The 57671-nt window shown below is 66.5% G+C and carries 49 protein-coding genes (1 of these 49 cut by a window edge); 27 read left to right on the top strand and 22 right to left on the bottom strand.

Translation table 11 applies throughout. The features are described 5' to 3' along the window. On the top strand, positions 1-219 hold the final stretch of the coding sequence (locus tag KV110_RS23390) for a sensor histidine kinase (RefSeq protein ID WP_218469425.1). Its footprint begins 924 nt before the window's first position; only the last 219 of its 1143 coding nucleotides appear in the window; the start codon falls outside the window, past its left edge; the stop codon is at positions 217-219. Beyond that, positions 210-866 carry a response regulator transcription factor gene (locus KV110_RS23385; protein WP_218469424.1) on the top strand — a complete coding sequence of 219 codons (657 nt, stop codon included), beginning with the start codon at positions 210-212 and terminating at the stop codon, positions 864-866. The genes KV110_RS23390 and KV110_RS23385 overlap by 10 nt, the downstream gene beginning before the upstream one ends. Before the next feature lie 21 nt (positions 867-887). On the opposite strand, the gene KV110_RS23380 is transcribed toward KV110_RS23385, so the two are convergent. Further along, positions 888-1736 carry an NAD(P)H-binding protein gene (locus tag KV110_RS23380; RefSeq protein WP_218469423.1) on the bottom strand — a complete coding sequence of 283 codons (849 nt, stop codon included), beginning with the start codon at positions 1734-1736 and terminating at the stop codon, positions 888-890. A 134-nt stretch (positions 1737-1870) separates the two neighbouring features. On the opposite strand from KV110_RS23380, the gene KV110_RS23375 reads away from it, so the two are divergent. After that, positions 1871-2872, top strand: a complete 1002-nt coding sequence (locus KV110_RS23375) for an Lrp/AsnC family transcriptional regulator (RefSeq protein WP_218469422.1) — start codon at positions 1871-1873, stop codon at positions 2870-2872. Positions 2873-3089: 217 nt separating this feature from the next. Then, positions 3090-4217 carry an NAD(P)H-binding protein gene (locus KV110_RS23370; RefSeq protein ID WP_218469421.1) on the top strand — a complete coding sequence of 376 codons (1128 nt, stop codon included), beginning with the start codon at positions 3090-3092 and terminating at the stop codon, positions 4215-4217. On the opposite strand, the gene KV110_RS23365 is transcribed toward KV110_RS23370, so the two are convergent. The 3 genes from KV110_RS23365 to KV110_RS23355 form a co-directional block, all read right to left on the bottom strand. After that, entirely contained in the window at positions 4153-4938 is a 786-nt protein-coding gene (locus tag KV110_RS23365) for a CPBP family intramembrane glutamic endopeptidase (protein ID WP_218469420.1), read from the bottom strand. The genes KV110_RS23370 and KV110_RS23365 overlap by 65 nt on opposite strands. Continuing rightward, a complete protein-coding gene (locus KV110_RS23360) occupies positions 4935-5540 on the bottom strand; it encodes a carboxymuconolactone decarboxylase family protein (protein WP_218469419.1) in 606 nt (201 codons plus the stop codon). The genes KV110_RS23365 and KV110_RS23360 overlap by 4 nt, the downstream gene beginning before the upstream one ends. A 118-nt stretch (positions 5541-5658) precedes the next feature. Then, entirely contained in the window at positions 5659-6441 is a 783-nt protein-coding gene (locus KV110_RS23355; RefSeq protein ID WP_218469418.1) for a phytanoyl-CoA dioxygenase family protein, read from the bottom strand. A 300-nt stretch (positions 6442-6741) separates the two neighbouring features. On the opposite strand from KV110_RS23355, the gene KV110_RS23350 reads away from it, so the two are divergent. Next, a complete protein-coding gene (locus KV110_RS23350; protein ID WP_218469417.1) occupies positions 6742-8121 on the top strand; it encodes an acyl-CoA dehydrogenase family protein in 1380 nt (459 codons plus the stop codon). A gap of 28 nt (positions 8122-8149) precedes the next feature. On the opposite strand, the gene KV110_RS23345 is transcribed toward KV110_RS23350, so the two are convergent. The 4 genes from KV110_RS23345 to KV110_RS23330 form a co-directional block, all read right to left on the bottom strand. Beyond that, positions 8150-10039: a helix-turn-helix domain-containing protein gene (locus KV110_RS23345; protein ID WP_218469416.1), complete on the bottom strand. Its 1890-nt coding sequence runs from the start codon at positions 10037-10039 to the stop codon at positions 8150-8152. A 106-nt stretch (positions 10040-10145) separates the two neighbouring features. Then, positions 10146-10481 carry a hypothetical protein gene (locus KV110_RS23340; protein WP_218469415.1) on the bottom strand — a complete coding sequence of 112 codons (336 nt, stop codon included), beginning with the start codon at positions 10479-10481 and terminating at the stop codon, positions 10146-10148. Between the two features lie 256 nt (positions 10482-10737). Beyond that, positions 10738-11217 carry a hypothetical protein gene (locus KV110_RS23335; protein ID WP_218469414.1) on the bottom strand — a complete coding sequence of 160 codons (480 nt, stop codon included), beginning with the start codon at positions 11215-11217 and terminating at the stop codon, positions 10738-10740. 190 nt (positions 11218-11407) lie between these two features. Next, on the bottom strand, positions 11408-11917 hold the full coding sequence (locus tag KV110_RS23330; RefSeq protein WP_218469413.1) for a carboxymuconolactone decarboxylase family protein: 510 nt from the start codon (positions 11915-11917) through the stop codon (positions 11408-11410). Between the two features lie 151 nt (positions 11918-12068). On the opposite strand from KV110_RS23330, the gene sigJ reads away from it, so the two are divergent. After that, a complete protein-coding gene (gene sigJ, locus KV110_RS23325) occupies positions 12069-13010 on the top strand; it encodes an RNA polymerase sigma factor SigJ (protein WP_218469412.1) in 942 nt (313 codons plus the stop codon). Between the two features lie 97 nt (positions 13011-13107). Beyond that, a complete protein-coding gene (locus KV110_RS23320; protein ID WP_218469411.1) occupies positions 13108-16122 on the top strand; it encodes an alpha-mannosidase in 3015 nt (1004 codons plus the stop codon). Between the two features lie 108 nt (positions 16123-16230). Here the strand turns inward: KV110_RS23320 and KV110_RS23315 are convergent, their stop codons facing one another. Continuing rightward, positions 16231-16683, bottom strand: a complete 453-nt coding sequence (locus KV110_RS23315; protein ID WP_246633925.1) for an NIPSNAP family protein — start codon at positions 16681-16683, stop codon at positions 16231-16233. Beyond that, positions 16634-17041 (bottom strand): RidA family protein, encoded by a 408-nt coding sequence (locus KV110_RS23310; RefSeq protein WP_218469410.1) that lies wholly within the window; start codon positions 17039-17041, stop codon positions 16634-16636. Before KV110_RS23310 ends, KV110_RS23315 begins: the two co-directional genes overlap by 50 nt. 293 nt (positions 17042-17334) lie before the next feature. Between KV110_RS23310 and KV110_RS23305 the strand changes: the two genes are divergently transcribed. The 5 genes from KV110_RS23305 to KV110_RS23285 all read left to right on the top strand — a co-directional run bounded on the left by KV110_RS23305 (position 17335) and on the right by KV110_RS23285 (position 24130). Next, a complete protein-coding gene (locus tag KV110_RS23305) occupies positions 17335-19353 on the top strand; it encodes a hypothetical protein (protein ID WP_218469409.1) in 2019 nt (672 codons plus the stop codon). Further along, a complete protein-coding gene (locus tag KV110_RS23300) occupies positions 19350-20819 on the top strand; it encodes a type 1 periplasmic-binding domain-containing protein (RefSeq protein ID WP_218469408.1) in 1470 nt (489 codons plus the stop codon). The genes KV110_RS23305 and KV110_RS23300 overlap by 4 nt, the downstream gene beginning before the upstream one ends. 163 nt (positions 20820-20982) lie before the next feature. Next, complete coding sequence (locus KV110_RS23295) at positions 20983-21498, top strand: hypothetical protein (protein WP_218469407.1); 516 nt, start codon at positions 20983-20985, stop codon at positions 21496-21498. Then, the gene (locus KV110_RS23290; protein ID WP_218469406.1) at positions 21495-22697 is read left to right on the top strand and encodes an MAB_1171c family putative transporter; all 1203 of its coding nucleotides are present in this window, start codon (positions 21495-21497) and stop codon (positions 22695-22697) included. The genes KV110_RS23295 and KV110_RS23290 overlap by 4 nt, the downstream gene beginning before the upstream one ends. Further along, positions 22694-24130, top strand: a complete 1437-nt coding sequence (locus tag KV110_RS23285) for a cytochrome P450 (RefSeq protein ID WP_218469405.1) — start codon at positions 22694-22696, stop codon at positions 24128-24130. Before KV110_RS23290 ends, KV110_RS23285 begins: the two co-directional genes overlap by 4 nt. A gap of 20 nt (positions 24131-24150) precedes the next feature. Here KV110_RS23285 and KV110_RS23280 read toward each other — a convergent pair whose 3' ends face one another. Then, positions 24151-24666, bottom strand: coding sequence for an anthrone oxygenase family protein (locus KV110_RS23280; RefSeq protein WP_218469404.1), 516 nt, complete (start codon positions 24664-24666; stop codon positions 24151-24153). Between the two features lie 346 nt (positions 24667-25012). Between KV110_RS23280 and KV110_RS23275 the strand changes: the two genes are divergently transcribed. After that, positions 25013-27004 (top strand): cutinase family protein, encoded by a 1992-nt coding sequence (locus tag KV110_RS23275; protein ID WP_218469403.1) that lies wholly within the window; start codon positions 25013-25015, stop codon positions 27002-27004. A 32-nt stretch (positions 27005-27036) separates the two neighbouring features. Here KV110_RS23275 and KV110_RS23270 read toward each other — a convergent pair whose 3' ends face one another. Beyond that, positions 27037-29208, bottom strand: coding sequence for an acyltransferase family protein (locus tag KV110_RS23270; RefSeq protein ID WP_393539207.1), 2172 nt, complete (start codon positions 29206-29208; stop codon positions 27037-27039). Between the two features lie 348 nt (positions 29209-29556). On the opposite strand from KV110_RS23270, the gene KV110_RS23265 reads away from it, so the two are divergent. From KV110_RS23265 to KV110_RS23240, 6 genes are all read left to right on the top strand, one after another. After that, complete coding sequence (locus tag KV110_RS23265) at positions 29557-30294, top strand: TVP38/TMEM64 family protein (protein WP_218469401.1); 738 nt, start codon at positions 29557-29559, stop codon at positions 30292-30294. Positions 30295-30341: 47 nt separating this feature from the next. Continuing rightward, complete coding sequence (locus KV110_RS23260; RefSeq protein ID WP_218469400.1) at positions 30342-31799, top strand: AMP nucleosidase; 1458 nt, start codon at positions 30342-30344, stop codon at positions 31797-31799. A gap of 577 nt (positions 31800-32376) precedes the next feature. Beyond that, positions 32377-32760, top strand: coding sequence for a hypothetical protein (locus tag KV110_RS23255; protein ID WP_218469399.1), 384 nt, complete (start codon positions 32377-32379; stop codon positions 32758-32760). A gap of 107 nt (positions 32761-32867) precedes the next feature. After that, positions 32868-34331: a CAP domain-containing protein gene (locus KV110_RS23250; protein ID WP_218469398.1), complete on the top strand. Its 1464-nt coding sequence runs from the start codon at positions 32868-32870 to the stop codon at positions 34329-34331. 426 nt (positions 34332-34757) lie between these two features. Beyond that, positions 34758-35069 (top strand): hypothetical protein, encoded by a 312-nt coding sequence (locus KV110_RS23245; protein ID WP_218469397.1) that lies wholly within the window; start codon positions 34758-34760, stop codon positions 35067-35069. Further along, entirely contained in the window at positions 35066-36178 is a 1113-nt protein-coding gene (locus tag KV110_RS23240; RefSeq protein ID WP_218469396.1) for a DUF6973 domain-containing protein, read from the top strand. The genes KV110_RS23245 and KV110_RS23240 overlap by 4 nt, the downstream gene beginning before the upstream one ends. Before the next feature lie 57 nt (positions 36179-36235). On the opposite strand, the gene KV110_RS23235 is transcribed toward KV110_RS23240, so the two are convergent. Next, positions 36236-37438 carry a peptidoglycan DD-metalloendopeptidase family protein gene (locus tag KV110_RS23235; protein WP_218469395.1) on the bottom strand — a complete coding sequence of 401 codons (1203 nt, stop codon included), beginning with the start codon at positions 37436-37438 and terminating at the stop codon, positions 36236-36238. A 627-nt stretch (positions 37439-38065) separates the two neighbouring features. On the opposite strand from KV110_RS23235, the gene KV110_RS23230 reads away from it, so the two are divergent. From KV110_RS23230 to KV110_RS23215, 4 genes are all read left to right on the top strand, one after another. Beyond that, complete coding sequence (locus KV110_RS23230; protein WP_218469394.1) at positions 38066-38815, top strand: hypothetical protein; 750 nt, start codon at positions 38066-38068, stop codon at positions 38813-38815. 37 nt (positions 38816-38852) lie between these two features. Next, on the top strand, positions 38853-39755 hold the full coding sequence (locus tag KV110_RS23225; RefSeq protein ID WP_218469393.1) for a LysR family transcriptional regulator: 903 nt from the start codon (positions 38853-38855) through the stop codon (positions 39753-39755). Positions 39756-39833: 78 nt separating this feature from the next. After that, positions 39834-40130, top strand: coding sequence for a DUF6506 family protein (locus KV110_RS23220; protein WP_218469392.1), 297 nt, complete (start codon positions 39834-39836; stop codon positions 40128-40130). 106 nt (positions 40131-40236) lie between these two features. After that, a complete protein-coding gene (locus KV110_RS23215) occupies positions 40237-40683 on the top strand; it encodes a nitroreductase/quinone reductase family protein (RefSeq protein ID WP_218469391.1) in 447 nt (148 codons plus the stop codon). Positions 40684-40707: 24 nt separating this feature from the next. Here KV110_RS23215 and KV110_RS23210 read toward each other — a convergent pair whose 3' ends face one another. The 4 genes from KV110_RS23210 to lanKC all read right to left on the bottom strand — a co-directional run bounded on the left by KV110_RS23210 (position 40708) and on the right by lanKC (position 47145). Then, entirely contained in the window at positions 40708-42738 is a 2031-nt protein-coding gene (locus tag KV110_RS23210; RefSeq protein ID WP_218469390.1) for a prolyl oligopeptidase family serine peptidase, read from the bottom strand. After that, positions 42735-44003, bottom strand: coding sequence for an MFS transporter (locus KV110_RS23205; RefSeq protein WP_218469389.1), 1269 nt, complete (start codon positions 44001-44003; stop codon positions 42735-42737). Before KV110_RS23205 ends, KV110_RS23210 begins: the two co-directional genes overlap by 4 nt. 201 nt (positions 44004-44204) lie before the next feature. Beyond that, on the bottom strand, positions 44205-44333 hold the full coding sequence (locus KV110_RS41845; protein WP_281427676.1) for a hypothetical protein: 129 nt from the start codon (positions 44331-44333) through the stop codon (positions 44205-44207). Between the two features lie 199 nt (positions 44334-44532). After that, positions 44533-47145, bottom strand: coding sequence for a class III lanthionine synthetase LanKC (gene lanKC, locus KV110_RS23200; protein ID WP_218469388.1), 2613 nt, complete (start codon positions 47143-47145; stop codon positions 44533-44535). Between the two features lie 175 nt (positions 47146-47320). Here lanKC and KV110_RS23195 point away from each other — a divergent pair, with 175 nt between their 5' ends. The 4 genes from KV110_RS23195 (at position 47321) to KV110_RS23180 (ending at position 51566) form a co-directional block, all read left to right on the top strand. Beyond that, positions 47321-47827, top strand: a complete 507-nt coding sequence (locus KV110_RS23195; RefSeq protein ID WP_218469387.1) for a hypothetical protein — start codon at positions 47321-47323, stop codon at positions 47825-47827. 95 nt (positions 47828-47922) lie between these two features. Then, positions 47923-49209: a sensor histidine kinase gene (locus KV110_RS23190; protein WP_218469386.1), complete on the top strand. Its 1287-nt coding sequence runs from the start codon at positions 47923-47925 to the stop codon at positions 49207-49209. After that, positions 49206-49856, top strand: coding sequence for a response regulator (locus tag KV110_RS23185; RefSeq protein ID WP_218469385.1), 651 nt, complete (start codon positions 49206-49208; stop codon positions 49854-49856). The genes KV110_RS23190 and KV110_RS23185 overlap by 4 nt, the downstream gene beginning before the upstream one ends. Before the next feature lie 186 nt (positions 49857-50042). Further along, a complete protein-coding gene (locus KV110_RS23180; RefSeq protein WP_218469384.1) occupies positions 50043-51566 on the top strand; it encodes an amidohydrolase family protein in 1524 nt (507 codons plus the stop codon). Between the two features lie 64 nt (positions 51567-51630). Here KV110_RS23180 and KV110_RS23175 read toward each other — a convergent pair whose 3' ends face one another. The 5 genes from KV110_RS23175 to KV110_RS23155 form a co-directional block, all read right to left on the bottom strand. Beyond that, positions 51631-54450, bottom strand: a complete 2820-nt coding sequence (locus KV110_RS23175) for an outer membrane protein assembly factor BamB family protein (protein WP_218469383.1) — start codon at positions 54448-54450, stop codon at positions 51631-51633. A gap of 138 nt (positions 54451-54588) precedes the next feature. Further along, positions 54589-55524: a Gfo/Idh/MocA family protein gene (locus KV110_RS23170; protein ID WP_218469382.1), complete on the bottom strand. Its 936-nt coding sequence runs from the start codon at positions 55522-55524 to the stop codon at positions 54589-54591. A 22-nt stretch (positions 55525-55546) separates the two neighbouring features. After that, positions 55547-56359, bottom strand: a complete 813-nt coding sequence (locus tag KV110_RS23165; RefSeq protein ID WP_218469381.1) for a VOC family protein — start codon at positions 56357-56359, stop codon at positions 55547-55549. A 98-nt stretch (positions 56360-56457) separates the two neighbouring features. Next, on the bottom strand, positions 56458-57204 hold the full coding sequence (locus tag KV110_RS23160) for a helix-turn-helix transcriptional regulator (RefSeq protein WP_246633924.1): 747 nt from the start codon (positions 57202-57204) through the stop codon (positions 56458-56460). Between the two features lie 77 nt (positions 57205-57281). After that, positions 57282-57617, bottom strand: coding sequence for a nitroreductase/quinone reductase family protein (locus tag KV110_RS23155; protein WP_218469380.1), 336 nt, complete (start codon positions 57615-57617; stop codon positions 57282-57284). Positions 57618-57671: the final 54 nt, after the last annotated feature.

Raw genomic sequence — 57671 nt, 5'->3', positions numbered from 1 at the left:
ATCAAGCACGCCGCGGCGCAGCGCGTCGACATCACCGTCACGCAAGGAGCTGGTTCGCTCACCATGCTCGTCCGCGACGATGGCCGCGGTGGGGCCGACCCGAGCGGTCACGGCCTCACCGGCATCGCCGCGCGGATCACCGCGCTCGACGGGAATATGGCGATAGACAGTCCGGCGGGCGGCCCGACGACCATTCGGGTGGAGGTGCCGTGCGGATAACGCTGGCCGACGACTCCGCGCTGCTGCGGGAGAGCATCGCCCAATTACTCACCGCGGAGGGCCATGAAATCATCGACTCCGTCGGCACCGCCACCGAACTGCTTGCCGCCGTGCGGGTTCGGCAGCCGGATTTGGTGATCGCCGACGTCCGCATGCCACCCGATCACATCGATGAGGGCATCCGCGCCGCCATGGAGATCCGTAGCCGCTGGCCGGGCGTAGCCGTTCTCGTCCTCTCGCAATATATCGAAAGACGTTACGCGACAGAGTTTCTGACCGGCACCGGCGGCATCGGTTATCTGCTCAAGGACCGGGTCTCGGCCATCGACGCGTTCCTCGACGCCATCGAGCGGGTCGGTAACGGCGGCACCGCGTTCGACCCGGAAGTGGTGCGCCAGCTACTGCTGCACAGTCGCGCCGAATCACCGCTGAATCGCCTCACCGAGCGTGAGCGCACGGTGCTCACGCTGATGGCCGAGGGACACAGCAATTCCGCGATCTGCGACGAGCTGTACATCACCCGCAGCGCGGTGGAAAAGCACATCAACGCCATTTTCACCAAGCTCGACCTGCCACCGGGCGCCGCGCACAATCGTCGCGTCCTCGCGATCCTGGAGTACCTTCGCGCCGACGCGTCCGACACCTGAGGCCACCACCGGATCGACCGGTCAGGTGAAGTCGGCGATGTGCCGAGTGGCCCACTCCCGGAACGAATTCGGTCGGCGGCCGGTGACTTCGCTGACTGTCGGGTGTACGGCGGAGGTGAACGACTCCAGTGCCGTGGCGCGCAGCGCCATGATCGCGTCGGTCATGACCTCGGTCTGTCCGTGGTCCAGGATCGCCTGACGGGCGACGGCGGGCTCCACTTCGACAAACCGTAGCGGTCTGCCCAGAAGGTCCCCGAGAATGCCGGTCATCTCGCGGGGCGTCAATGCCTCCGGTCCGCTGAGCCGGTAGGTGCGCCCGTCGTGACCGTCGGTGGTGAGCACGGTGGCGGCCACGGACGCGATGTCGTCTTCGTCGATGACCGCGATCCGGCCGTGGCCGTAGGGGGCGAACACGCTGTCCTGGCTGCGAATCGAGCCGGCCCAGTGCAGCGCGTTGGCCATGAAGCCGAGTGGACCGAGGATGGTCCACCCGATGCCGCTGTCGCGCAGCGCTTGTTCACCGAGGCGGTGCCAGCTCGGAATGGGGTCGGTGGCAGTGTCGTCGCCGGTGCGGCCGGAGGACAGTTTGACCACGTGCGCGACTCCGGCACGCGCGGCCTCGCGAATCAGGTTCGCGTCGTGGGTGGGGATGTCGGGACCGGTGGAGAGCAGGAAGACCCGGTCGACGCCGCGCAGCGCCGCGGCGATGTCGGCGGGCTTGCTTAAATCGCCAGCGACCACATCGACGACATCGGGAAGTTTCGCGGCGGCCGGTCGCCGCGTCAACGCGCGCACCGGCACCTGCGCGGCGACGAGCTGGTGGACAAGTGAGCGGCCGACAGTGCCGGTAGCGCCAGTTACGAGAATCATGACCATCCTTTGTCGGTTCGTGGGCGTCGCGGCCAGTCCCGCGACTCGACCAGCATCGATCCGACCGAGCTACCACTCCACGTGCGAGCCCAAGTTTGTCGATATTTTCCACCCGGCCTGGAATATTGAGGGAAATGACCACCATCGATGAGCTGGACCGAGGCATCGTCCATGCCCTGCACATCGACGGCCGCGCACCGTTCAATCGCATCGGCGAGGTGCTGGGCGTATCGACACAGACCGTGGCTCGCCGCTATCGGCGGTTGCGCGCCGAGGCAGGCCTGCGGGTGGTCGGCCTGAGCCACCTGGAGCGCGACGACCACACGCGCTGGCTGGTACGCCTGGGCGCCACCACCGCGGCGGCTCGCACGCTCGCGCATTCGCTGGCCCGCAGGCCGGACACCTCATGGATCAAACTGCTGTCCGGCGGCACGGAAATCCTGCTCATCGTGCGCATTCCACGCCAAGCGGACGCGGCGCACTCGTTGCTGCTGAAAGACATACCCCGCACCGCGGGCATCGCGACGGTATCGGCCCATTACGTGCTGCACACCTACCTGGGCGGCCCGACCCCGTGGCGCGGACAGATCGCGGCACTGAACGAGCAACAGCAGGGTCAGCTAGAGCCGCGCTACGGCAAGCCGATGTCCGGACGGGCTGTGTCCAGCGCCGACGATGTCCTGCTGACCTCACTACAGGCCGATGGACGGGCGGGGTTGGCCGAGTTGGCCGCCGCCACCGGGTGGTCACCGGCGACCGTCGCGCGACGGCTGGCCGATTTACGGGGACGCGACGAGATCTTCTTCGATGTCCAAGCCGATGACACCCTTTTCGGCGCCAATGTCCAAGCGCTGCTGTGGATGTCGGTCGCACCCGGCCAACTCGACCAGGTCGGCATGGAATTGGCCCAGCATCCCGAACTCGCCTTCGTACACGCAACCACCGGCCCGAGCAACTTGGTGGCGCAAGCGATGTGCCCCGACCCGGGCGCCTTGCACCACTATCTGACCCGTCGCCTCGGCAATATCGGTGCCATCCGAACGCTGGAGACCACACCCGTTTTGGCCACGGTCAAGGCCGCGGGCCGCGTCACCGCCGAACTTCCCAAGGCTGCCCGCGGCACTCGTCGTCCATAGATACGCGGGGCACCAACGCCTGGCGGTTTCCCAGCTGGCTTGTGATTTCCCGACCGCACGCCGACCATCTTGCTAAATACTTGCCATGGATCACTGATAGCCCAGCAAATACCGGATAACCTGCATTTTTATCAGATAGCCACATGGTCACCAAAGTGAGAGGATGGAGGGCGGTCGCGGTAAAACCCACTCAGCAGGAAGACGCGAAGGAGACGTTATGCGCATCCTCGTTACCGGTGCTTCAGGCTATGTGGGTTCGCGATTGATACCAGCCTTGCTCACAGAGGGCCATACGGTCTTCGCGGCCATGCGGGATCCCGAGTCTTGCCGCCGGTTCGGTTGGGGAGCTGAGGTCGCCGCACGTGAATTCGACGTCGAAAACCCGGCCACCATCGATACCGCCACGCGCGGTATCGATACGATCATCTATCTCGTCCATTCCATGGCGGGCGGCGACTTCATCCGAAAGGACGCCGAAGCGGCCGAAGCCGTCGCCGCCGCGGCTACGGCCAATGGCGTGCGGCGCATCGTCTATCTGTCCGGGCTCATCCCGGTCGGTGAGGAATTGTCCGACCATCTGCGGTCACGGCAGATGGTGGAAGAGACCTTTCTGAACTCGCCGGTTCCCACGACCGTGCTGCGGGCCGCGATCATCATCGGTGCGGGCTCGACATCGTTCGAGATCGTGCGCAAAATGACCGAGCGAGTCCCGGTCACGCCCATTCCGACTTGGATGGACCGGCGGGTGCAGCCGATCGCCGTCGAAGATGTGGTGCATCTGTTGTGCGCGAGCGTGACCGGTGAACCGCGCAACCAGGCCTACGATATCGGCGGTGGCGAAATCCTCACCTACCCCGAACTTCTGCAAAGGTACGCCCGCGTCGCGGGCCTGCGACGCACTCAGATCCGTCTCCCCTTGGTGCCCACCTGGTTGGTGGGGCGGCTCGTCGCGGGCATAACCGGTGTGCCGTCGAGCACCGTGACAGCTTTGGCGGAGAGTTTGGCCCACGATCTGATCACCCGGGACGACGACGCGAAACGCGACCTTGCCGACAGTCGAGAATTTCTGAGCATCGACGAGGCTTTCCGGCGATCGTTGACCACTCGGTGCGAGGGTACGGCCGCACACGGAGACGTTCAGGCACCTTCATCGACCGACCCCGAGTGGGCGGGCGGCGACGTCGCGATCGAAAACGGGCGCCGAACCTACCTACCCCGACCATTGCTCACCCGTCTTCGCATGGGACTGCGAGGCGGTGACTCCGATGATCCGACGGTCCTTATGGAACCGGAAAAGCCCAAGGCAATGCGAACAGCAGGCACCCGGACCAGATCACATGAGTAAGAGCCGGAGCCATCACGCCTCCGTAGGCGCGGCGCAACAACCCTGTGACGAAACCCAGCAAGAGGGCGGCGAAGGCGAGCGCGAAATTGCCCGCCGCAAGAACGGTGGCGGTGTAGACGAGTGTCGAGACGAGCACCGGGCGGTATTCCCGAACCGCGTCGTAGAGAGCACCGCGAAAGAACAACTCCTCGGCTATTCCGTTGACGGCGGTCACCGCGACGAGGGCGATGGCCGGTCCGGGCCTCGCGTGCAGCAGTGCCTGATCGACCTGGTCGGTGACCCACGGTAATGCGCGGACCACCACACCGCCGACAACGAATATCGCCGCCAAGGCCAGCCCCACCACAACCGGCACGAGGATGGGACGGCGAAAGCGCTCGTCCGATCGGAGCGGCCCCATGCTCACCGGCCCCGACACGACAGCGCCCACCGTCCAGACCACCGCAAGACCGAGTGTCGCCGGATAGAACAGCGGACTCTCGGCGTCCAGCCGCACCGACATCCCCAGGACCGTCGCCCCGATCAGTACGGTCAGCGCGGTCACCACACGTCTGCGGCGCAGCCCCACCGCGGCCTGTCCGCGGTCCCGCGACGCCGCATCGGCGAGCCGAGCGCGCCCGGTCTGGGAGATTCGCCGCCATGCCTGCACCGGAACACCATTCCACGATGGAAACCCGAGCACCGAGCTGACCCGCCCCGGATGCTGGTCACCGACCGTCAACTATTACCCGAAAGTCCTTCCGAATCTCCGTTCCCATTCGGGGCGAAGCGCATTCGGGCAGTAGCGTCGATGTCGACCCGCAGGCTGTTCAACAGAATGGCTACGCCGGAGTAGAGCGCGACCAGAATCATCAGCTCGACCGTCCCTCGATCGTCGAGATGGTGGTGTGCGCCGTCGAAAACATCGTCCGGAACGTCGCCCTGTCCGATCAACGCGGCGTCGACCAGTGCGAGGACGGCACGGTCGGCATCGGTGAAGACCCGGTCGGTCAGTTCGTTCGCGCCGAGTGCGTCCAGCTGCGCTTGGGTCACACCGACCGCTCGCGCCGAAACCTCGTGTTGGACCGCTTCGTACGCGCAGTGGCGTCGGTGCGCGACGAGCAGGATCACCAACTCCCGCAGCCGCGGGTCGAGTGTGGATTCGGCCAGGATCGAACGAGTTGTTTCGTGCAAGGGTCCGATCACGGTGCAGGCATGCGCGAGCATCCGATCGATGTTCAAGTCCCCGAACAGTTCCACCTGCGCCCGGACCTCGGGCGGCAGGGCATCGAGATTGCCGTACGGCAAACGGGCCATCAACGCCTCCTCGAAATAATCGGCCACGATCACGCACCAGCGGACCGTTGTATTCGACGATGTTCGGATATGAGTCCGTGGTTTCAGCGAATTTACCGCTACCCTGACCGGTTGCGGGTCTCGCCGCCCCGGCGGCGCTGCCCGATCACTCCGAATGGCCGAGTCCCAGCCGGATGGCGCGTTCGACCGGGGAGTAGGCGCCGTCGGCGCGGTCGACCTTCATGGGCGCGGCAGGTTCCAGGGTGGGCTGAGCCATGAAGCGTGGCGTATCGCCCCGGTGCGCCTGTGCCGCGTGGATCAAGAACGGATGACACAGGTAGACATCGCCTGCGCGACCGGTGGCGTGGGCGAGCGGCAGGTCGGCGGTGGCTTCTAGGACCCCCGTCTCATCGATCCGGGTGGCGTCGATGCCCTCGTCGCCGTAGCGCAGCAGGCGACCCGGCACGGCCAGGTGGGAACCGACCCGAATCCGGGTCGGCGCGTCGACCTCGGTGACGTCGGTGAACAGAAACCACATCAGCAAGGCGCGGCCGCGGGAGCGGTAGTTGGTATAGGAGTGGCCGTGCCAACCTGCGGGTAGATAGCTGCCCTCGAAGTGCCAGTAATCGTCGTGCGGCGGATCGGCATGGGGGAAACGGACCGGGATGGTGCCGAGCCCGGACCTGCGCACCCATCGCCCGGGACCAACCAGCTGGTCGAAAGCTCGCTCCAGAACGGGCATTTGGACGGCCGTGCGGAACGGTTCGGCGTCGTATCCGGGCAATCGCACCAACGGCTTGGTCCACGTGGCCGGATCATGGGGGTCGCACCCCGTATCCGGCCACATGATCTCCAGGCACTGCCGAGCGGTAGCGCGAGCGAACGCTGCGTCGATACGGACGAATCCGTCCTCGATGAACGTGGTGATCTGTGCGTCATCGAGCGTCACTACTCAACGATACGATCGAATTCCGCCCCGGACCCGAATTCGCCCACCCAGATCCGGTGCTGTCCCTTCTTAACCGGGATCCATGTGGTGCGCACCGTTCCGGACGCGTCCGCCGTCGCGACAGCCGGCTGAAATGTGGTGTGGGACAAGTCCGCGTGACGGTGGCCCCCGCCTGGGGCACAGTGAGCGCGATCGCCGTGGCAAGCGCACCGAGCGCCGCCACAACGGCGGCTGTCCTGTGGATACAGCCCGATCGCGACTCCGGCGTGTCGACCGGCTGTGGGCGGGTATCGACCAGTCGTGACCTTCGACCTGAAACCAACGGCAGCGCAGCACGACCTGGCCGAGCGGGCGCACGAATTCGCGCAGGACTGCATCCGGCCCGTGGCGGCCCACTACGACCGGGCCCAGGAGTTCCCATGGCCGGTGCTCGAAGAGGCCGCCGAGCGGGGGTTCTATAGCCCACTGTTCTACCGCGACCTCATCGGCGACCCGACCGGGCTGTCGCTTCCGATGTTCATGGAGGAGTTGTTCTGGGGCTGTGCCGGCATCGGCTTGGCGATCGTGATGCCTGCCCTCGCCCTATCGGCGATCGGCCAAGCCGCCACCCCAGAGCAGATGTTGCGGTGGGCGCCTGAATGTTTCGGCACGCCTGGCGACCTGAAGCTCGCGGCGCTCGCGATATCTGAACCCGAGGGCGGCAGCGACGTGCGCAATCTGCGCACCCGTGCCGTCCGCGACGGTGACGACTGGATCATCGACGGCCACAAGATGTGGATCGGCAACGGTGGCATCGCCAACGTGCATGTCGTGAACGCGGTGGTGGATGAGCAACTGGGGCACCGCGGCCAGGCGCTGTTCGTCGTGCCCGGCGGCACACCAGGATTGGAGCTGGTGCGAAAGCTCGACAAGCTGGGTTGTCGCGCATCGCATACCGCGGAGTTGAAGTTCAACAGTGTGCGCGTGCCGATGGACAATCTGCTCGGTGGCCCGGAGAAGCTGGCGAACTCGCTGGCCAAGCGGCGTGCGGCAGCCCGCGGTGACGGCCGGTCCGGTTCGGTGACGCTGGGTACTTTCGAACAGACTCGCCCGATGGTTGCCGCGCAGGCGCTCGGAATCGCCAGAGCCGCTGTGGAATACATGACGGCGTACGCGAACCGGCGCGAGGCCTTCGGTGCGCCGATCATCGACAATCAGGGCATAGCCTTCCCCATCGCGGATCTGGCCACCCAGCTCGACGCCGCGCGGCTGCTGACGTGGCGGGCGTCCTGGATGGCGGCCAACGGCGTGCCCTTCGAGCGCGGCGAAGGTTCGATGGCGAAGCTGGCGGCCAGCGAGCTTGCCGTGAAAGCCACCGAACGCGCGATACAAACGATGGGCGGCTGGGGTTACATCAGCGACCATCCGGTGGAGAAGTGGTACCGAGATGCGAAGCTGTACACCATCTTCGAAGGCACCAGTGAGATCCAGCGCATTGTCATCTCGCACGCGCTTGGCGCGGCCGAAGGCAAGCCGCCGCTGCACATCGACCTCGAGCCGTCAGGCGGCCCGTTGAACAAGATGTTCGGCCGCGGCACCGAGGCGCGAGCCACCGCTGCGGCGGCGGCATTGAATATGCGAGATCGCGTGCCGGGCCCGATCTTGAAGGCCGCGTTGAAGATACTTCGTCCGCCGCGCTGAACGTGCACGTCGCCTTCGATCTGCTCCGTCATCGGCTGCCCCCGGTGCTGCGGTGCCGGGTCTGATACGTGAGCCGCCACCCGTCATACACCTCCTTGTGGAGGGCCGCGATGCGGCCGGTTTGTCCGGGATCCACGCCGCATGCTCGGCAGATCCGCTGCAGGTCGTCTCGGCTGATGCTTCGTCCGCGCAGATATTCGTCGAGGGTTTGCAGAGAGATTCCCGTGATAGCCGCGACCGCTGGCAACGGCACCGCCGATCTGTCGTGAATGCGGCGGAGCAGGTCGGCGAACTCGGCCTCGTTCTCGGCGATGAGTTCGTTGTCGGCCAAGGGGTGGTCGAGGCCGCCGAACGGGGGCTGGTTGCGTCCGAGAGCCAGTGGCCTGCCGCCGATCTCACCGAAGATCCGGGGCCGGGAAGCGGCGGGATACAGATCGGGCTCGGCCAGCAGATGGTCGAAGATCGTTGCGATATCGATCAGTTCGGGTCCTTGGCGGATCCCGAACAGCAGGATGTCGTCCAGGACGGACAAGAAACCCAAGTGGCCCCTGGCCCGGATACACACGGCGACCACCGCCCCTGGCACGGCAAACCGATCAGCGGGTATCTCGGAACGGGATGCGATGTCGAGCACGACCAGCTTTCGCGCGGCGCGGGACTCGGTGATCGACTGCTGGATGGTGCGATAGGAGCCCGGCGTGTCCATCAGATGGATCTGGTCGTCATCGGTCAACACGGCCCCGCCCTGGTAGATGAAGATCAGTGCGTCGGTCGCACGCGAGGCAGCCCAGGCCAATTGCTGACTGAACTGGTCGCGCCGTCCGGTGAGCACGTGGCTGATCGGAAGAATGCCTGCCAGCGTCAAATACGAGTGCATTCGGTGCAGCCCGACCTGTCCGATGGCAGAAGTTTTCATCGGAAGGAGTGCGTACGAGCCGGATGGGTCGGGCAGGCCCGCTCGCCGGGACTGCGGTGCGGGTCGGCCCGGCGCGATGGTGGTCGTTGTGGCGTCGTACAGGTCGATGACGGCATGGTCGAGGTTGTCGATCATGGTTTGCCGGGTGCTGGTGATGACGTGCAGGACGCGGTCGATGTTGTCGAGCGAGAGCGGTTCGGCGATGGCCAAGGCGCTGTTGTCGAGCGCGGTGTGCTCAGGCGGACCGTGGGACGCGTAGGTGTGCAGCATGTTTCGCAGTTGGCGTACGCGGACGGTGGCGGCGGCCAAGGTTCGGATCGCGCGTTGGTGCTGGTGTTGACTGTCGGCGAGTTGGTCGACGGCGAGGTCGTGGCGGTTGATGGCCCAGTCGAGCGAGCCGCCGGTCGCGGGGGTACTGCCACGGTGGTTCTTCGGTGGTGCGTGGGTGAGTTGCTGGATTTCCTCGGCGAGCATCAACACGACCGTGGTGAGCAGCACGACGATGTCACCGGCCATGCGGCGCGCCGCGTCGGCTTCGCGGGCGGCGGCCTGGGCTGATTCGAGCTGCTTATGTTTGACGAGCAGCTCGCGCTGGACCTCGATGACCTCGCCGTCGGCGTCTCGGCGGTGTTGCAGCGCGGCCTGGTAGGCGTCGCGGGCCTGACGTGGCTGATTGTCGATCGGGAACGGCGGGGTGGGATTGGTCAGTCCGCGCTGCCAAAGCTGATGAGCGAGTTGGAGATCGCTGCGCAACCGGCTCGGGTCGGTGGTGCACGCGGTGAGGACGTCGGTGATGAACGTCCAGTCCAGGCCGAGGCCTCTGAGCTTGTCGGAGACCGCGGCTCGCCGGCGTCCGGATCGCACGAGATCGGTCTGGCGGACGCGGGCGGTGTCCATGCGCTGGCGCAGGAACTCGGCCAGTTCGTTGTGTTCTTGGCAGCGGGCGCGGACCGGGGCGCGCGGCCTGCCCCGCTTGATCTTCGGATCCTGGTCGTCACGCATGTGGTCATGCCTCGTGTGTGGTGGTCGCCGAAATACCATTCTCGGTGCACGGAGCCCGGGTGCGTAGTGAACATCGGGAGTCTTTACCTTCCCCGAAGAAAGAGGATCAACCGCGGTATGAGCCGCCACCGCGGAGCAGGGCGCCGATCGCGCGGGCTGCCCGGCGTCCGGCATGGCGACAATGTCGCGTCGAGGCGGTGATCGACCGCGTCGTGCGAGTGACCATGGTGGTGTTCCGCGTCGAGTGCGCCAGCCGCGTGATCACCGCGGTTGGCGTCGCGCGCACCAGAATCGCGGTGATCGCGATCGTGCGGGCGAGTTCGGGCTGTCCGGCCGCATCGAGCAGCGTGGCCAGGATGTCGAGTGCGGTGGCGGAAGTCTGCTTCGCGTCGCGCGATGCCGGATCGGGGGCCGGTGGCGTGTGGTTGGACTGCTCGGCCATGGGAGGCTCCGGTTTCTGTGACTGGACAGCCGGGACACCTCCCAGTCTCGAGTCGCGAAACATTGGCCTCCACAATGCGTTTCCGGTTCCGCAGGTCAGAACCGAATCGCCGACCGGACAATGCCGGATTGTCCGGCGGACAATTCGTTGGCCGGACACGGCTCGGCTGACGGCCGGACATGGTGACCGTGGAGAGCAAGCACCGTCGCTCTCCAGCCCGGCACCTGCGGGGAAGGCAGCAGTCAGCCGGTTCGACTCATGGCGTCCGAAGCCGGGGAATGTCGTGGAATCCGGCAGGTGTTTCGACGCAATGCCAGTCCTCGCTACGGTCTTCGTGACGTCCGGTCGGCGGGTCCGGGGGCGTGGCGAACTGGACCTCGGCCTGCCGACCTCCGGTGACCACGATGACTTCCTGTTCGGGTCCACACCATTCGGTCAGCCACAGCTTGCCGAAGATCATTACCGGCGGGTGGCTCAGATCATCGAGGGTGACCAGGACGTCGGTGCCGGTGTACTCGCCCCATACTGCCCACCACATCGACGGGGTTTCCTCAGCGAGCGGCCCCGAGGTGCCGACGGCCATGTCGCTGTGTCCTGACCACGGTCGCCAGGCTAGTTTCTCGGAGGCGACCAGAGTGTCGCCGTGGCCGGGCGGGCGAATGCGGAAATGCTCATCCGCTGGACGCCACTGCACCTGTAATCCGGATACGGGCAGCACTGTTTCCTCGATGTGCACTGGCCTACTCCTCTGAGTCGATGTTCGCCAGACGCGATCGGCCTGCCGCGCAGGGGTATTGGCTATGGACGGCAACATCACTGACCCGTGGACGGCCACGGTCCGAGCAACATCACCGTCTTGTCCAACCAGTACCCCGCGCGTCCCGTTATCAAACCGTGATATCGAGAACGGCCGATCTCGGTGGGCGTTACCTGCTGTAGTTCTTCCCGGGAGGCCTACCGGGGATCGGCTTGCCGATGAGCGCGACCGGGGTGAACAAGCCGAAGTGGCCGATCGCCATGGTGAGCGTCCAGAGCTCCTCGTCGGCATAGTGGGCGGATGCCCTGGCGAACAGCTCGTCGGAGACGCGCTCACCGAACGGGTTCGGGGTGAGCACGGCCTCCACGAGCTCTAGTGCGACCCGTTCTGCGTCGGTGAAGTAAGGGGCGTCGTGCCATGTCGCCACGGCGGTGATTCGCCGCTCTGATTCCGCCGTCTTGCGGAGACTGTCGGTAACCCAGATGCTGTGGTAGGTGCTGCCGACGATCTGCGCGGCGCGGAGCATCATCAGGTTGATGGTGGTCTGCGGAACCGAACTGTCCCGGATGGCCTTGTGCACGGCTCCGGAGAGTGCCGCCAGTTCGGGGAAGAGCTTGGTGAGGTCGGGCAGACGTGACTGGATGTCGTCCTGTTGGGTCGTTGTCTCGGTCGTGGACATGGCGAGGTTTCCTTTCGAAGGGCGTATGAAGTCCGACAACACAACCCCTCGGAACGTGAGGCGACGCGCCACCTCACAATTTCCCGCGCTGTCTTGTCGAATTGGTGATGGCACGAACCAAGGGAGTCACCGACACAATGACCAGGACACCATGACCACCCGATCCGAGCCGGGACACGGCAGGCTCGATCCCGGCCTGAGCGTGATCATGAGCGAGCGGCGGCAGCTGATCAATCTCGCGTACCGGCTCCTCGGCTCGCTGGCCGACGCCGAGGACGTCGTGCAGGAGACCTACGCCCGCTGGTACGCCATGTCCGCGCCGCAGCGGCAAGCCATCGAAACCCCCGGCGCCTGGCTGACCACGGTCGCCAGCCGCATCTGCCTCAACTTGCTTTCCTCGGCGCGGGCCCGCCGGGAAACCTATGTGGGCGAGTGGATCCCCGAGCCGCTACCCGAACCGACGGAATGGACTGGGCACTCGGACGGCATCTCCGCCGATCCGGCCGACCGGGTCACCCTCGACGAGTCGATCAACATGGCCTTCCTCGTCGTGCTCGAAGCGATGACCCCGGCCGAGCGCGTCGCATTCATCCTGCACGACGTCTTCCGCTACCCCTTCGCCGACGTGGCCGAGATCGTCGGCCGCACACCGGCGGCCTGTCGCCAGCTGGCCGCATCGGCCCGCCGCCGTATTCGTGCGACACAGACCCCCGCGACCCCGACGGCCAGGCGGGCCGCCCTCGTCCGGGATTTCAAGCAGGCATGGGAGGCCAAGGACATCGACGCCATCATCGGCTTGCTCGACCCGGCCGCTACCGCGATAGGCGACGGCGGCGGTCTTGCCAGCACCGTGCTGCGCCCCCTCGAAGGTGCCGAGCAGATCGCGCGCTTGGTCATCGAACTCGCCCGCAGGACATCCGACATGACGCTGCTGGAACGTACGGTCAACGGTCAGCCCGGCCTGGTCGCCCAGCAAGACGGCGTCACCGTGACGGTTTACGCATTCGACATCGCAGGCGACCGGATCACACACATTTGGGCAATACGTAATCCCGAAAAGCTCCGGCCGTGGACGGTGGGGTCACAGTACTGAAACCTGCGGCCGGTGTGCCGGAGAATCCACGGCACTGTCGGACAATGGGGGTAGTCGCGTTTTCGCCACGCCCTCGGATCCGATCGGAGCCACCGCTATGCACGATGATCGTCGGTTGGTCGAGGGCCGCCTCGGGCGGGTGCTGACGGAGCGGATCGCTCCGGCGATCTACCCGGAGTCGGTGCCGTTGGCGGTGTCCATCTGGGTCGCGCCCGATGAGCCGGTGCCGGTAGCCGAGGGCTTGGCCGCGCCCCGGACGCCTACCCGGCCCGGCACCCCGTGGGGCGCGCCGTGGGGGACCAGCTGGCTCACGGTCGAGGGAACAGTGCCTGCCGCGTGGGCCGGTAAGACCGTCGAGGCGATCATCGATATCGGTTTCGACCGGAACATGACGGGTTTCCAGTGCGAGGGCTTGGTTTACCGGTCGGACGGATCGCCGGTCAAGGGTCTGCACCCGCGTAATCAGTGGGTGCGGGTGGCGTCTCCGGCGGTCGGTGGCGAGCACGTGGTGTTGCACGTCGAGGCGGCTTCGAACCCGATCATTCCCTTCTTCTCGCCGAATGCTTTGGGCGACAAGCTCACCGCCGGTACCGAGCCGCAATACCGGCTGGGCCGAATGGATCTCGCGATCTTCGACGAAGAGGTGTGGCAGCTGGCGCTGGATCTGGAGGTGCTCGGCGAACTGATGCACGAGATGCCGGAGGATCCCGCCCGTCGCTTCGATATCGTCCGTGCGATCGAGCGCGCGCTCGACGCCATCGACCTACAGGACGTGAACTCGACCGCGGCGGCAGCGCGCGCGTGCCTGGTTGATGTGCTGGCCAAACCGGCGGTACCGTCCGCGCACACGATCTCCGCCGTCGGGCATGCGCACATCGACTCGGCGTGGCTGTGGCCACTGCGCGAGACGGTGCGCAAGGTCGCGCGCACCACCGCCAACATGACCGCGTTGCTGGCCGAGGAACCGGAGTTCATCTTCGCGATGTCCCAAGCGGCGCAATACGACTTCATCAAGCGGCACCGCCCGGAGGTTTACGAAAAAGTCAAGGAGGCAGTGTCGGCGGGACGGTTCGTGCCGACCGGCGGCATGTGGGTCGAAGCCGACACGAATATGCCGGGCTCGGAAGCGATGGCGCGGCAGTTCGTGCACGGCAAGCGGTTCTTTCTCGACGAGTTCGGTGTCGAGGACCGGGAGGTTTGGCTGCCCGACACGTTCGGATTCGCGGCCGGGCTGCCCCAGATCATCAAGGCCGCGGGAGCCGAATCGCTGCTGACACAAAAGATCTCCTGGAGCCAGATCAATCAGTTTCCGCACCACACCTTTCTGTGGGAGGGCATCGACGGTACCCGGATCTTCACCCACTTTCCGCCGGTCGACACCTACAACTGCACCATGCACGGCCGCGAGATCGCCCACGCCGCACGGAATTTCAAGGACAAGGGGCGCGCGTCGAGGTCGTTGGCGCCGACCGGCTGGGGCGACGGTGGTGGCGGGACGACGCGGGAGATGATCGCGAAGGCGGCCAGGATGAGGAACCTCGAGGGCTCGCCGAAGGTGGTGTGGGACAAGCCCGCCGACTTCTTCACCAAAGCCGCGGCCGAGTATCAGAACCCGCCGGTATGGGTGGGGGAGCTGTATCTGGAGTTGCACCGCGCCACGCTGACCAGTCAGGCGAAGACCAAGCAGGGCAACCGGCGCAGCGAGCACCTGCTGCGGGAAGCCGAGCTGTGGGCCGCGACTGCGGCGGTGCGGAAGAACATCGAGTACCCGTACGCGGCACTGGACCGGATCTGGAAGACGGTGCTGCTGCACCAGTTTCACGACATCCTGCCGGGCTCGTCGATCGCGTGGGTGCACCGAGAGGCAGAGCAGATGTACGCGGTGGTGGCCAAGGAGCTGACGACGCTCGTCGAGCGGGCTCAATGGTCGCTCGGCGGTGAGCGGGTGGGACCGAACGTATTCAACCCGACGCCGCACACTTGGCGGTCGGTGCCGGCCGGTGCGGCCGCGCCGGCGGAGCCGGAGCGGCCGGGCTCGGTGACCGAGCGCGCAGGTGGCGGGTTCGTCCTCGACAACGGTCTTCTGCGGGTCGAAGTGGATGCGCGCGGCTTGGTCGTGTCGGTGTTCGACCTGGAGCATCAGCGCGAAGCACTGCCGCCGGGTTCGGTCGCGAACCTGCTACAGCTGCATCCGGACTTCCCGAACTCGTGGGACGCCTGGGATGTGGATCTGTTCTACCGAAACCGGGTCACCGACCTCACCGAAGCGGACTACGTTGTGGCAGACGCGGATTCGGGCGGCGTGCGGGTCGGCCGCTCGTTCGGGCCCTCCAGGGTTGAGCAGACCTTGGCGTTGCGGGCGGGCGTCCTCGATATCGACACCAGCGTTGACTGGTACGAGACCGAGAAGTTCCTCAAACTAGCCTTCCCCCTGGACATTCACGCCGACCGCTACGCCTCCGAGACCCAATTCGGACACCTGTTCCGGCCCACCCACACCAACACCAGCTGGGAGTACGCGAAGTTCGAAGCCTGCAACCACCGGTTCGTCCACTTCGCCGAACCGGGCTGGGGTGTGGCGCTGGTCAACGATTCCACCTACGGCCACGACGTCACCCGCACGGTTCGCGCCGATGGCGGAACGACGACAACACTGCGGGTTTCGCTGTTGCGAGCGCCGCGATTTCCCGACCCCGAGACCGACCACGGGGTACACCACTTCCGGCACTCGCTGCTACCGGGCGCCTCGATCGGGGACGCGGTGCGTGCGGGCTACCGCATCAACCTCCCGCCGTTGACGCCAGGTGTCGCCGAAGCCGTCGAGCCGCTGTTCACCATCGACAACGACGCAGTGGTGACCAGCGCGGTCAAACTCGCGGACGACGGCAGCGGCGACGTCGTGTTCCGCGTCTACGAGGCACACGGCGGCCGAGCCTCGGCACTGGTTACCGCCCGATTCGATTTCACCGAATTCCAGGTCTGCGATCTACTGGAACGGCCGATCCAGGAGAACACCGCAGCAACCGGTGAAGGTGCGGGAGTCCGCCTGCACCTGCGGCCTTTCCAACTCGTCACCCTCCGGTTCGCCCGTTCCCCCGAAGCCCTCGGATGAACACCGCCCGGATTTGGCAAACCTCCGGTACGGCACCCAGAGCGTGCGCTGGCCAGGAAGTCTCCGTAGCTGGCAGCCATGTCGAATCATGTTGTGTCCGAACACACGCTAGTCGTGGTCAGGAAGCAAGGGACGCATGAAGGTTCGCTCGTGGCGGAGGACGCAGCCGCTCTCGTCGCGGATGCGGTCCGCCGCGATGAACTCCGGATCGGTGCCGAACAGGCTTCGGTACTGTTCGTAGGCTGCGAGGCTGGGGAAGCTGAAGAGGGCGAGGGCTTTGTCGCTCGCGCCTTCCGAGGGCAGAAAATAGCCGTGATGAGTACCGCCGTGCCGATCGACCAGGTTCATCCAGCGACGGGCGAAGCGCTCGAATGCGGCTGTTTCGGCGGGATCGATCACATACTCCACGACACAGGTGATCATGGGTTCGAGCTTAACGACCCGGCCGCGGCCACCAAAGCCGCAGGTCGCAGCGTCCGGGGCAAGCACTATCCGGTCCGTGGCATCGTCGTCAATCCACGACTGCGGCAACCGCTTCCACTTCGACCAGCTGATCGTCATAGCCGAGAACCGTTACCCCGAGCAAGGTGCTGGGCACGTCGTGCTTGCCGAACGCCGCGCGGACCACTTCCCACGCGGACACCAGATCGGCTTGCCGCGTGGCCGCGACGTAGACCCGCGTGCTGACGACATCGTCGAGTGTTGCTCCCGCATCGGCGAGCGCGATCCGCAGATTGTCCATGACTTTCGCCGCTTGCCCCGCGTAATCCCCGACGGCCGCAGTCGAGCCGTCCGCATTCAGTGGACAGGCCCCCGCCAGAAAGATCAGCCGCGCCTCGGCGGGAGCGGTTGCTGCGTAAGCGTATTCGGCCACATCGGACAGCGTGTTCGAACGAATGAGCGTGACATTCTTCGGCATCGGCTCTCCCCGGAATGAGTAGTCTCGGCGCAGGCCATCGACGCTACGCCAACCGACCCTCGTATCCGAGTTTCGGCCTCGTCTGGCTGTTCCGTCATGGCGCGTTCGCGTTGTCGCACGGCGACGATCCCAGTCCGCCGGCCGGGGAGTGATCCCCCCATTTCTGGGGTATCAAGGCGACTAGCGGCCCGAGCTGGACGAGTCGTCCGTACTATCAGGAGATCCGGCGCCGACAAACCCGATGTTCATCGAATCGGCGGTGCGGAAGAACGTCAGGGGATCGAGGGGGCCCGATGCCAAAGGAGAGACCGAGTCTCTACGGGCTGCACGCGGTGACAGGATGGCTGCTCGAACACTTGCTCAACCGGCCGAATGGACGGAGCCGAAACCTGCCGGTAGTGGTGGCTCTCGGACCACGCGGCACCGGTAAGACCGCGCTGCTTCGCGAGGTGGAATACCGATGCGAGCGGATCCCGCACGCCTACTTGGATTTCGAGCGCTCCGAGCGGGAACCGCGAGAAGTGCTGGGCGAACTCGCGTTCGAGCTGAGCAAGCATTGGAAGCAGTTCGGCAGGCTGGCTTTTCCGCAGCTGTGGTTGTGCCTGCTCATCGTGGGCAGCACCCTGCACACCCGGGCCGACAACCGCAGAGAGGCCATCCGGCAGCTGCGCAGGATTGTGTCGGACACCCAGCCGATCGAGCAGAATCGCACCGGGATCGTCGAATTGGTGCGGTCGACCGGGACGGCCACGAGCGGACTGCCCGTCTGGGCAGCCCCCGCCGCCGATGGGCTGTTACGTGGACTCGGTTGGTTCGGCCGTCGCAGGCTGCTGCGCAATGTGCCGAGACTGCCTGGCGCGCAGGGCAGTAGCGTGGATGTCCTGATCGACCTCGCCAAGTGGGCGAACGACGACGATCGCGCCGACGTCCGCGACGATGTCGACGCGATCTTCTTCGAGGCGTTCCTGCATGATCTGCGGCGTGCGTACGCCGGATTCAACGGGTCGCGACGGACGCTGAACTGCATTGTGCTGCTCGACAATGTGCACACGCCGGCGGGCCGGAAATTTCTGCTGGCACTGCAGGAGGCCCGCGGCAGGGTGCCCGGCGAATCCGATCCCATGGTGGTGTTCGCGAGCAGCCGGACCTGGATTCCGTACTGGAGCGACAGCTGGCATCGCCCCGGTGCGCACCGGTTTCACGATGACGACGACGCCAGGCCCCGGGAACACCGCACCGGCGACATCCCGTGGCCGAGCCCACGCACGCCCGCTGACATCGACACCGACTGGCCCGACACCGATAGTCGCGAGTGCCCGTGGAACCCGTGGTATTTGCTCGATTTGAGCCGGTTGACCACGGAAGCCATCGCCGACCTCGCCGACGACGTTGTGGGACAGGGCATGCACGCGGACCGGTGGATCACCGACTTCACCCGCGGGCTCACCGCGGGTCACCCAGGCGGGACCGTCGAAGTGCTCACCGCACTCGCTCGGTCCGACGACCGCGAGCGCGCGACCACCGCACGCAGTATCTTCGATTCCCCACTGCCACAGCCGGTCTCGGAGACAGAGACGGCCGAGTCGACGGTGCGCGAACGAGTGAGCGCTCTGCTGCGGGATTTCGGCCCGCCGCCCGCCCGCCGCGACCTGGTAACCGCGAGCGCCGCCCGCAATGTCGACATGCTCTATCGGCCCGTGGTGCTCGACTCCGCCATGCCCAACGGCGAACTACTGCTGGAGACGCTGCGCAACCAGCTCTGGATCAGGGAAGACTTCGGTCGAGGGCCCGATCTGGCGATCAACCCCTGGTTACGACGAATCCTGCTGCAGGAGTTGGCCGACCGACCCGACACCGATCCGCGCGACTGGACCAGGACACACACCCTGTGCCGCGACATCTATCGGCGCGACGGTCAGGCGGCCGCCGCGCATTACCACGATCTGGCGCTGGGCGACCTCGGCGCGGTGGTCGGCTACCTCGGCCGACCTTTCGAATCGAACGGCGCCGAATTCGACGTGCCCGCGGCGGCAGCCTGGCTGTCGGACCTGGATCTCATCACCTCGGCACCGAACCGCCTCGGCGGCACGGCGGCGCCGATCGACCAAGTCGCGGAACTGGTCCGGGGCAACGGCCTCGGCCCCGACAACACGCTGGCCTGGCTCGTCGCCTGTCTGTGGGTTTCCAATGACCCGGTCGCTGATCCGGAGCGGGCCCTGAACCACACGATCGAGAACGAATTCCGGCAGCTGGCACGCGGCCGCGGCCGCGGCGCGGGAGTGCTGCACGAACGGGCGGAGAAGTACCGGTGACCACCCAGATCGCGCCGCCGCCACCGTGGTGGCGGAAATGGGCGTTGGCCGCGATGGCGGCCGTCACGGTCGCCGTCGTGGTGGTCGCGACGTTCGTCATCCTCGATAGGGTCAAGCGTTGCGGCGATGGCGTCGTCCGAACCGGGCCGTACAAAGAATGCACGGGGGTGACCGACGGCCGCGTGGTGTTCGCGCCGGAACTGCGCAGCATCGAAGAGCGCATCCGCAAGGAGAACGACGATGTGGCGGGGTCAGGTGTTGCGCACGTCAGCATTGCCGTGATGCTGCCGATGACCTTGCGCGGCACCGGGGACGAAATCGTGACGATGGAGTGGGTCCGCCATCAGTTGGAGGGTGCCCACCTGGGTCAGCTGGCGGCGAACCACGCCACCACGTGGGGCAGCAAACCACGGATCCGGTTGTTGCTGGCCAACGCGGGAAGTGGTTTGGCGCAATGGAAGTCGACGATCGACGAACTCGCCAAGCGCCGCGATCGGGAGCGCATCGTCGCAGTGACCGGCTTCGGTATCAGCGTCGACAACGCCGTGAACGCCATGCGCAGGCTGGCCGAAATGCGGATGCCGATGGTTGGTTCAACGCTGACGGCCGACAACCTCTCCGCTATCCCCGGCTTGCTGCGGGTATCACCGACCAACAGTGCCCAGGCGCGGGCGGGCGCCGCCTACCTCAAACCGGACGTGCGGCGTGCGCTACTTGTTCGCGACGAGAACCCGCAGGACCACTATTCGCTGACCCTCGCCGAGGAGTTCAGCAAGTCCTTTCCCGATGCCACGCACGAATTCTCGGGTCCGACCGAAAAGTACAACTCGCAAGACATCAACGTAGACAACACGTTTCAATACATGCTGCCCAACATCTGCCACGCCGCACCCGAAGTGGTGTACTTCGCCGGACGGGCCAGACACGCCATGACATTCATCAAGGCGCTCGCCGAACGCGGGTGCCGCAAGGACCCGATCACCGTCCTCACCGGCGACGACATGTCCTCCTACACCGCGCCGGACGACGCCATCCAGACCGCGCTGGATTCCGGTGTCTCCGTTGTCTATACCGGCCTGGCTCATCCGCAGGCCTGGCGAGCGAAGCAGGACGCATTCAACCTGCACTCCATCTCGCAATTCGATGCCGCCTGCCAAGGCAGGGTCTGCTACCGCGAACTGTCCAGCGACGGACTGGAAGACAATTTCGCCATCATCTCCCACGACGCCGTAGTCACCGCGGTCCAAGCGATCCGGCAGGCGGCCGGCGCCGCAGGCAACGTCGTGCGACCCGAGGACGTATTGCAGTCCATGAACCGCTTGCACGGCGCAACGGCCGTCCGCGGCGCCAGCGGCACCCTCGACTTCGACGAGATAGGCAACCCGGTCAACAAGCCGATCCCGATGCTACGAGTGCTCCCCGGAAAGTCCCCAGAGTTCCTTGGACTGTCCTCGCCCGCGGGGTAACCCCGATCTTGCCCGGGCCCTGCGGCCCGGTGAGCGGGTTCCAGACCCCATTCGGTGGCCGGTCGAATGCTGCACCGGACGCTGTAGGACACCCGGCCTCGCGGTGACGGCGTGGGCTACGCTACTGTCCCGCCTGGTTCGCATGGTCGAGGGGGAACAGTCGATGTCCAGCATGGCGGATCGGTTCCGCGAGCTATCCGATGCGGTGCCGATACCTCGGCCGTGGAGCCTGGACGCCTATGTCGCGGTGGTAGCGGAGTACCGCAAGCGCCCGATCACCTTGGCTCCCATGGATACCTCTGGGCTCGGCGGCACCGGTTGCGGCACCGGCAGCGGTTTGTGGATCGCCCGGCACGACGACGACATCATCGTCTACGACCGCGACACCTCTCCCTGGCATGCCCAGCACATCGTGCTGCACGAGGTCGGTCATATGCTGCTCGATCATGGCCAGCAACACACCGGGCAGCCCGATGCTGTCGGCTCGGATGCGTTGAGCAGATTGCTGCCGTCGATCTCGCTGGATTCGGTCCGGCGCGTCTTGGGCCGCGACGCCTACGGCGACGACTACGAACGCGACGCCGAAGCGTTCGCCGACGCCGCGATGCTGCACGCAACCCAACCTCCGCCGCCGAATTCGTCGATGCGGCGTACCTTCTTCCGCGGTCGGCGCCGATGACGTCACCGCTGCCCGCCTATATAGCGCTACCGGTCATTGCCGTCACATGCATACTCATGGTGGGTCGGTGGGTGCTGCTCGGCCACACTCCCACCGACCGCCTGATCAACCGGTCACTCGCATGGGCGGTGCTCGGCTTACTGCTGCACGAGCGTGGCGTCGCCCCCGATATCGCCAGCCTTATGCACCAACTATCGCTGGGGTGCATCTTGTTCACCCTGGCAGGGATCTATGGGATTGCCCAACTTTGGGGTGGCGCCGATCCGGACACCGTTGCTGTGCGGCAACGCCGCTACGACATCGCGACGGCTGCCGTGTTCGTGTTGGTCCTGGCTGCGGGAACCCCCGCGAGGCAACAAGGGATGCTCATCGACCAGGCCCTCGGGTGGCCTTCGATCGTATTTTGGGCGCTGTTCGGGGCGCCGCTTGCGGTGTGCGCGGTGCTGATACTGCGGACCAGTGCTCACGAATTTCGCGCCGAAGACCTCGGCCCGCGCGAAAAGCTGGTCTACTACGCGGTTTTCGCCGCTGCGGGCGGTCTCCTCATCGATGCCGTCGCCGGTCCATCGGTCGCCGCGTTGTCCACCTACACCGACATCGCCCTGCCAGATCCGCAGATGCGACGCAAAGCGGCGACGTTCTTCGCCGCAACCTTCGCCGCCGCGATCATCACCGCTATCCCGCTGTTCAGTCTCATAGCGGCGCAGGTGGGGTGGGATCGGACCGCACGTTACAACCGCCGACTCCAGCCGCTATGGTCGGATCTCACCGCCGCATTCCCTGACCTGGTGCTCTACCCTGCCGATCAACTCGCTGAGCTCGATCCAGCCGCGCGGCTGCATCGGATGACCGTCGAAATCCGCGACGCCCTGTTGAACCTACGTCCCTATACCCCCATGACCGGCGACCGTCTCGAACCGGCGCTTTCAACCGGTGCCGCAGTCGGCAAACGCGCCCAGGTCACGCTATATACGATCAGCGTGGCACGCGCACTGCGGGCGAAAAACACTGGAGCGCAGCCCGATCCGATCGCGGCACGAACCGCGCCGCGCCCCCCGGCGGCAACGGGGGATCTGGACTCGGAACTGCAAAGCTTGCTCGAGTTGGCCCGCCAATGGGCGGGCGCGCAGGCGCTCGTCGCGGCCGCCGGGCCGCCGCCATCGATGTCGCACGTAATGAATAAGGAGCGCCCCCGTTGACCGATGCGTCGCTGAGTTCCGTTCAGCAGCTACCGCACCCGCCATTTCGGCTGCCATTGCTCGGAGATCTACTCACCGTCCGGCCCGGCAAGCCGACGCAGGCCGCGATGCGCGACGCCCGCCGCCTCGGTCCGATCTACGAACGGCTGATCGTCACTTACCCCATCGTCATTGTCTCCGGGGTTGACCTCCTTGCCGAGATCAACAACGAAGAACACTGGACGAAAAACCTCAGCCCGCTGTTCAGACTCATGCGGCCGATCGCTCGCGACGGCTTGTTCACCGCCTACAACGACGAGCCCACTTGGCACACGGCACACAACATTCTGGCGCCTGCGTTCACTCAGGCTGCCATGCGCGGCTACCACCAGAGCATGGCCGACACTGTCGCCGAACTCATCGATTACTGGTCCGAACGGGAAGACCGCTGGGTCGACGTCGCCGAGGACACCAACAAGCTCACCCTCGAAGTCATCAGTCGCACGGGTTTCAGCTACTCGTTCGATTCGTTCACTCGCGCCGACACCGACGAACATCCATTCGTCGCCGCGATGACCCGCGGACTGCGATTCGTCAATCGCAACGCCAATCTGCCACCGGCACTGCACAAATTCCCGCGCCGCCGCGTCGATCAGCAAACCAAAGACATCGCATTCGCCAAGCAGCTCGTCGATGACGTCATCGCCGCCCGGCGCCGCGAAGACCCCGACAGCACCCGTGACCTGCTCGGGTTGATGCTCAACAGCAGCGACCCGACTTCGGGCAAGAGCCTCGACGAGAAGAACATCCGCCACCAGATCCTGACGTTCCTGGTGGCCGGTCACGAAACCTCCGCTGGAGTGCTCGCATTCGTCCTGTATTTCTTGGCCAATCACCCCGATGTCGCGGCCCGCGCACGCACCGAGGTCGATGAACGCTGGCCCGGCCGCGAACGGCCCGACGTCGGCTACGAAGACGTCGCGAAACTTCGATACCTGCGCCGCGTCATCGACGAGACGATGCGACTGTGGCCGATCGCACCGGGCTATTTCCGAGAAGCCAAGCACGACACCACAATCGGCGACGGACGCTACCGCTTCGATCAAGGTGATTGGGTCTTCGTGCTCACTCTCGCCGCCCATCGCGACCCGGGCTGGGGCGCTGACCACGACGAATTCGACCCGGACCGATTTCTGCCGGACAACCTACGCGCACTCGACCCTAACGTTCTAAAGGCCTACAAGCCTTTCGGTACTGGCGCACGCGCGTGCATCGGACGCCAATTCGCCTACCACGAGATTCTGCTCGCCCTCGCTCACATCATCCACACCTTCACCTTCGAACCCGAACCGGACTATCAACTCGACGTCGGCGAGCAAATCACCCTGAAACCCAGAGGATTCCGCCTCCGATTCCACCGACGGCACCCGCATAGCCGATCGGTCGACGGATAGGAAAACCCGCCCGAGACGTCTCAGGCAGGTTGGGGTGGGGGGCGCAGGGCGATGGTGAAACCTACGGCGGCGGTGATCGAGGTCAGGGTGCGGGCGTGGTTCCACCAGAGCCATTGGGTGTACAGGTCGTTCCATCGGGTTTGTGCGTCTGTGCTCGATGGGTCGAGGGCGTCCACGGACGCGCTGATGGGGACGTTGGCCGCGCCTGTGATCACGACTGCGGCGAGCAGGAACGCGATGGCTGCGGCGAGGATCCATGGCGCGGACGCGCTGCCCCACGTCATGATCGACCGAATTATGAGGATGACGCATAACGCGGCGGTTACGAACATCATCAGCATGAGCGGTGGGGTGACCGCGGTGCGGTCGAAGGCTTGCATAGCTGTGATCCCTTGCGCGGCAGGCAATTCGCGTAGGCCCGGCATGACGACGAAGGAGAAGTCGAAGAACACTCCGCCGTTGATTGCGGTCGCGACCGCCGCCGCCGACGTCAACCAACGGTCCGGACCTCGCGTTCGATCATTTGTCGTTGTCATAGAAACAAGCACAGCACGCGCCTACCCGATTTCCCATGCTCGAAAGGCGCGGAAGCATAAGACATCGTCCAAGGCGGTGACGCTGCATCGGGTCGCGCGCGGGATCGCGGACGGATTGAAAGACCTTCTTAAAGAAAGTAAGTAGGACACGGCTGAGGGTTCATGGTTCGGGAAATTGAATTACGGTGGTCCCGAATCGACCAGTCGAAGAGGCCGCCGCCGATGGGCGCGGCACGCTATTCGCCCGGCAATAGGCCGGCGCGGTCCGCTCAGCGGCGGACGGCTCGGTGATGCGCGTGTCTGCAGTGATCGGCCGAGTTCGGTAGTGAGGGTGCAGATGTCAGTCATGCGTACGTCCAAGCGGTATGTGGTCACAACGGTGGTGACCGTCGGTGTTGCCCTCGGTTCGTCTGCCGTCGCTGCCCCCGCCGTCGCGCATGCGGAGCCGACTCCCTGCGCGGCGACATTGAACCTGTTCATCCCTGGCACCTGGGAGACCGACGAGGACGCCGACCCGGCGCAACCCGTCGGCATGCTCGCACCGATCGCGGAGACCATCCAACGCCAGCACGGTCCGAAATCCGAAATCTATTTCACCCCCTACATGGCCCGCGCATTCGACAATGGCTACACCTACGCCGACAGCAAGAACACCGCACTGAACAACGCGACGGCCGTCTTGCGCGATTACGGAACCCGGTGCCCAGCCGCGAAATTCACCATCAACGGCTACAGCCAGGGTGCCGACGCCGCCGGAGATCTCGCTGCCGACATCGGCAACGATCGCGGCCCTGTGCCCGCCGACCGGGTCCTGGCCGTTGGCCTACTCGCCGACCCGGGCGCAGGCACCGAGGGCGAAGTCGTCGTCGGTCCCGGTAGGGCAGGCACGGGCATTGCCGATCCCCGGCCGCAGGGCATGGGCAAGCTGTCCGGTCGGGTCACCTCGATCTGTGACCCCCAGGACCTGTACTGCTCGATCCAGAAGAGCAATAACCCACTGCTCGGGGCGTTGGGCTCGATCCTGAGCAAGGCGCTCAGCGGTGGCGCACCACCCACCGACGCCAACTTTCCGATGGCCGCGGCCCTGACCTCGGATTTCTCGAAGACCGACCTTCCAGGTCTGGCCGCGGCGATCGGCGATCTCACCGCAAGCCTTACGTCCCCTGTCGGCGTCAACCTGGCGCGGGTCCGTCGTAGTGCGAGCGAGGTGTCGAACACCCTCAACCCGCTGGTCGACCTGATCGACTCCGGTGCGGCCAACCCGGCCGCCATTGCCCGCCTGAGCGCCGCCCCTACCGGCACAGCCGAATACAACGCAGGCAAGGTCCTGACCATGGCCGGGGAATCCGATCTGTCGGATGCGGCAGCTGCGGCGACCACGATCGCCGACAACGCGACCAAGCTGCTGAACAACGGGGTCGGCAAACTGCGGCCGAACTCCGTCAAGGCGCGTTCGCTGAGAATCGCGGCGGGTAACCTGCGCGACCAGGTCGCACCCCTCGCCGCAGCACCAGCCGACATCCTGGGATCGGCAACGAGAATCCTGGCGTTGCTCAAACCCAGCGTGCTGGTCGACCAGGCACTCGACGTCGCCGCCGACGTCACCGCGTTCGACTTCCCGAAGATCTTGGACAACCTCATCCTGCTGCCGCAGAAGGTTGTCGCGATGGACGCCGCGGGCGCCCACCAGGTCGCCGGTGAGCTGAACAACGAGCTCCAGCCATTGGTCGAACTTGTTGGGAGCGTTGACCTGAAGTGGATCTCGCAGATTCTGTCGATGATCCCGGACGCGCAGGGCTTCACCGAGGTGGCCGCGCGGGCGACGTCGATCCTGTCCACCATCGATGTCCCACGGCTGGCGAAGATCGTCGGCCGAATCCAGGACGTCGCTTGGTCGGTGCTCGAAAAGCTGGTGCCACCGCCCGGGCAGGCCCCCGACCTGGTCGGCGCGGGTGCCGCGCTGTCCGACCTGCTGCCGATCGGTGTGGACTTGGCCTCGGTCGCGGCCGACATGCTGTCCGGCAAGGCGCAGCAGACTCCGCCGGAGGTGCTGGGCAAGCGGTCCGACGCACCGGCGCGCACCATCGCCCCGCCGGTGCACGACCTCGACGATCTGACCGGGCCGCTCGCTCGGATGGCGTCCTTCCATGACCTCAATCTGGCCACTCTCATCCGCGACGGCCTCAGTGCCGCAAGCTTTGTCGCTTCCGGCGTGCACATGAACTACAGCTCGCTGATTGTCGACGGGTCCGGCCGCAATGCCATCCAGTGGCTCGGCGATTGGACGAACCAGCGGATCGGCGACTGGATGAATCAGCGGATCGGCCGGGTCAAGTAGAACCGGCGAGCTCGGTCCCGAGCGGCACCGGCTCAGGGCCGAGCGAGAGCGCGGTCCGCGAGTGCGGCAACGATCGGTTCCAGCGCCTCGGCGTAGGCGACGGTCAAATGATTGTCGTCGCGGTACATCAGGTTGTTGCTGGTGATGAGCGGGCAGCGGCTGGGGGTGCAGAACAGGGCGGTGAGGTCGGCGTACTGTCCGCCTGCCGCGATGGTCGCCGCCTGCTCGGCCGCGATGCCCGCGTCGTTCACGGCGTCTGCCCGTGGTGGCGCGCAGGCCGTGGCGTCGTCCAGATGGTCGGACAGGCAGGTCGGCACGGTGGTGTGCGGATCCGGAACCGGGCCGAGGACAAGGACATTCGCGCCGGTCGCCCGCAGCTGTGTGGTCAGCCGGGACAGGCTCTCGATCCAGGCTTGGTCGTAGGTGGTGAACCCGAAGTCGCCGCCGTATCGCCGGGACATGCTCAGCACGATCAGGCGCGGGTGCTCGGCCTGCAACCGGGCGAGGATCTGGTGGCGCCACTGCACGCATTCGGTGTACTCCCGGCCCAGATAAGGACTCGAGATCGGCAGTTCCAGCAGCGGGCAGGTGACCTTGCTCATCGTCTCCAGTCGCCAATGTCGTTGCTCGGCAACCTGTTCGAATGCGGGGCTCCACATCGCGGCGTGCGAATCGCCGACTAGTGCCACCGTGCTGGCCGAATGGGGGTCGCCCGAAGCGCATTCGGCCTGCCCGACATCGAGCCAAGAACGGACGCAACCGTTTTCGAACACCGCCGCCTTGTCTGCTGGTGCGTCGGCGAGCGACGGGGAGAGATTCGACGGGACGGAGCGCAACTCGGCCGATGCCGCGACGGCCGACTGCACCTGGGTGGTCAGCTGCTGAACCGCCGCGTCCAGGGGATCGACGGATTCCGATGGTGGGGGAGGCGGCGCCGCGGTGACAGTGAGGGCCGAGGCGGCTGCCCCACGGCCGACCGGGGCAGGCACCAGCAAGAGCAGCGCCAGCCCCACACACACGGCGACCGCGGTGACGCCGCCCCCGCAGGCGAGGCTGCGCCGGGCCGAACGTCGCAGCGGTGCCGCGAAACGGATGGGATCCTCGACGAGCCACAGTGTGAGCATCGCCAGGCCGCCGGACATCGCCACCGCGCCCACCGTGCCGACCGTGCCGAGGCGATGCCCGACCAGCGACGGCGCTAGCAGCAACACCGGCCAGTGCCAGAGATACCAGGAGTAGGACAGGCGACCGAGCGCCCGTAGCGGAGCCAACGACAGTGCGCGACCGACACCCAATTCGGGTGCGGCGCAACCGGCGGCGACGATCAACGCGACACCCAGCACCGGCAGCAGCGCCGCTGTACCGGGATAGGGCGTCCGCCCATCCAGATGAAGGCAACTCAGGACGATCAGTATCAGCCCGATCCACCCGGCGACGGTGGCGAGCGGCGCGGGCAATCGGCGCCACACCGGGACCGAGAGTGCCACGATGCCCCCGACGGCTAGCTCCCAGGCCCGCGCGGGCAGTGCGAAGAACGCCCATGACGGCAGCGTGCGGGTCCAGGCCAGCGAGACCGCGAACGACGCCACCGCGACCACCGCGAGGACAAGCAGGTACGGCGCGGGCGAGGCGTCGATCCTTGTCTTGCGTCGGCGGTGCGCGAACCAGGCGATGCCGATGATCAGCGCAGGCCACAGCAGGTAGAACTGCTCCTCGACGCCGAGCGACCAGTAATGCTGGAACGGCGACGGTGGCGTGTCGGCGGCGAGGTAGTCGGTGCCGTGCAGAGCGAGCCGATAGTTGCCCGCGTACAACGCGCTGGCAATCCCGTCGCCGAGGACCTCGCGGGCCTGCAGCGGAGGCAGCAGCGTTGCCGCACCGACCGCGGTCGCGACCAGCACGATGCTCGCGGCAGGCAGCAGCCGACGGGCCCGATTGCCATAGAAACGCGCGAGTGCGATGGTCCCGGTGGCCGCCATCTCCCGCCAGAGCATTCCGGTGATGAGAAAGCCGGAGATGACGAAAAAGACGTCTACACCGACGAACCCGCCACTGACACCGGGTGTACCCGCGTGGAAAACAATGACGGCCAGTACCGCGACGGCACGCAGACCCTCGACGTCAGGCCGGAATTCCGCGCGCGGGGAGGTGCGCCGCGCACGATGCGCCCCAGCCGTGCGGTTATGGGAGTCGGCCTGCCGCACTATAAAACCGGTTGAAGCCGTCCCTATCATGGGAAGCATTCTTACCGATACTTGCGGAATGTGTCGCAACGACATCGACCTTTAAGGTGTACTGAAAAGATTCTTAAGGCGCGCTTTCTAAGCTCTCCCGGGTATTTATCGGCGAAAGCTTGTCTGATCAGATCGGTGTGGTGAGGTGGCGAAGATATTGTGGTCGCGCTGACAACTGTCCAAATGCTTCCCGCACATTCGATTTTCGGTGTCAGGGATCACCGGCGAGGCCGTCGCAGGAGCGCTGGCGGGGAGACGAGGCCTGCTGACGGGCTCGAATCGCGACCGTCATCGGCGTGGTGCAGGATTGGCCTCGATATGACCGACAACGACGGTTCCGCCACGACCAGCCGGTGGCGACACGGCGCGCGGCTCGCACTGTGCGCCGCGTTCCTGCTCGGGATGTTCTATCTCGTCGCCGTCGCCCGGGTAATCGACGTCGAAAGCGTGCGCGGCATGATCGCGGCGACGGGTCCGGCGGCACCGTTGGTCTACGCGGTGGTTTCGGCTCTGCTCGGCGCGATTCTCGTTCCTGGTCCGATTCTGGCCGCTGGCAGCGGTCTGCTGTTCGGACCGCTGGTCGGGACGTTCGTGACGCTGGGCGCGACGGTGGGCACCGCGATCATCTCCAGCTTCCTCGGGCGTCGCGCCGGCCGCGAGAGCGCGCGCGGTTTGCTCGGTGCCGAGCGCGCCGATCGCCTCGATGCACAGATCGAGCGGCGCGGTCTCTGGGCTGTCGTCGGGCAGCGCTTCGTCCCGGGCGCCCCGGATGCGTTGGCGTCCTATCTGTTCGGCGCGTTCGGAGTTCCGTTGTGGCAGATGGGCGTCGGCGCCTTTATCGGATCGGCGCCGCGGGCCTTCGTCTACACCGCCCTCGGCGCGTCGATCGGTGACCTGTCGGCGCCCCTGGCCTATGCCGCGATCGCAGTGTGGTGCATCACCGCCACCCTCGGAGCCTTCGCCGCGCATCGCGGATATCGCAGCTGGCGTCGGCATGGTCGACGCGGGGCGGCCGAAGTCGAATCGGTACGGGTTTGGCCGCCTCGGACGAGGTGAAATACGGTGTTGTTACGACGGCTTACGAACGCGAGGCAGGGAGGCATATGCCGAGTCGGCAACCAGCTATTTCGTTGACCGGCGCCGAGGCGCTGGACCAGCTGGAGACGCTCTACCAACGGTCGGTCACCGCGTTGCGCGCTGCGATACGGGACTTCGTCGTCGACGGCACCGTGCCGGACCGTGCGGCCCGGGACGCCGGTGCGTTCGTCTATCCCGAACTGCGCATCAGCTGGGACGGCGACGCGTCGCCGAAGAATCGCTCGCGCGCGTGGGGACGTTTCACCAGGCCGGGCAGCTACGCCACCACCATCACCCGCCCGGACCTGCTGCGCCACTACTTGGCCGAACAGTTGGAAATGATCGAGGGCGACTACGATGTGCGCATCGAGGTGGCGCCGTCTCGGCAGGAGATTCCGTTTCCCTACGTGATCGATCGCGCCGACCTCGCACTCGACCGCTCGATGGCCGCCGTTATCGCGAAACATTTTCCGACCACCGACCTGGCCAGCATCGGTGACGAAACTGCGGACGGCATCTTCAATGCCGTAGATACCTTTCCGCTCAGCCATTTCGACGCGCTGCGTACCGATTTCTCACTGGCCCGGCTGCAGCATTACACCGGAACGCCGGTCGACCATTTCCAGCCGTTCGTGCTGTTCACCAACTACACGCGCTACGTCGATGAATTCGTGCGCTGGGCGCATGAGCAGATCGCCGATCCGGACAGTCCGTACGATGGTCTTTCCTGCGCGGGCGGCACGGTGATCACCGCCGAGACCACCGGCACTGAGATGACTTCGGATCTCGCCTGGAAGAAGCACCAGATGCCCGCCTGGCACCTGAGTGCCGCCGACCGACGCGGCATCACTTTGGTGAATATCGGTGTCGGGCCGTCCAATGCGAAGACCATCTGCGATCACCTGGCGGTGCTGCGCCCGCACGCGTGGCTGATGATCGGCCACTGCGGTGGCCTGCGGGAGAGCCAGGCGATCGGCGACTACGTGCTCGCCCACGCGTATCTGCGCGACGACCACGTCCTGGATTCGGTACTGCCGCCGGACATTCCGATCCCCAGCATCGCCGAAGTACAGCGGGCGCTGTACGACGCCACCAAGATCGTCAGCCGCATGCCGGGCGAAGAGGTGAAGCAGCGATTGCGCACCGGCACCGTGGTCACCACCGACGATCGGAACTGGGAACTGCGCTACTCCGCGTCGGCACTGCGGTTCAACCTCAGTCGCGCGGTGGCCATCGATATGGAGAGTGCCACCATCGCGGCGCAGGGGTATCGATTCCGCGTGCCGTACGGCACCTTGCTGTGTGTCTCGGACAAGCCGCTGCACGGCGAGATCAAACTGCCGGGGCAGGCGAATCGCTTCTATGAAGGTGCCATTTCCGAGCACCTGCAGATCGGCATCCGCGCCGTGGAGTTGTTGCGTGCCGAGGGGGATCGGCTGCATTCGCGCAAGCTGCGCACGTTCAACGAACCGCCGTTCCGGTAGTTCTTCGCCGTCCGGCCTAGGGGACCGGTGGGTGGATGCGGCGATGGTCGACCGGTTTCGGTCGAGCTTCAGGTTGCGGTCGACCTGCCGGCCCAGGGCGGTTCTGCGCCCGAGTGGCGGGCGCCGCAGCATCGATCTGGTTTCCCTTCGCGCCCAAACGCTCTCAGCGATGGCCTGCTGCTCCGGTGGGCAGGGTTTGGGAGCGGCTCGCCCGTGATCGGATGTGATCCGGGTGTGATCCGCCCGTGATCGTGTGCATCTGTTAGTCGGACCTCAACTCGATTTTAGAACGCGACTGACAACTCGTGGGTTGCTTCGATGAGTCTTACCCTCGAATGCGGGATCAGCAATCAGATGGAACCGGCGAGCCAGGCCATCGACCAACGGCGCTCGGCGGGTCCCGAAAGCAGCTCGAACGAGGCAGCACCGACAGGCGACCGACCACTTCGAAAGAAGGCATCTCATGGGTAAGCACAGCGCACCTCGCAAGAATCCGGTCCCGGCGCGATTGGTAATTTTCTCGACGGCGACATTGATCGGATTGGGAATTTCAGCCAACAGCGGAGCGGGCCAGGCTGTGGCCGAAACGACGACCACTACCACCAGCATCGACAACGCGGCGGTGGCACCGGCGAAACGAGTGATGGGCGTGACGGGGCAGACCGTCAGCCGGCAGACCGCCAAGCACGGCAAGGCCGACCGTCCCACTGCGCCGAAGAAGAAGCCCGGAGGCAAGGGCAAGCCCAAGCCGGAGGCGAACCCGGCAGACCTACTGAACAGCGGCAGTGCCGCGCTCGGCGGACTGGCGAAGAGCCTCAACACCGGCAGTGCAGCTGTCGCACCGCTGGCGAAGGCACTCGGCACCGGGAGTTCGGCGGTCACCGGTAGTGCGGCTACCGGCAGCAAAGCGGCCGGTGGACTCGCGCCCCTGCTCGGCCTGCTCTCCGGTAGCGCTCTCTAATACCGCGCGGGTCGAGTCCGCCGACAACAGCAACAAGAAGGCATTCAATGGGTAAGCACAGTGCACCGCGGAAAACGTCCCGTCTTTCGCCGACTACAATGCTCACGTTGTCCACCGCTTTCGGCGTTTCTGCTTTTGCTGTCACTATTGCCGGCGCCCCGGCGGCCTCGGCGGGCTCCGATTCCCCCGCCGATGAGGTGATCAGCCTTACCAATGACGCCCGGAGCAAGGCCGGCTGCTCCGCATTGAAATCCGAAAAGCATCTCACCGAAGCCGCGCAGGCCCATACGGAGGATATGGCGGCCAGCGGCAATCTGGACCACAACTCGTCGAAAGGCGATCCGGGCGATCGGATCAGCGCCGCGGGTTATAAGGCGCAGACCTGGGCCGAGAATATCGCCGAGGGGCAGACGAGTGCGTCCGAGGTCGTCGATGCGTGGATGAACAGCGAGGGGCACCGCGCGAACATCCTGAACTGCGGGCTCAAGGATATCGGCGTCGGCTACGCCAAGAGCGGAAACGGAACCCCTTACTGGACACAAGATTTCGGTACGTCCAGTGGTTCGGACAAGGACAAGGACAAAGAGAAGGACAAGGGCAAGGACAAGGACAAGGAGAAAGACAAGGACAAGCCGTCTGGGGGTGGCAAGGATAAGCCCTCCGATGGGGGCGGTAAGGACAAGCCTTCTGATGGCGGTGGTAAGGACAAGCCCTCCGGCGGCGGTGGTAAAGACAAGCCTTCTGATGGCGGTGGCAAGGACAAGCCCTCCGGCGGTGGCGGTGAGGATAAGCCCTCGGGCGGCGGTGGTAAGGACAAGCCGTCCGGCGGAGGCGACGAGGACAAGCCCTCAGATGGCGGTGGCGATCCGCCCGAAGGTCCTTCGGAGGACGGCTCGGACCTGCCTTCGGAGGGTGAAGGTGATTCGTCCGAGGATCCGTGGGGTGATGGTTCGGACGAGTCTTCGGAGGGTGGAAGTGATTCGTCCGAGGATCCGTGGGGTGATGGTTCGGACGAGTCTTCGGAGGGTGGAAGTGATTCGTCCGAGGATCCGTGGGGTGATGGTTCGGACGAGTCTTCGGAGGGTGGAAGTGATTCGTCCGAGGATCCGTGGGGTGACGGTTCGGACGAGTCTTCGGAGGGTGAAGGCGATTCGTCCGAGGATTCCTGGGGCGACGGTTCAGACATCTTCTCGGAAGATGAAGGCAATTCCGGGGATTCCTGGGGCGAGGGCTCAGACATCTTCTCGGATGATGGCGGGGATTCGTTCGGAGACCCCTCCGCTGACGCCTTCGATTGGTTCTCGGATGGCGGAGGCGACTCTTCCTTCGATCCCTGGAGCAACGGATTCGACGCACCATCGGATGACGGCATCGGAGCACTCACCGGCGGTGGCAACGATTTCGGCGGACTCGGCGACCTCCTGGACGGACTGGGAGGTGCCGGAGATGCCTTCGGCGGACTGGAAGGCGCCGGAGACGCCTTAGGCGGACTCGAAGGCGCCGGAGATCTCCTGGGCGGACTCGCAGGCGCAGGCGACAGCCTCGGCGCACTCGCAGGTGGCGGCTGGTAGCTAGCCGGACATTCCGTCTCGATCGCCGAACAGGGTTGACCCCCACCCTGTTCGGCGACCACCCGCGCGGCGCCCAAGCACCCTACTGCGGATACGTTCCCTGCGACGAGAGGGCAAGACCGACCGTGGTCGCCGGATGCATGGGTATCGGCGCCTCCATCGCAGGTACCGATCGGCTGACCGGAGGTACCGTCGAGCGGACGTCAACCGACGGTGTATTCCTTCTGCGACCAGGGTTGACTCCACACTCCGAGCTGCCGATCCGGTTTCGCCGAAATACGGCCCCTATCAGATGTCCCACAATCCAGCGATCGGTACGTTCGAAACGAGTTCATAACGACCATGCTGGTCTCGGCGGGGGATGCATCTCTTGCTCGGCGGGGCGGAGGGGCAAGAATGCAAAGGTTCGAAGTAGAAATCGAGACATTGCGTCGTTCGGCGAAGGCCGCGGATGCCGCGGGCGCCGAGGCGAAAACGATCAACCTCGGGCCCGCCGTTGACCCGGTGGCGTCCGCGATGCCGGGAGCGGATTCGGTGGCGTCGGCCGCGGCTACCCTGGCGGACGCGTGGGAGCGTCGGCTGAAGCAATGGGCTACCGACATCGATAAACTCGGCGATAAAGTATCAGCGGCTGCGGACCTGTACACGAAGAATGAGCAAGAAGCCGCGAGAGTTTTCGCGGCGACGATGTTCGAGCGGTGGCTGCACGGCGAAAACGGCAGTGTGTTCAGGCCATGATCACATTCCAGGACGTCCGCCGCTGGGATGCGGACGCGATCGAAAAGGTCGGTCGCAAGGTACGCGATAGAAAGAACGCCTTGCTCGGCTTGTCGGACGAGCTGGCGGGAGCGGCTCTGTACTGGCGGTGGCGCGGCTACGCCGCCGACGCGGCCAAGCGGGAAGTCGCCTCGCTCAACGACCGCGCGGAACATATTGTCGCCGAGGTCAGTACGGTGCAACGCGTCCTTTTCGCCACTTCCGACGAAGTGCAAGCCCTGAAGCAACGAGTGCTGAACGTCGAAGCGTTCGCCAGCGGACGGCAGTACAGCATCGCCGGGGACGGTACGGTCGCCGACAGATCACCCGAAGGCCCCGCGAATATGCTTCGCCTCCTCGAACGACAGCAGATCGAAGACACGGTGAAGAAGATCGTGCAGCGGGCCGTCGACATCGACCGCAATCTCGGCAAAGCCATGACCGATGCGGCCAATGCGGCGATCTCCGACCGAGGGGCGACGTCGCTGGCCGGAGCCGACCAGACGACCAAGGACATTATGCGGCGGTACCAGGTCACGCCCGACCCGGACGGGATGGTCAAATATCCGATCAACCCGCTGCTGCGTCCGTTCGTCGACGAGCAACGCGTCACGGTCACCGAAGCCAAGATGCTCGATAAATTAGGACTGCCGGGCCAGCTGAAGATGAAGGACATACGCGGAGACGCATTCAGTGAGGCCAATAAGCGATTTCCCGGTTACGGTGTGAGTGATAACCACAATGACGCGTTCCGGCACGCCTACTGGAACGCCCTGATGACCCGGGAATACGGCGCCGACTGGACCAAACGCTTTGCCACAGCACATGAGCGCGTCCCGGGTAACCAACCCGAACAAGAAGCTATGGACCTGCACAACAATGAAGTCGGTCGCAAGATCGCCTCGGCCAATCCGAACGCGAGTCCGGAACAACTCGCCGGCCTCGTCGAAAAGGCAGTGAAGAACGGGGAGACCGTCGTGGTTCAGCGCGGCGGCGGCGATCTTCAATACAGCGACCGGGTCGCACCGGGGCAGGCGGGGCACCCCAAGCTGCCTCCGCCGGAGCCCGGAGAACCGGCGAAATCGAAGTAATCATGCCGGAGGCGTGGCGCCATGAAAAGCGCCACGCCTCAGCGATTTTCAGCCGGGTCAGCCAACAGTGCCCGGTGCGGCGTCCGCACCCGCCGCATTATCGGTCGGCGTAGCCGATGTCGTCACCTGGGCATCGGTGCAGGCCGGGGCGACCGGGTCGTTGCTGCCGGTGTCGACGAAGCCGTCACTGATCCAGTTGCCGGTGTCGAGTTTGTTCCACAGGTCGGTGTTGCCCCACTTGCCCGCGACCGTGTCGCCGCGTGCGGTGCATGCGATCTTGACCGTGTCACCGTCGCGAACGGTGCCGACGATCGAGTGCTTCAGTCCGGGGCCGGAGCGCAGGTTGACCGTGCTGTTCGCCTCGGGGTGGGAGCGAACGGTGCCGGTCGCCGGGGAGGAATCGCTGCCGTAGTTGGTCAGCCTGCCGCCGACGTTCACCCGGACGCCGTTGCGTTCGGCGTAGCCGGCGTAGGCCCTGCTACCTTCCCAGAAGGTCCAGCCGCCAAAGGTTTTGCCGTTCACGGCAACCGCGCCACCGTTGGTGTTGTAGAGCGACATGTGCACGTGCGCTCCGCTGGCGCTGCCGCCACAGGGCAGCTGGGTGCCGATCCTGCCGAGATAGGTGCCCGCCGCGATTTCGGTACCGTCCTGGGCGTTGATCAGGTTCGTCATGTGGTAGTAGGTGGTGGTGTAGCCGTTGTTGTGCACGAGTTTGACTTCCGCGCTGTTGGCGCGCACGCAGGTCTTGTAGACCCGGCCGGCCCCCGGGGCCAGTACTCGTCCGTCGCCGCCGTTGAAGTCGAGTGAGTTGAAGGGGCGGCTGTTGCCGCTGTAGCCGTGCGGTCCGCCGCCCATGTACCAGCTGTCACCCTGCCGCCAGGGCAATGCCAACCCGGTGTTGAGCTCGCGGGTCTGCGGTGCGGTGAAGGTCTTCTTTTCGCCACTGCTCACGACAGATTCGGGCGCCTGCTGGACCAGGTTGCGGAACTCGTCGGTCCCCTCCAGCCCTACCTTCCACTTGTCGCCGCTGCGTACGGCCACATACAACGACGAGATCGGCGCCTCGTCGGCGTTTCCGACCGGGATGGTCGCGGCGCCGAAGGCCCAGTCGCCTTGTTCGCGCATGTGATCGATGACCGGAGCCGGTGTTCTCGCGCGATCGGCCTTCTTCTGCTCGAGCAGCGTGGCGGTGACGGCCTCGTCCAACCCGGGCGGTGCGGCGGTGACCTGGGCGGTGGTCAGCGATAGGAACATTGCCATCGCGATGCTCAGTGCCAGAATTATGCTGCGGGCAAACCGCCGTCGGCCCGATCTACGTTTGTTGATTTCCATTGTCCTGCATGCTTTCTTGGAGAGCGCGTCGTACTTTGAGGGAATGCTGTTGTGCCGACCTGCAATTCGGAAACCCGAGCCGCTCGTGCGGAGCCTGCGCTCGGTCGAATATGCCCGGCCGTGGACATACCTCACTGTAAGACGCCGATACTCCTCCGAAGCTCCCCAGTGGAAGTGGGGAGTATTCGGAAAACTATTCGGCTGCTATAACATTCGCGCACGTTTCACCGACCGCCGCCTAGCTGCCATTCAGCGTGGACCATCGAGTTCGGCCGGTGCCAGAGTCCAACGGCCAGTCCACTTGTCAGGTGGGGCGATCCACGGTTCATTCGTGCGCGTGGCTCAGGTCCCAGACCCTATGGTGAGGCGGTCGACACCCGTTGGGGCGTGAGCTCGCGACGACGCACGGCGAGACGGGCAAGCACGGGTCTGGGTTCACGCCACGCCTGCACCGGTGCCGGGTAAAGTTGGTGCCCCAACACCAGGGGGACGGACTCTCGATTTGAGACAAGGGTGATGACGGAGACGGGGGGTGCACGACCGCCTCAGCCGAGAATGGTCTGGGCCGCGTGTCTTGGGGCGGTACTTCTGCTCCTTATCTCGTGCAGTGACAAGACGCAAATCCCCACCACGGAGCCACCTATCGCGACGACGTTGCCGAGTTCGAAGGCTGAGGCGCCCACTGCTGCGACGGACGTCGCTCGGCAATTAGCGATCATCGATGCTGAGACCCGCGCATTGGTGGAAACAGCGGCAACGTGGCATGCCCCGGAGTCGGTCGACGTCGATAAGACGGTACGGATCGGGCTCGAAGTGGGGAACGGCGGTTCGCTGAAGTCCCGAATAGCCGCATTGCTGCCGCACACGTCGCCGATCAGCGGTGGAACTGTCCGGGTGGGACCGACGGTAAGGGCGAAACTCCTTGTCAATCCGAACGATGCCGAGGTTGTGCCATCCGACGCGGTGGATGCCTCGATCGGCAGCGACGTTCAGATGTTGTGGACGTGGTTCGTCTATCCCAAGCGGCCGACCTCGGCATTACTGCTTACAGCCCACCTGGAGGTTCCGCTCTCAGATGGTCACACCATCGACACCGATGTCCCGTTGGCAATCCGAGTCGATCGCACGCTTGCTTTCACGGCGAGCCAGGTTTTCACCAACTGGGCCACCTGGTCCGCCATCGCCGTGACCGCGACCGGAGCCATCGGATGGTGGTGGAGTCGACGCCCCCAGAAAGCTGAGCCCGCGCCGAGCGTGAAGCAGCAACGCTCCGGTCGGAGGACCCGGCGCAAACGGCGCCGGTGAACGAAGCTGTGCCGGTGCGGTTCGTTAGCGTTGGCGGATGGAACTGCGACAGTTGCGGTACTTTCTTGCGGTTGCGGAGGAGCGGAATCTCACTCGGGCCGCGGAGGTGGTGGGGATCAGGCCGACGTCGTTGAGTCAGCAGATCATCGCTCTCGAGCGGGAGCTCGGGGCGGCGTTGTTTGTTCGTAGCGCTTCGGGGATGACACCGACGCAGGCCGGTGCGCGGCTGACGGAGCATGCGCGGGTGGTGGTGGAGTCGGCGCGGCGTGCGCGGGAGTCGGTGCGGCAACGACGGGCATTGCGTCTGGCCGTGACGCCAGGAGCGCCGCCGTGGTGTGCGTCGACACTGTGGCGCGCCGCCGGTGAGTTGGTTCCCGAGATCGCCGATTCGCAGACCTCCGAGCAGCTGACGCAGCTCCGGGACGGTGTGCTCGATGCCGGTGTGCTGCTGGTGCCTGCCGACTTGTCGGGTATGAGTCATATTCCGGTCGAGGATGCCGAGCTGGGTGTGGTGGTGGCGAGTGACCACTGGTTGGCTGGACGAAATGTGGTGCGGTGGGCCGATCTGGACGGCTGCGCATTGTTGTGGTTCGCGCGTTCGTGGGCGCCGGGCTATTACGACGCGATCCGCGAGTCGTGGATTCGGGCGGGGTGGCAGCCAACGGCTGTGCGCGAGAGTGCGCCACGACGGGGGCTTTTCGGTGCCGAACTCACGCACGGCGGGAACGTCGTCGCGCTTCGACCGGTATGGGACGTGCGTCCGGGGGAGGGGTTGGTCTGGCTGCCGTTCGCCGCGGACGCACCACGTATCCGGTATGCCCTGGCGTGGCACGCGGCCGATCCCGCTGCCGCGCGATACCGCGCGATTGCCGCTGACCTGGTGCGTGCGGCGCAGCCGCACACGCATCCGGCAACGCCTCGTGGACAGGACTGCCGGTGATCGGTTCTGCTGGAAGCGATCGGGCCACACCGTGACATCGGTGCGGCCGAAGCAGGCAGAACGCGAAAGGCTGGCGAAATGGCGCTCACCGCATGGGGATTCATCTACACCGCGACCGGCAGTGACCCGGAACGGGAGACCGTTGTCGAAACGCCCGCCTGCCGGTCGGTGTTCGTCGGGGTGGATCGTCCGGAGCAAGCCGTCGCGGCGGCCCGCCGCCTCGTCGCGGGTGGTGCTCAGCTGATCGAGTTGTGCGGCGGGTTCGGCCCGGTGTGGACCGCACGGGTGATCGAGGCTGTTCAGGGCGCGGTTCCGGTGGGTGCGGTCGCCTACGGCACCGAGGCGATCGATCAGGTGCACGCCATCTTCGCTTGACCGGGACTCCCCGAAGCCGTCCCGAGACTGCTGGTACCGGGTACCGGCAGTGCGAGGTAGCCTGTGGCGATCCCGGTTCGATCCGACTTCCGACGGAAGGTTCGATATGCCACCGAACTTCGCGCTCAAGGCGATGAACACCGCACATCGAGTTCTGCTCACCGCCAGTTGCGGAAAACTGGGCAACGAGTTCGGCGGCATGCCGTCGCTCGAGCTGGTGACCACCGGCCGCAAATCGGGCCGCCAGCACGCGGTGATGCTGACGGCGCCGATCGTCGACGGCGATACCTATGTCGTGGTCGCTTCCCGCGGCGGAGATCCGATCCACCCGGCGTGGTTTCTGAACCTGCGGGACAACCCGGATGTCCAGGTGTCGGTGCGCAGTGGCCCGCGACAGCCGATGAAGGCCAGAGTGGCGACTCCCGAGGAGCGAAAGGTGCTGTGGCCGAGGGTAATCGCCGCAGCCAAGACCTACGCCGGATACCAGGCGAAGACGACGCGGGAGATTCCGCTTGTCCTACTGACCCCGGCGAACGGAACCTCGTCGAGTTGAGCACGCGCGCCGACTGAGTTCCGCTCAGTCGAGCCGCAACCCCGTGTGGTGGGCGACGAAGGCGAGTAGCGAGATGAGCGCGCGGTCCGAGGCCGGACCGCCGCCGGCATGTCCCTTGCCCGCGATCACGTCCAGCAGCACGGGTCCACCGCCGTCGCGCTGGAGCGCCGCAACCATCTTGCAGGAGTGCACCGCCGGTACCCGGGTGTCGCTGTCGCCGGTGGTGAACAGTGCTGGCGGCCATCGGCGCGGCGGCTCCCCGATCCGTGCGGTGACGTTGTAGTACGGCGAGTATCGCAGCAGCACGGTGAGGGCGGCCGGGTCGTCGGCGGAGCCGTATTCCTCGCGCCAGGCCCGGCCGAGGCCCCAGCGTTCGTAGCGCACCATGTCCAGCGGGGCGCCCGCGCTTACGATCGCGGCGTAATCCCCTGGCCGCTGGACCATGGCGCCGACCGCCATCAGTCCACCGTTACTGCCGCCGAGCAGCGCCAGTCCGCCCCGACGGGTCCAACCGGACTCGACCAGCCAGTCCGCTGCCGCGTGCAGGTCGGCGAACGCGTTGAGCTTGTGCACACCGGCACCGTCGCGATGCCAGCGCCGCCCGCGTTCGCCGCCGCCGCGTACCCCCGCGATGGCCATGACCCCACCGGCCAGCACCCAGGTCAGTCCGTCCGGCTGGTAACCCGGCCGGAAGGTGATGCCGAAGCCGCCGTAGCAGCTGAGGATGGTCGGCCGAGGCATCTGAGGCCCGGCGGGGGCGAGCACCGTCACCGGCACCTCGGTGTCGTCGGCGGAGCGGTAAGTCGTTCGGGTGACGGTGATTCCGGGCAGCACGCGGGACGACGGCTCGACGGGGGAGACCCGGCCCGATCGGAGGTCGAGCCGCCACGCCCCGAGTGGCCGGATCCAGTCGGTGTAGCTCAGTACCAGCACGCCTGGTTCGTCGGTGGACTTGATCGCCGCGACCGTTCCCGCGCCGGGCAGTTCGGCATCGAGCAGCCAGGCACCGCACTCGGCGTCGTGCACCGACAATTCGGCATACCCGTCCCTGGTGCGCAGAATCAGCAGCCGGTCGCCGCTGTCGGACGGCGCCAGGGCGAACGCCGCCAGCACCGCGGGCTCGTCGGCCGGTACGAGCACCCGCCACGGACCCCAACCGCCCGAGGGCACCGGTTCGGCGACGAGCAGCTCCCCGAACTCGCACGTGGCGGTCGAGATCGCCAGGATCCGACCCACACCGTCGACCACGACACCGGCTGAGGAGAGCCCGCCGAGATCGAGCGGCCGCGGCGAACCGCCTTCGGCCACATCGGTAATCGACACGCGGGTGGTTCGACTGGTGCCGGTCCGGCCCGTGACGACGAGCCAGCGGTCGTGCCAGAAGGTGAAGTGGTAGCGGCCGACCGGGTTCTCGTCGCCGATGAGCAGTTCGTCGGCGTCGATCGCGGTCCCCACCTGATGCCGGTATACGCCACTGCCGGAACGGTTCCCGTGGCGGCGCACGTAGAAGTAGCCGCTGCCGTCGGCCAGCCATTCCACCGGCGAGTACCGGGTCAGCGCACATGTCCGCAGCACCGCACCGGTCGCGGCGTCGAGCAGCGCGAGCGGGGTCGCGTCCTCGGATCCGCCCACACTCGCCTGCACGGCCACGAAGCGGCCGTCCGGTGACGGCGTCCAGCGCCGCAGGATCGCCCCAGCACCAAGGGTTGTCGCGTCGAGCAGGGTCCGCCAGTCGCCCTCGGGTCCGTCGGCGACCTGTAGCTGCCACGGGCCCGCGAGATGCGCCCGGCCGACCCGGAACCGGCGCGCCCCACCGGTTTTCACCGGCGAGCTGGTAGGACCCTGAACGACGGTGTCGCGCAACACGTCCCGCAATCGCTCCTGACCGGGCAGGGCGGCGAGGTAGCGTTCGGCCAGCTGCCGCTGGGCGGCTACCCAGGTCTGACTGTCGGGATCGTCCAGGTCCTCCAGCCGTCGGAACGGATCCGGAATTCGCCAGCCGTGCAGGACATCCCACACATCGGACGCGGGCGCATCGGGATATTCGGCATTCATCGCGCTACCTGCACAATCGTCTCGTCAGTGCGATCGTCGTCTGCCGGAGCGCGTCCGACGATCAGGAGGAAGGCCAGCGATGCGGCCAGATCGATGGCGACGAACATCCAGATCCCGGCGCGGGCCCCGTATCGTTCGCCGAGCATGCCGCCGACCACCGCACCGAGCAGGTTCGCCGCCGTGGTCCCGGTGGCCAGCAGAGCGCCGACGCGCGCGAAGTACCCGTCACCGACACCCGCGCCCATGACCGTCACCAGCGCGATATTGAGCACCGCACCGAAAAACATCGGCACCGCCGCACCGAGGCAGGCGGCGAGCAGCACCGCTGCCGTCGGCCCGGTAGCCATCGGCAATATGGCGGTGCCGACAGCGCAGCCGAGTACGGTGACCGCCAGCACCTTTCGCGCTCGCACTGCCCTGGCCTGCAAGCGCGGCGCCACCAGTGCCCCGGCAGCGGAGAACAGGGTGGCCACCACGGCCGGAATCCCGTAGAGCGCAACGGGCAGCGCGACTTCATCGAGCAAGAACACTGCCCGCAGCGCGGCGACACCGCCCGAGGCCGCCCCGCCCGCCAGCAGATACAACGCCAACGCGAAGAGCAGCGGATGCCCGCGCAATGCCCTTACGCCCTCGAGGAATTCGCGGCCGAAGCCGTGGCGACGCTCGGTCACCCGCCGGTCGGGTGCGGTGAGCCGGGTCAGGCAGTAGGCGCTGAACAGGTAGGTGACCGCGTCGCAGACGAACATCGTCGCCGCGCCGACCGTGGCCACCAGCGGACCCGCGATCGCTGCGCCGACCGATCGCGACACCATCGTCGTCGATTGCAGCCCCGCCCGCGCCCGCGCCAGATCGGTGACCCCGAGCGTGGTCAGATGGACGAAGTACAGGCCTTCGATCACCACCCGAGCCCCGCCGAGGACGACGGACAGCGCAGCCAGTCCAGCCACGGTCAGCACGCCGACGGCCATCGTCGCCGCACAGCACAGCACCGCCGCCGCGGCGACCAGGTCGGCCGCCAGCAGCATTCGGCGCGGCCTGCTCACCCGGTCCAGCAGCACACCGGCCGCCGGACCGAACACCAGCGACGGAATCATCGCGGCGGCCACGATGAGCGACACCTCGTGCGGCCCGGCCGCCAACCCGACCACCGCGACCACAGAAACCGCCGTGCCGGTAAGGGTGCTGCCGAACGTCGAAGCCGCCTGCGCGACCTGGTAGGTCCGCAGATCGGCCCCGGGCGCGGCCGCGGTGACTGATGCGCTCATCGTGTCACCCGAAATACGCGTCGTCGCAGTAGACGACAGAGAGCACGCTGATCGGCGCGTCGTCGATCAGATCGTCGTCGGTATCCATGGCCGCCAGCGCGACCATGTTCTGGTTTTCCATCTTGCTTCCTCTGAATCAGCTTCTTGTACAAGGGACTTCGCCGGGCGCGGGCCGCTGCCCGCGCCCGGCGATTGATCGGACTACAGCACCTCTTCCGAGCCGCCTCCGCCGCCACCACCACCGCAGTGGTGCTCGCTGTAGGAGCTCATCGGCGCGTCGTCGCCGAGCTCCGGGTCGGACTGCAGCTGCAGCTTCAAAACCTTCGTCATGTCATTCACCTCCTCTCGCTTCGTGGTCGTTGTCGTGGCTCAGACCGCCACCTCCTCCTGGTTGCAGTGGTGCTCGCTGTACGAGCTGAGCGGTGCGTCGTCGCCGAGTTCCGGGTCGGACTGCAGCTGAAGCTTCAGGACCTTGGTCATGTGGTTCACCTCCTTTCGTGGTCTCGTGGTCGGATGGTCTGTCGGCCGTTCACTGCTGGACGTGCAACCGCCCGGGCCTGCCGAGTCGATCGGCGGCGGGTTCGAGGCAGTGGTCGAGCGTGAACAGCGGGTCGGTGACGCCGGTGGTGGCGTGCTGGAGGGCGAGCAGGATGCCCGCGGAACCGGTGGCCAGGTCGGCACTGAGCCGCTGCCCATGGCCACCGAGCCAGCGGACTCCGGTCTCGCCCGCGATCGCGTACTTGAACAGCGCGGCCGGCCGGGCGGGCGCGTCGGACAGGAAGTTTTCGTCCGGGAAACGGGCGGCCACGTCGGCGTGCACGAGTGTCAAACCGGCCTGTCCCTGGAACAGCCCCGGGGCCGCGGTGAACCGGATGCCCACGGCGCGAACGCAAGTCCGCAGCAGCGCGGTGAGTTCCGGGTCGGGCCTGCGGCCGAGGTAGCGCGAAAGCACGTGGACGTAGCCCGCGCTTCCACACGCCAGGTACGGCATATTGCGCCGGTCGGTGGCCGAGACCCGAAAACCCAAGGCGGCGACCGGTATCGGCTCGGCATGCACGAGTTCCTCGCGCAACAGCCGTAGCCCGCGCTCGAACGGCTCGTCCGCGCCGGTGAACACAGACAGGTAGTACAGTGCCAGCGCGACGCCGGGCCGTCCGTGCACGAGTCCGGACGGATGATCCTGGCCGAGCAAGGGCATCAGCGCATCGCCGTCGGGCAGCGCGTCGAGCAGCCGCTGCGCCTGGTCGAGATGGCCCGGGTCGCCGGTGCGCTGGAAGAACGACAGGTGGGTCATGGCGACCCCCGCCGCACCTCCACCCCAACCGGCCGCCTCGGTCGCGAGCCGGTGACCGGTTGCCGCGGCGAGCAGCGTCATCGCCGCGTCGCGGTCACCGAGATCATCCAGGACCCAGGCGATTCCGGCATTGCCGAACAACAGCCCCGGCCCGGTCGTCTGCCGGTCGCGCAGGGCGACGGCGCGCAGTCGCTCGACCACGCGCGGGTCGATCTCGCGGCCTGCGGCTCGCAGCGCGTGCAGCACGCCCGCGGTGCCGTAGGCCACGCACCGGGTGTTGGACCGATGTCCGTCCGGCGCAGTCGGATACATCCAGCGCGGATTGTCGAGATCGGCCATGCGTTCCAATGCGTCGGCCGTGCGGTCGCGCAGCGAGCGCACCGCATCCTCCGGTGCGGAGCGCACCTGGGCGGGCGTTGGCAGGCGCAGCGCGTCCGGCATTGGCCGAGAGCGCACCACGGCATTCCACAAATTCGTTGGCGGCGGGCACAATTCGGCCAGATCCGCATACAGATGGTCCAGCGTTTCCGGGCTGCGCCGGGCGGCCTCGTGCATGGGGAAGATCAACAGCTGCGCGAGCGCGGTCAAACCGTAGGCGTCGACGTGCAGCGGATCGATCTTCGCCCGCGCGCCGGGCGCCCGCGATTCCGGCGGTTCGTAGCCGGGGGTGCCGAGTAGGCCGAGCGGGTGGTCGATGGGCTGGGTGGCCTCGAAGTCGATGAGCCGCACCGTGTCGTTGTCGTCGACCAGGACATTGCCCGGCGAGAGGTCGACGAAGGCGTAGCCGAGCTCGTGCAGGGTGGCCAGCTGCGCGGCGAGCTGATCGAGAATGTGCGTGCACCGCCCGTAGTAGGCGGCGAACACCGCCGCGTCCTGCCCGGCGTGGATCAGCGGATTCGTCGCGACCATCCACTTGCTGAGTGTGCGGCCGGGCACGAACTCGGTGACGAGGAAGGTGTGCTCCCACTCGGTGAACAGTTCGAGCGGTTCCGGGGCCAGCGTGGGTGCGGCGGCGTGCAGCGCACGCAGCGTCAAATACTCGCGCTCGAGCCGTTCGCATGCGTCCTGGTCGCCGGCGTAACCGTTGTGCGCCCGAGCCTCTTTCACGAAGACGGCACTGCCGTCGGCGCGGCTAGCCCGGTAAGCGCCGCCGGCGTTGCTTGGCTGCAGCACGCTCTCGAAGGTGTAGCCGTGGAAGCTCACTTCATCGCCGCCGTCCGACTCGGGAACCGGGCCGAACGGATCCGCGATGCCGTCGGGCAGCAGGAATCCGGGGCGGCGCTCGTCGGGGACCTCGGTGCCATCGAGGGCCAGCATGGTCGGCAGCCGGGTGCCGTCGGATTGCAGCCGGTGCCGCGGGCGGAACGCGCCGTAGCGGTAGGACACGCACCGCGACGACCCGAATCGCCGGTCGGTGAGCACGTACGGCCCTGCGATACCGGACAATTCGCGTTCCAGCCGTTCGAGCAGGGCGTACGCCAGCTGCGGTGTCGGCGGATAAAGGGCGCAGAACTTGCCGCTCTGTACTCGGCTGCCGTGCTTGCCGTGCATCCAGAGGAAGTACTGCCTGCCGGTGAGGTGCTTGAACGAGACCCCCAGTTCCACGCACGCGGTGCTCACCACATCGAGCACCTGCTGCGCGAAACCGAGCGCACTTGACACGTGCACCTTCCAGCCCTGTTCGGGCAGTTCGGCGTTCGGTGGCGTCCAGTGGGTCCACACATCGGACTCGCGGCGGGTCCAGCCCGCTGGTCGCCGGGTCGGGTTGTATCGCCTGCCCGGATCGGTGCGGTCGAAGGGTTCGTAGTAATCGGGGTGGGCGAAGGTGAACGCCGTATCCTGAAGCATTGTGTTCCTGTCCTTCTCGGATTCGGCCTGATCGCCGGGGAATCGAACGACTCAAGAATGGCCGGACACGGCACTCGCGCGAATCGGCCGGCTGCGGTGTTTCGCGGCTACCGCAGCGCGATGAGAACCCTCATCGCCCCGCCGTAGCAGCACCGTTCGTGCGACACTGCTGCGCATGACGAGGCAGACCTTGGTCGTGGTGTACGCGGTCGGCGAGGCCGGGGCGACCGGTGAACTGCTCGGCGCGGCAACGCTGCTCGAACCGGAGTTCGCGCTGGTCCATCCGCCGCTGGACCGGGCGCTCGCAGACCGGCCGCGGGCACTGCGGGTCGGTGTGTCCGCTGCCGAGCGCGACATCGCCGAGGTTATCGATGTCGCGCAGGTACGGGTGGTTCCCAAGGCTCCGGATCTGGTTCTGCTCGAGTTCGCTGTCGCCTCGTCGGCGCCGGTGCGGGGAGTTCCGATCGTGATGCGCGACGATCCGCTTGGCCTCGAGCCGTTCCCGGAACCCACCAACGCCGAGATAGTCGCCGCCGTACGCGCGGTACTCGCCGAGGTACCGCCGCCGCCCGACATCCAGCTGGCGGAAGCGATCGCCGAGGCTGGGCTGCCGCCCGGCCTCGGCGGCATCCCCGTGGACGATCCGATCCGGTTCATCCGCCGTCTCTTCGGCGGCGGCTGAACCCGCCGAATCCGTTAGCCCAGGACGCTATCTCGGCAGGTGAGAGCGCGGAGAACCGCCGACCCGTCGGCGTGATTCGTGGGAAACTGCTGCCCATGACGCGGCGGACAGTGGCGGGTCGCGGCGGCCCGCGCGGAGCAGCCGCCGCTCGCGGGTCCACTGGACCCACGGCAGGACCCGATCCACCGACCGAGGAAGCTCTCGGTGCGGTGACCGAGCCGCGGCGGTCGCCCGCCCTGCATCGCCGGGTCGCCGACGCGGCACTGGTGCTCGTCACCGGCGCCGTGGATCTGGCCTTCTGGGGCGGGGACCGGGAGCTGACCGGCGGCGGAACGCTGCCACTGTGGGCGGTGCCCACCCTCGCCACCGGTCTATGCGTGGCGCTGCTGCTGCGGCACCGGTTCCCGCTGGGGGTATGGGTAGTGGTTTGGCTCTACACCAGCGTCAATCTGGTTGTCCCGGAATATTATCCGGCCGCCTACCTGCTCGTGGCAGCCTACGCGGTGGCGAGCCGGGTACCCGGCTCTACCGCCCGGCTCGTCCTCGTCGCCTCCGCTCTGCCGCTCGGCCTGTTCAGCTACCGATCCGTGCAATCCGTCCCCTCCGGGACCCAATTGCGCGACTTCGCCGCCGCCGCGGCGGCGTGGGCGATCATTCTGTCCATTGCTTGGGGCCTCGGCAGGTTGGCCCACGCGCGGGAACAGCACGCGCGTGCCGAACGGCAACGCCTGGCCGCCGAGGCCGAAAAAGCGCTGGCCGCACAGCGATTGCGACTCGCACACGAACTGCACGACAGTGTCACGGGCGCGGTGGCGGGCATGATCCTGCACGCAGGGGCAGCCCGAGCGCTCGCCACCGGCGCCGATCCCCGTGTGCGGCAGGCGCTCGAGGTGATCGAGCAGGCGGGTACCCAGGCCATGACCGAACTGCATTCCATGCTCGGACTGCTGCGCTCACCCGATCCCGCCGACGCACCTCCGGCCAGGTTCGCCGATATCGAGCGGCTGCTCGAAACCGCCTGCCGCGCAGGCTTGCACGTGCGCGTCGACGTCACCGGCACGCCGCGACCACTTGCCCCAGATGCCGACCTCGCGGCCTATCGGTTTGTCCAGGAGGCGCTGACCAACGTCACCAAACACGCGGGCCGCGGCGCGACGGTCACGCTCGGCATCGCCTGGACCGACGACACCCTCGACCTCACCGTCCGCAGTACCGGCGGCCACCCGACGCCTGCTGCCGCGGCACTGTCGTCCGGCACCGGGCTGCGCGGCCTCCGGGAACGCCTCGACGCTTTGGGCGGCACGTTGACCGGCGGACCGGACGACGACGGCTGGTGCGTCCACGCGACGCTGCCCGCTCACACATCGATAGAGGTGCCGTGACGATCACCGTGCTCGTCGCCGAGGACGAGGCGCTGGTGCGCGCGGGCTGCGTCATGTTGCTCGGCGCAGCGCCGGACATCGAGGTAGTTGGCGAGGTCGGTGACGGCGCCGCTGCCGTGGATGCGGTGAAAACCCTTGCACCCCAAGTAGTCCTGATGGATCTGCGGATGCCGATCCTGGACGGTGTCGGAGCCACCAGGGCGATCACCGCCACCCCGGACGCACCGGCCGTCCTGGTGCTCACCACTTTTCACGAAGACACCGCCGTCCAGGAGGCACTCGCCGCGGGCGCGAGCGGCTTCCTGCTCAAACACGCGGCCCCAGCCGATCTCGTCGAAGCCATCCGCCGCTGCGCCGCAGGCGACGGCTGGCTCGATCCCGCCATTGTCGGCAGCGTCCTGGGCGCCCTGCGCCGCGCCGGACCCCGCGCGGCTACCGCACCGGCCACGCTCTCGGCCCTGACCGCCAGAGAACGAGAAGTGCTGGTGCTCATGGCACTCGGCCGTTCCAACGCCGAGATCAGCGCCGAACTGTTCATCAGTGCGGCGACCACCCGCACCCATGTCGCGCACGTGATCGCCAAGACCGGTTCCCGAGACCGAACCCAGGCCGTTGTCCTGGCGTATCAGAGCGGCCTGATGAGCTGACGCGCGATCGAGAGTCGAGCAGCCGTCGGCAGAATCGCCACCGAGTGAGCTGTCAACACTGGTGGCGGAACTGTGCGACCGCGCGGGCACGGTGTCGCGAAGTCGAGTTGAACCGCGCGGAATCGGCCGGAAAGATGGTGGTAGCCACAGCGTTCCAGTGCTGAACAGCGACAGGGAGGGCTCGCGATGGAGTCGTGGGGGGATGTCGAGCGCCGGGAGTTCCTGTCCTGGCTGGCGAGAGGAACATTCGGGGCAGCGGTGGCCGGTGGTGCGCTGGGCGCCGGGCGACCAGCCGCCGCCGCACCGGACATCACGGTGCTGGTGCGTGCCACGGTCATTGACGGAACGGGGCAGCCACCGGCGCGGAACTCGACAGTGGTGCTGTCCGGGGATCGCATCCTGGCGGTGGGCCAGCACCCGGAAGTGCCGCGTCTGTCCGGCGTTCGAGTGGTGGACCTCGATGGGAAGTACGTGATCCCAGGCTTGTGGGATCTACATGCCCATTCGACGTTCTTCGAGAGCACCATCGCTCTACTGCATGTCGTGCACGGCGTCACCGGCATCCGCGACATGTGGGGTGTGCCGGAAACCCACGACTTGCGGCGGCGCGTCGAGGCCGGGGAGGTGCTCGGTCCTCGGCTAGTGATCGCGAGCACCGTCATCGACGGTCCGGGCAGCCCGTGGCCGGATGTCGACCTGGTGCGGACCGAGGCCGAGGCGCGCGCGGCCGTGCACCGAGCCAAGGACGGAGGCGCCGACTTCGTCAAGGTGTATTCGTTCCTGTCGCCGGAGTGCTACGCCGCTATCGCCGACGAGTCCGGCAAGGTGGGGCTGCCGTTCGCCGGTCACGTCCCCGCACGGGTGCCCGTTCAGGTCGCGGTCGAGCGCGGCCAGCACACGCACGAGCACCTCTACAACCTGTTCACGTCGACATCGCACAACGCTGAGGAACTGTACGCACAGCTCACCGCCATGCCGGACGACCCGACCGACCCGAACTGGTGGGGCCTTCAGCTGCACCGGATCGAGCGCGAGGCCGTGGCCACGCACGACCCGGCGCGCGCCGAGGCGCTGTTCACGCGGATGGTCGAGCGCGGCATCTGGCAGTCGCCGACGTTGTTCGTCGAACGGCAGATGTCACTGTCGCCCGAGACCATCCTGGGCGATCCCGTGGTGCAGGATCGGCTGCGCTACATCCCGATCTCGTTGCGGGCGATATGGCTGGCGAGGATGCGGGTCCGGCCACCGCGCACCCCGCAGGAAGTGGCCGAGCTGCTTCGGTTCGGCGACGCGCGGCTACGGCTGCTCAACGCTATGCACGAGGCTGGCGTTGGCATCGTGGCGGGCACCGACGCGGGCTACACGTATGTGTTCCCCGGTTTCGCGCTGCACGACGAACTGGCGCTGCTCGTGCGCGCCGGGCTGTCGCCGATGGCCGCCCTGCAATCGGCCACCCGCGACGCGGCACAGTGCCTCGGCCGCGCGCACGAGACGGGCACCATAGCCGTCGGTAAGCAGGCTGATCTCGTTGTGCTGGAGGCCGACCCACTGGCCGACATCACCAACACCCGCCGGATCCACGCGGTCATCACCCGCGGCCGCTACCTCGGCCCGCAGGACCGTACCCGCATGCTGGCCGAAATCGAGGCAGCCGCAAGTGAACCCGATGAGGCGCCGACCGCGACGCCCGACTCCTGCTGCCACCCTTGACATCCGTCCTCGTCCAGAGCTGGCGTGCTCCGGCTCCTCGAAATCCCCGCCGCGAGACCGATAGTCAGGTGCCAGGCTGCTCGGCCGTCGGGGTGCGGCGGGCGAATGCGTGCACGGTGCCGTCGGTGGTGAGGGCGAACAGCCAGTCGCCGGTCACCGACATCGCGGAGGCGACCGCGCCGCCGAGGTCGTACTGCTGCAACAGCTTTCCGGTCCGGCGGTCCAGTACCACCAGCCTGCCGTCCCAGGTGCCCGCGTAGACCACGGTCTCGGTGGTCAGCGCGTGCATCGCGGGCGCATCGGGCGCGGCCGTGCAGCCCGCGGCCACCCGCGCGGGGTCGTCGAGCGGGCCGGTGCCCGGCAGATAACCGACGCCGGTCTCCCACAAGGGTTGCGCCGGTTTGCTCGCCAGACTGTCGAACGCGCGGACTTTGCCATCGGCCGACGCGACATAGACCAGCTGCCCGCGGACCGCGGGACTGGTCACCGGGGGCGGCCCGGGTTCGCATGCGCTGCCGGGGATGTCGGCGTGCCAGAGTGCGCGCCCGTCGCGCGGGTCGTGACCGGTCAGTCCACCTGCGGTCATCGTGATCAGGTGGCGATCGGAGTCGGTGAGCGCGGGGGAGGAGTGGCTGAACAGTCCGCCCGCGGTGTCGACGGAGTACCGGCGGGCGCAAGTGGACAGGTCCATGGCGATCAGGGTCTGGCTCGATCCCGAGTGCAGGTAGGCCGTTGTCGCGTCGCTGCCGCGCACGGCAGTGCTGTGGAACTCGCCCCACCCCGCGGGTGCGGTGAAGCCGCCGCGTAGTCGGTCTCCGGTCGCGGCGTCGCGGCAGACGATCCGGTCGTACTGCTGATAAACCGTGACCGCGCGGTTCTGCCCGGGCAGGTCGAAGACGCTCACCGGGCCGCCCGCCCGGCCGTACCGGCGTACGGTGTCGCCGGTGCGGTGTTCGTCGTCGATGGTCTCCCACACCACGGCCCCGGTGTCCAAGGCGAGCGCGTAGACCCGGCCGACGCCGGTGGTGAGATAGACCCGGCCGCCCTGCACCGTGGGAAAGGATTCGGCGTCACCGTCCAGATAGGTCCGCCACAGCTCGCGGCCGGTATCGCGGTGGTAGGCCAGCACCTGGTGGTACGGGGAGGCGAAGGCCTGGGAGGTCACGATCACGGTGTCGCCGGCCACGGCGGCGCCGTCGAGGCCGAAGTGTTCGCCGGTATTGGCCGACCACCGTTGGTCCAGCTCGGCGCCCGGGTCGGAAGCCGCTGCCGATCCGCCCGATTCGTTGCCGCCCTGGCGGGGCCAGTCGGCACCATGCGCCGGGAGCGGCGACTGCTCATCCACGTGGAAAGTGCCGTGCATGGTCGGCCACTGCTCGGCCGACGTACCGGTCGCGGTCACCTCGATGCGATAGGTCCCCGGCCGCAGATCCGGGATGCTGTCGTGTGCGGTCGCCCAATTGGCTCGGATGGCCGGGCACGGCTCGGTGCGCCCGCCGGGCGGCGAGTAGCAGTTCACCCTGCCGGGTCGACTGTTGGTGGTGCCGAAGCGCAGGTCCGCGTGCCACGCGTCGCCGCCGCGGTCGTCGCGCACCCGGACCTGGGCGCTCGCCGGGGTCCGGCCGTCGTCCTCGATGTGCAGATCCACCGGGATCGGGGCGCCGGCGTGGTGGACGCTGTTCGGTGCGGGGCTCACCAGCGCCGTCCGGTCGTGCACGAAGAACTGGCGGTGGTCGCCGGAGACATAGCCGGTGTCCTCGTTCTGCGGTGTCGCCGGGTCGTCGGTGATGCCGGAGAAGTCGAGCACCTGGTAGCCGGGTCGTGCGCCATCGATGCCGTAGGTCGCGCCCATGTTGTTCACCTCCACCGAGCGCGGGAAAGCGCCGCGGCGGAACTCGCTCTGCTGGTTGTGGCCAGCGGCGAACATTCGCGTGTCGAAGTGTGCGAGTTCATCGACTATCGGCTGAATAGACTGTCCCGCACCGAATTTGGTGAACAGCGACCGATGGGCGAAGACGAACACCTGCTTGCCCGCACCGTGTCGGCGCAGATCCTCGCGTAACCATTGCAGTTGCGGAGCCAGCCCCGCGGTGTCGTAGTTGTTCTCCAGCACCACCATGTGACGGCCGTTGCGGTCGAAGCTGTACCACTCCGGTCCCATATTCCGCCGGTAGACCTCCATGCTCGCGGCGTACCCGGACGTCGTTCCGGTGCCGCCCGCGTCGTGGTTGCCCATCACCGGGTAGAACGGGCGGCCGAAGCCGCCCCTGGTCAGACCGGTTCGCAGGATGTCGAAGCTGCCCTGGCGTCGATCCGGCGCGGTGTAGTCGGTGACGGTGATGTCACCGGTCGCGATGGCGACGGTGGCCTCCCGGTTCCGCGCCATGGCCTGGACCTGCCCGGTCCACTGGGCCAGCGTGGTGGCGGCGGACGTGTCGCTGCGATTGTCGGTCTCGGTGTCCGACACCATCAGCCACCGCTCACGCGGATCGGCGGCGTGGGTGTCGGGGACCAGGGCGAAGTCGATGCCGTCCTGTTCGGGTACGCCCTCGGCGAGCGGGCGGAAGAACCGTGGGACGGAATCCTCGCGCAGCACCGGCGTGTACCCATCCGGTGAAACGACTTGGATCAGATCGGTTTCCCGGCGCCGCGGATCGATCCGCAGGCGGTAATCGCCGTCCGCGCCGGTCGTCGCCCAGGCCGATCCGTCGGTGACCGATACGCCCGGCAGCCCCCGCTCACCACCATCGCGCACACCGTTGCCGTTTTCGTCGACGAAGACCGCGCCGCGTGCTTCGGCTGATTCACCCGCCGCCGCGTGAGCCGGACCGGGAACGGTGATCACCGTCAGGGTGATGAACAGACAGAGCAGACATTTCCACACGGAATGAAAACTATGAGACCCGCACCCGCGGTGACACCTCCTACCGCCACAGTTCGCCCGCTGTACCACCGATGTTCAGTCCCGCCACCGAGCAGTGGCTCGGCTGCAATTGGGTGGCGGGACAACCTCAATGGAGATTCATCGCGACTCGTGCTGGATTGCCTGATGGATGTCGAGGGTGACCGCGAGTGCGTCGAGCACGCTCGACAGGGCGATGCGGTTTTCGGTCTCGCCACGCAGGCAGGTCAGCACGTGCTCGATCATCGCGGTGTAGGTGTCCGGTCCCTCGGCGGCGAGGGCGCGACGCCCAGCGGAGGTGTACTCGACAACGGTCGAATCCTCCCCATCGCCGAAGTGGTGTTCGAGGATGCCGTCGGTGAAGGTGGCACGGTAGCCGCCGCGCGTGCCGTAGGGGTCGGGCATCAGTGACGACGCGCTCACCCGAGCCACCGCGTGCGGGTAGGTGAGGGTCGCGTGGGCGGCCGAACCACGTTGTCCGCCAGGGACTGCGGTGGTAGACACCGATTCGGGGACGCCGAGCACTTGGCTGACGATGTCGAGGTCGCCGTGCATGACATCCAGGGCGATGGAGTCCAATCCGAGGTCGTAGCCCGGCCAGCGCAGCGCGGTGTGCAGTTCGAGTTCCAGCTCCAGCAGCGTCCCGTAGGTGTCCGCCTGGACCGCGTCGAACAGGATTCGGTTGGCCGGGCCGAACCGGTCGAACATGTCCACGAACACTTGGCGGTCACCGGCTTCCGCCGCCGCGGTGACCCGTTGGGCGTCGGCCATCGTCAAGGCCAGCGGAAGCTCACAGAGCACGTGCTTGCCCGCCGCCACACCGCGCAACGCGTGCTCTGCGTGCAGTGCGGTCGGCAGGCAGATATCGATCAGGTCGATCGTCGGGTCGTCGTAAAGGCTGTCCAGGTCCGTCGTGGTCGGAAAGCCGTAGCTGTCATGGATGCGTTCCAGCGCGGCCGGGGTGCGGCCGAACACCACGACCTCGACGTCGCCGCGGGCGGCGTACACCTGGGCGTGGGCTTGCCCGAATCCGGTTCCCAGCAAAGCGATCTTCATTCGCGTAATTCCCTTCTTCAGCTCAGGCTTGGGTGGCGGCGGTGAACAACCCGAACCGGTTGCCATTGGGGTCCACGATGCGCGAGTACACCAGTCCGTCAGGGTTCGAGTCGGGCCCGAATTCCACGACAGCGCCGAGGGTTTCGGCGGTGTCGGTCGTGGCGGGCACATCGTCGGTGAGGAAGCTCGGCATCAGGTAGTCCTGGCCATCGGCGCCGTGGTCGTACAGACCACCGGCAGGCCACTGGTTACCGGTGAAAATGCTGTAATACGGTTTGCCGCCGGCGGATTCGTCGAACTCGAACCGCCAGCCGAAGGCCTGTGTGTAGAAGTCGCGGCTGGTGTGGAAATCGGTGGTGCCGATCTCGAACCAGGCCATCGAGCCCGGTGCCGGGGCGTCAGCGGACTGGGTCATGTGTTCCTCGGTCGCTTCGGCGCGGTCTTTGAGGTCTTCGCGCTCGGTGCGTGAGAACAGCGAGAACGGATTGCCTTGCGGGTCGGCCAGCACCGCGAATGAGGTCACCTCGGCGACCTGGGTGGGTGGAACCAGGACCCGGGCACCGAGTCCGGTGAGGCGTTCGGTGTCTCCCGCTACGTCGTTGGAGAAGACGGAGATGTTGAGTTGCTGACCGCCGGAAGGGTTTTCGTTGATCGCGCCCATCGGCCACGGCGCCGAGGGTGCCATGATGCGGATGTAGCGGCGGCCGTCGACCGAAGAGTCGGGATCGACCTCGAAACGCCAACCCAAGAGCTGGCTGTAGAACTTCTCGACGATCGCGGCGTCGTGGGTACCGATTTCGAACCAGACGACCTGGCCCGGGGACAAGAACCCCATGATTCCTCCTGGCTGTGGTTGCGTGCTTACCCAGCCACCGTAGGAAGCCAATAGGTCAGCGAAAGGCCTATTAGACCGGCGGAGACATGAGGTTCAGATCACGGTGAATGCAGGGCTCTGGTGGCGCGATCGGTGAGTGCTCGCAGTTGTGCGATGACCTCTGCCGGGTCGAGCACGGTGTAGCCGACAGGGAGCAACGCGATGGCGCGGGCGAGGTACGAAGGGCTGTCGGGGTAGGTGGTGAGCAGACAGGTGGTCGTCGATGGCTTCGAGCAGGCCGTTTCGCGCGGTACCCGGCTGGCGGCGGATGCGAGCGGCACGTGTAGCCGAACGTGGGCGCGAACGGAGCCGGACGCGGCGGTCAGTGACCTGGTGAGCCAGTCGGCCGCGTCGACCCCGCCGGGCAGATCCCGCCGAGGTACCCGCACGCCGGTGCGGTGGATGTCGGCCAAGCGGTCGGCGCGGAAGGTGCGCCAGTCGTCGCGGTCGTTGTCGAAGGCGATCAGATACCAGCGGCGGCCCGCCGCGACGAGCTGGTGCGGTTCGACCAGGCGTTTGCTGGAGGCGTCGCCGGGTCTGCGGTAGGTGAAACGGATCTTCTCTTGTGCGACAGAGGAACTCGCGAGAACCAGCGGCGGCATCGCAGCGCCCGCGGTCAGGCGGTAGCCGCCGACGTTGCCCTGGGTGGCGTCGACCGGGTAGCCCAATGCGCGCAATCGATCGACATCACGACGTATCGTGCGCGGGCTGACGCCGAGGCGTTCGGCCAGCTCCACACCAGTCCATTCGCGCGGGGACTGCAGCAACGACAGCAGTCGCAGCAGCCGACCTGAGGGATCACGCACGAACGCCATCCTCCCAGACCAATAGGTCATCGGCCGTCCTATTACCTGGACCAGCCGGGACGGGCATTGGCTTGGGGTCAGCGGGGGATCGTCGCCAGCAGGAAGTCTCGGCCGCCGATCTGGGCTACTCGCGGCTCGGTCAGCGTGATGCGCTTACCCCTGTGGTCGAGCGTGAGGCTGTCTGCGGCGAGCACATTCTTTACCCAGTCGCTGTGCATCCCGTAGTTCAATGCGATCCGAAGTTCGTTGCGCTGCCAGGTGATCCCGACCGGTGTGCGGTAGCGGCGGCCGGTTCGTCGGCCGGTGTGTACGACGTTGGCGTAGCCGGGGACGTGTGCGGCGACCGCGCGGAACGCGGGGTTTGTCACGTGCCGGTTGAACCGGGCGAGTACGCGCATGGCCTGATTGTTCACTTTCGAGCTCCTGGTTGAAGTCAACGCTGAGGTTCGAGGAGGCGGCGGGAGCGA

It is taken from the genome of Nocardia iowensis, from assembly GCF_019222765.1.
Classification (GTDB): domain Bacteria; phylum Actinomycetota; class Actinomycetes; order Mycobacteriales; family Mycobacteriaceae; genus Nocardia; species Nocardia iowensis.
The sequence above is the reverse complement of the archived record's forward strand: the minus strand, read 5'-3'. Positions and strand labels throughout refer to the sequence as shown.

What these genes read in the sequence shown, in the direction of transcription:
- KV110_RS23225 (WP_218469393.1), top strand. Translation starts at nt 38,853, where the DNA reads ATGGAACTGCGACAGTTGCGGTACTTTCTTGCGGTTGCGGAGGAGCGG.
- KV110_RS23345 (WP_218469416.1), bottom strand. Translation starts at nt 10,039, where the DNA reads ATGCGTGACGACCAGGATCCGAAGATCAAGCGGGGCAGGCCGCGCGCC.
- KV110_RS23215 (WP_218469391.1), top strand. Translation starts at nt 40,237, where the DNA reads ATGCCACCGAACTTCGCGCTCAAGGCGATGAACACCGCACATCGAGTT.
- KV110_RS23230 (WP_218469394.1), top strand. Translation starts at nt 38,066, where the DNA reads ATGGTCTGGGCCGCGTGTCTTGGGGCGGTACTTCTGCTCCTTATCTCG.
- KV110_RS23305 (WP_218469409.1), top strand. Translation starts at nt 17,335, where the DNA reads ATGCCAAAGGAGAGACCGAGTCTCTACGGGCTGCACGCGGTGACAGGA.
- KV110_RS23380 (WP_218469423.1), bottom strand. Translation starts at nt 1,736, where the DNA reads ATGATTCTCGTAACTGGCGCTACCGGCACTGTCGGCCGCTCACTTGTC.
- KV110_RS23180 (WP_218469384.1), top strand. Translation starts at nt 50,043, where the DNA reads ATGGAGTCGTGGGGGGATGTCGAGCGCCGGGAGTTCCTGTCCTGGCTG.
- KV110_RS23310 (WP_218469410.1), bottom strand. Translation starts at nt 17,041, where the DNA reads ATGCCGAAGAATGTCACGCTCATTCGTTCGAACACGCTGTCCGATGTG.
- KV110_RS23190 (WP_218469386.1), top strand. Translation starts at nt 47,923, where the DNA reads ATGACGCGGCGGACAGTGGCGGGTCGCGGCGGCCCGCGCGGAGCAGCC.
- lanKC (WP_218469388.1), bottom strand. Translation starts at nt 47,145, where the DNA reads ATGCTTCAGGATACGGCGTTCACCTTCGCCCACCCCGATTACTACGAA.
- KV110_RS41845 (WP_281427676.1), bottom strand. Translation starts at nt 44,333, where the DNA reads ATGACGAAGGTTTTGAAGCTGCAGCTGCAGTCCGACCCGGAGCTCGGC.
- KV110_RS23315 (WP_246633925.1), bottom strand. Translation starts at nt 16,683, where the DNA reads ATGACGATCAGCTGGTCGAAGTGGAAGCGGTTGCCGCAGTCGTGGATT.
- sigJ (WP_218469412.1), top strand. Translation starts at nt 12,069, where the DNA reads ATGACCACCCGATCCGAGCCGGGACACGGCAGGCTCGATCCCGGCCTG.
- KV110_RS23195 (WP_218469387.1), top strand. Translation starts at nt 47,321, where the DNA reads ATGACGAGGCAGACCTTGGTCGTGGTGTACGCGGTCGGCGAGGCCGGG.
- KV110_RS23340 (WP_218469415.1), bottom strand. Translation starts at nt 10,481, where the DNA reads ATGGCCGAGCAGTCCAACCACACGCCACCGGCCCCCGATCCGGCATCG.
- KV110_RS23210 (WP_218469390.1), bottom strand. Translation starts at nt 42,738, where the DNA reads ATGAATGCCGAATATCCCGATGCGCCCGCGTCCGATGTGTGGGATGTC.
- KV110_RS23275 (WP_218469403.1), top strand. Translation starts at nt 25,013, where the DNA reads ATGCGTACGTCCAAGCGGTATGTGGTCACAACGGTGGTGACCGTCGGT.
- KV110_RS23240 (WP_218469396.1), top strand. Translation starts at nt 35,066, where the DNA reads ATGATCACATTCCAGGACGTCCGCCGCTGGGATGCGGACGCGATCGAA.
- KV110_RS23295 (WP_218469407.1), top strand. Translation starts at nt 20,983, where the DNA reads ATGTCCAGCATGGCGGATCGGTTCCGCGAGCTATCCGATGCGGTGCCG.
- KV110_RS23265 (WP_218469401.1), top strand. Translation starts at nt 29,557, where the DNA reads ATGACCGACAACGACGGTTCCGCCACGACCAGCCGGTGGCGACACGGC.
- KV110_RS23320 (WP_218469411.1), top strand. Translation starts at nt 13,108, where the DNA reads ATGCACGATGATCGTCGGTTGGTCGAGGGCCGCCTCGGGCGGGTGCTG.
- KV110_RS23235 (WP_218469395.1), bottom strand. Translation starts at nt 37,438, where the DNA reads ATGGCAATGTTCCTATCGCTGACCACCGCCCAGGTCACCGCCGCACCG.
- KV110_RS23375 (WP_218469422.1), top strand. Translation starts at nt 1,871, where the DNA reads ATGACCACCATCGATGAGCTGGACCGAGGCATCGTCCATGCCCTGCAC.
- KV110_RS23280 (WP_218469404.1), bottom strand. Translation starts at nt 24,666, where the DNA reads ATGACAACGACAAATGATCGAACGCGAGGTCCGGACCGTTGGTTGACG.
- KV110_RS23290 (WP_218469406.1), top strand. Translation starts at nt 21,495, where the DNA reads ATGACGTCACCGCTGCCCGCCTATATAGCGCTACCGGTCATTGCCGTC.
- KV110_RS23370 (WP_218469421.1), top strand. Translation starts at nt 3,090, where the DNA reads ATGCGCATCCTCGTTACCGGTGCTTCAGGCTATGTGGGTTCGCGATTG.
- KV110_RS23330 (WP_218469413.1), bottom strand. Translation starts at nt 11,917, where the DNA reads ATGTCCACGACCGAGACAACGACCCAACAGGACGACATCCAGTCACGT.
- KV110_RS23170 (WP_218469382.1), bottom strand. Translation starts at nt 55,524, where the DNA reads ATGAAGATCGCTTTGCTGGGAACCGGATTCGGGCAAGCCCACGCCCAG.
- KV110_RS23260 (WP_218469400.1), top strand. Translation starts at nt 30,342, where the DNA reads ATGCCGAGTCGGCAACCAGCTATTTCGTTGACCGGCGCCGAGGCGCTG.
- KV110_RS23165 (WP_218469381.1), bottom strand. Translation starts at nt 56,359, where the DNA reads ATGGGGTTCTTGTCCCCGGGCCAGGTCGTCTGGTTCGAAATCGGTACC.
- KV110_RS23220 (WP_218469392.1), top strand. Translation starts at nt 39,834, where the DNA reads ATGGCGCTCACCGCATGGGGATTCATCTACACCGCGACCGGCAGTGAC.
- KV110_RS23205 (WP_218469389.1), bottom strand. Translation starts at nt 44,003, where the DNA reads ATGAGCGCATCAGTCACCGCGGCCGCGCCCGGGGCCGATCTGCGGACC.